Raw genomic sequence first — 57,671 nt, 5'->3', positions numbered from 1 at the left:
TATCTTTGAAACTGAAGTCAATGGCAAAGTAGTCAAGTCGCCTGACTATCCGGGTATGGTGTTACCGGGCAGCCCTGATGGCAGTATGCCTGAGTTTCAAGTTCGTCGCTCTAAAGGGTTTGAGGGCATGGCGTCTTCAAAAGACGGTAAAACCTTATATCCTCTATTAGAGGGTGTGCTTTGGGATAGTGAGAAAAAAGCCTTTGAAAGCGTTGATGGTCAGCCTGTGTTGCGTATTTTAGAGTTCGCTTTAGGTGATGACAAGTACACCGGTAAATCTTGGTTCTATCCATTAGAGGATGCGAAGCATTCGATTGGTGACTTTAATATGATTGATGAGCGCTATGGCCTAATCATTGAGCGTGATGATACTGAGGGGACGGCTGATAAGGCGTGTAAAGACGGTGAAGATGTCACGCGCTGTTTTGATAATGTCGCTAACTTTAAGCGAGTCTACAAAGTAGAGCTTAATCCTGAAGAGCAAATGGTTCGTAAAGTCGGTTACATTGACTTGATGGATATTCAGGATCCTAATCATCAGTCCAAAGTTGCATTGGTTGATGGCAAGTTCCAGTTCCCGTTCTTTACGATTGAAAACGTTGATGTGGTAGAGGATCGTTATATTGTGGTGGGTAATGATAATAACTATCCTAAATCAAGTAGTCGTGAACCAAACGTGGCTGATGACAATGAGTTGATCCTATTAGATGTTCGATCATTGCTAGACGCTAAGTAATAACTGACTACCTTTGCCAAGCCCCTCCTTGCTATCCAGCTCAGGAGGGGTTTTTATTAAAAATATGACATTTACAGTTTAATACACTGCAAGATGGCTTAAGATATTAGAATTAAGTGAGGCGTTAAATGTTAAGTTTAACGGCATGTTAACTTTAAGCAACGATAATTAGGAGCAGCTTATGTCTAAAAAAGGTTTCTGTGACGATATCGAAGAACTAACAGAAGATAATGACTTGTACCGCAAGGTTTTATACACAGGTAAACATCTTCAGTTAGTGCTGATGGCGATTCAGCCGGGTGAGGAAATTGGTGAGGAGGTGCATGATACGCACGACCAATTCTTCCGTTTTGAGCAGGGTACGGGTAAATTGCTGATTGATCAAACAGAGTACGAGGTAAAGGCTGATTTTGGTGCGGTTGTACCAGCCGGCGCTAAACACAATGTTATCAATACCGGTGATGTGCCATTGAAACTGTACACATTGTATGGTCCACCTGAGCATGTTGACGGCGTGGTGGTTGATGTCAAGGCCAATGAAAAAGAAGAGCATTTTGACGGTAAGACCACGGAGTAATTAAGCCAGTCTTGCAGAGACCCTCGAGTTATTGATATCGTAATTCGGGGGTTTTTGTTTGTGTATTAAATTTAATATACTGCTACTATATAGTGAAATAAATCGCCTCTCTCGGCTATAATCTAAATTTCCAGCTAGGCCCTTATGGGCGCATTATCAACATGTCTACAAAATACATATTCGTTACCGGTGGTGTAGTATCTTCTCTGGGCAAGGGAATCGCCGCTGCATCCCTAGGTGCTATTCTCGAATCCCGTGGCCTCAAGGTCACGATGCTTAAATTAGATCCTTATATTAATGTCGATCCGGGCACCATGAGTCCCTTACAGCATGGTGAGGTTTTTGTGACGGAAGACGGTGCAGAAACTGACCTCGATTTAGGTCACTATGAGCGTTTTGTTGCCGCCAAGATGCACAAACAAAACAACTTCACCACGGGTCAAATTTACGAATCAGTTCTTAGAAAAGAACGTCGCGGTGAGTATATGGGTAAAACCGTACAGGTTATTCCTCATATCACCAATGAGATTCAAAACTTTATTGTTCGTGGTGCCAAGAGAGCATTTGATGGTGAGGCTGATATCGCCATTGTCGAAATTGGCGGTACGGTAGGTGATATTGAGTCGCTGCCATTCTTAGAAGCCGTTCGTCAGATGAGTTTACGCTTAGGTCGTCATAATGCAGCCTTTGTGCACCTGACATTAGTGCCGTTTATTGCTTCTGCGGGTGAGCTCAAAACCAAACCGACACAGCATTCTGTACAAAAAATGCGTGAAATTGGCCTTTATCCAAATGCCTTGTTGTGTCGCGCAGACCGACGAATCCCGGATGATGAGCGTTCAAAGATTTCCTTGTTTTCTAATGTACCTCAAGATGCCGTTATTTCGGTTTGGGATGAAAATACGATCTACAAAATCCCATCCATGTTGCATAATCAAAAGTTAGACGAGATTTTATTGGATGCACTTGATATTGAAGCGCCTGCCGCTGATTTATCGAGTTGGGATAAGTTAGTTCATGCACTTGAAAATCCTAAGCACGTGGTGACGATTGGTATCGTCGGTAAGTACATGGAGCTGACTGAATCATATAAGTCGCTTATTGAGGCGTTAATACACGCCGGTGCTCAAACTGAGAGTAAGGTAGCGATCGAGTTTATCGATGCCACTGACATCGAAAACGATAAGATAGAGGTACTTGAGCGTTTAGATGCCGTGTTAGTGCCGGGTGGTTTTGGTAAGCGTGGCACTGAGGGCAAGATCAAAGCGATTCAATATGCCCGCGAAAATAACGTACCGTTCTTAGGTATTTGTTTAGGGATGCAATTAGCCACGATCGAGTTTGCGCGTAATGTCGCCGGTTTCGGTGGTGCTAATAGTACCGAGCTTGATCCTTCAACCGCTCATCCGGTCGTTGCTTTGGTTACCGAGTGGAAAGACCATAACGGCGATGTGCAGAAGCGCGATAAGAATAGCGATTTAGGTGGTACGATGCGTAAGGGCCTACAAACCAGTCCGGTTAAGGCAAACACCTTGGCAGCCAGTATCTACGGCGACGAGGTCAGTGAGCGTCACCGCCATCGCTACGAAGTAAATAACGTGTACGTTGAGCAATTGGAAAAGGCTGGTTTAGTATTTAGTTCTCGTACGGTTGAAGATAATTTACCGGAGATTATTGAGATTACTGATCATCCTTGGTTCTTAGGTGTACAGTTCCATCCGGAATTTACCTCTAAGCCTCGTACAGGTCATCCTTTATTTGTGAGTTACATTAAAGCCGCCTTAGCGGCTAAGGAAGCTTAATGAATTTAGCAGGATATGAAGTGGGCTTAGACAAGCCTTTCTTCTTAATTGCCGGTCCATGCGTGATTGAGTCACGTGCCATGATTATGGACGTGGCAGCAGAATTAAAAGCGGTCACTGAAGACCTGCAGATCCCCTTTATATTTAAGGCCTCTTTCGATAAGGCGAATCGCAGTTCCAGTGCCTCTTTTAGGGGCCTGGGCATGAGCGAAGGCTTGCAGATTTTAGCCGATGTACGCGAGAGCTTTGGTGTGCCGGTCATTACTGATGTGCACGATCAGAGTCAGATCGCTATGGTTGCTGAGGCCGTAGATGTGTTGCAAACACCCGCTTTTTTATGTCGACAAACAGACTTTATTCGAGCGTGTGCAGCTACCCTAAAACCCGTCAACATCAAAAAAGGTCAGTTCCTGGCGCCTTTAGATATGTTGCAGGTGGTTAATAAGGCCAAAGAAGCAGCGATTGAAGCCGGTGGTGATGGTAGTAATATTTTGGTGTGTGAGCGTGGTGCAAGTTTTGGTTATAACAACTTGGTCTCCGATATGCGCTCACTCGCTTTAATGCGCCAAACCGACTGTCCGGTCGTGTTTGATGCAACCCATTCGGTGCAGCTGCCTGGTGGTCAGGGGACCTCTTCGGGTGGTCAGCGCGAGTTTGTACCGGTCCTCGCTAGGGCGGCTGTGGCAGTGGGTGTCAGCGGTTTGTTTATGGAAACTCACCCGGACCCTGCCAATGCCTTGTCGGATGGTCCAAATGCCGTGCCACTCGACAAAATGAAGGCGCTGCTGCAAACCCTTAAGGTTTTAGATGAGACAGTGAAGTCTCAACCATTTCTTGAAAATGACCTCGGTCTTTGATTTTCTTAGCTCTTTAGCTGATTAATAACCTAGAAATTACGATTTTTATTTAAACAGGAATATTTCTAATGAGTGCAATTGTAGATATTATCGGTCGCGAAATTTTAGATTCTCGCGGTAATCCGACGGTAGAATGTGACGTATTACTTGAATCAGGTGCGATGGGTCGTGCCTCTGTGCCATCGGGTGCATCTACCGGTGCGCTGGAAGCACATGAGTTGCGTGACGGCGATAAGTCTCGTTACTTGGGCAAGGGTGTTTTAAAAGCTGTTGAGTATATTAATACTGATATTTCTGAGGTGCTTCTAGGCTTAGACGCACAAGAGCAAAGCTTTATTGATCGCACACTCATTGATTTAGATGGTACTGAAAACAAATCCCGCTTAGGCGCAAATGCCATCTTAGCGGTTAGTATCGCTGTGGCTAAAGCGGCAGCCGAAGAGGCCGGTTTATCGTTGTATCGCTACTTTGGCGGTTCGGGTTTATTCAGTATGCCTGTGCCGATGATGAACGTGATTAACGGTGGTGCGCACGCTAATAATAACCTCGACATGCAGGAATTCATGATTCTGCCGGTGGGTGCCGAGAGTTTCCGTGAGGCGTTACGCATGGGTACTGAGGTGTTTCATGCGTTAAAAGAACTGATTGATGCGCAAGGCATGTCTACAGCAACAGGTGATGAGGGCGGTTTTGCACCTAACGTTGAAAATCATGAAGCAGCGATTCAACTAATTCTTCAAGCGATTGACAAGGCCGGTTACGAAGCGGGTTCACAAATCGCTATTGGTTTGGATTGTGCCAGCTCCGAATTCTACCGTGATGGTAAGTATCACTTAGCAGGCGAGGGCGGTATTGCCCTAGATGCTGAGGGCTTTGCTAATCTGTTGGCTACTTGGTGCGACAAATACCCTATTATCAGCATCGAAGATGGTATGGCTGAGGATGACTGGGAAGGTTGGGCAATTCTGACTGAAAAATTGGGTGATAAAGTCCAATTAGTCGGTGATGATTTGTTTGTGACCAACACCAAGATTCTAAAAAAAGGGATTCAGCAAAACGTTGCCAATTCTATCCTGATTAAAATCAATCAGATTGGTACCTTGACCGAAACTTTCCAAGCCATTGAAATGGCAAAACGTGCCGGTTATACTGCTGTCATCTCTCATCGCTCCGGTGAAACGGAAGACGCAACGATTGCCGATCTGGCGGTTGGTACTAACGCGATGCAAATCAAGACCGGTTCTTTATGCCGTTCTGACCGTATGGCTAAGTACAACCAGTTATTACGCATCGAAGAAGAGTTAGCTGAAATCGCGGTTTATCCGGGTATCGACGCTTTTTATAATATTCGTAAGTAATTCAATAGCGTATGCGACTGCTGCTCTTAGTTCTTTTGCTTGCTTCTATAGCCATTCAAATCCCGCTTCGTTGGGGGGGATCCGGCTATGCGCAGGTAGATGTACTGGCGCAGCAGTTGGAACAGCAGTTACAGCGTAACAAAGCATTAGAAGCAAGAAATAATGCAATGCAGGCTGAAATTGACGATTTGCGGGATGGCACAGAAGCACTTGAAGAGCGTGCCCGCGTCCTGTTAAATCTGCTGGCTGATGACGAGTATCTTATTCAAATTGTCAGCGATAAAGAGCAGGGCGAGTAATTATTTAAATTAATGCCTACATGCTTATTGACCGCCTAGGCGGTCTTTTATTTTGTTGTATTACATACTTGAAATGCCGAGGGTACTCAGCGTATAATTAGAACGTTAATAATTCTCATTTACGTGGAGAGGGTATGTTTAAAGTTTCTTCTATTTTTGCGACAGCGGTATTAAGTGTTGCGTCTTTTAGTGCGATTGCTGATGAGGTAAATATTTATACCACGCGTGAGCCTGGTCTGATTCAGCCGCTACTGGATGAATTTACTAAGGACACCGGTATCAAAGCCAATACGGTGTTTGTCAAAGATGGTTTAACTGAGCGTGTCAGTTCTGAAGGGGCTAACTCTCCAGCTGATGTACTGATGACAGTAGATATTGGTCGTCTATTGGATGTGGTAGATGCCGGTTTAACTCAAGAAATTGTATCGCCAGAATTAGAAGAGCATGTACCTGCTGCCTTTAAAGACCCGAATAAGCATTGGTATGCCTTGTCTTTACGTGATCGTATCGTGTATGTATCCAAAGACTTAGATCTGACAGAAATGACTTATGAGGATTTAGCCGATCCTAAGTACAAGGGTAAGCTTTGTTCTCGTTCCGGTCAGCATCCTTATAATACGAGTTTAATCGCTGCTAAAATTGCCCATGATGGCGTGGAAGCCGCAGAAGAATGGCTAAAGGGGCTTAAAAATAATCTTGCACGCAAAGCGGCGGGCGGCGATCGTGAAGGAGCTCGTGATATTTTAGCCGGTATTTGTGATGTGGCGATTGGTAATGCTTATTATGTAGGTCGTATGAAAAACGCAGAGCCGGGCACCGATCAGTATCAATGGGGAGAAGCGATTAATGTGATTCGCCCAACCTTTGAAAATTCTAAATCTAAGGGTACTCACGCTAATATCACCGGTGCAGCCATCGCAAAAAATGCCCCTAATCCTGAAAATGCACTTAAATTACTCGATTTCCTGATTTCTGAAAAGGGTCAATCTATGTATGCTAAGAGCAATTATGAGTACCCGGTTCGTGCCGGCGTTGAGCTCGATCCCGTTGTTGCCAGTTTTGGTGATTTAGTGATCGATGATCTGCATATTCTTGAAATCGCTAAGCACCGCCAGGAAGCGAGTGAATTAGTTGATAAAGTGGGTTATGATCAATAATGATTTTTAGACTAGTTAGCTTGGAGAGTTTTAGTAGCACACATGTTTAGTCATCAAGCCAAGCTACAAAAGGTGCAAGGTTGGAGCGTAGGCTCTAGCCTTGCGCTTATTTTTGTTTTCATTGTTTTTCTGCCTATTGCTGCTTTAGCAGTGCATTCGATGAGTTCCGGTGTTGACCACTGGTCTAATTTGATGCGTTATGTATTGCCCGCGGCCACAAAAAATACCCTTATATTGTTATTAGGTGTGGCTGTTGTGGTGTCCATTGTCGGTACCACAACCTCGTGGCTGGTCACTGCTTTTTATTTTCCGACACGTAAAGTCTTAGTCTGGGCTCTATTGCTGCCGCTTAGTTTGCCGGCATATATTATGGCCTTTGCTTACGTGGACTTACTGCATCCTTTGGGGCCCATTCAAGGGTTTATTCGGGAGTTGTTGGGGTACACCTCACCCCGTGAATTTCGTCTACCCGATGCGCGTTCAATGTGGGGCGCGATTTTAGTGATGAGTATGTCACTATACCCCTATGTCTATTTTACGACGCGCGCGATGTTTATTAATCAACCGATGAATTTGATTGAGGCTGCACGTATTCTCGGCTGTACACCGCGTCAAGTGTTTTTTAGACTGATTCTGCCATTAGCTCGTCCGGCCATTGTTATCGGTGTGGTTTTGGCCTTATTAGAAACACTTAATGATATTGGCGCTTCCGAGTTTTTAGGCATTCAGACACTGACAACATCGATTTTTAATACATGGGTGGCACGTTCTAATTTAGGTGGGGCAGCACAGATTGCCTGTATTATGATGGGTGTGGTGGTGTTGTTAATTTTTATCGAACGACACGCCCGTCGCCGCCAACGTTTTAGTAATACTCAGCGTATGAGTACGGTAAAGCCACGTCAGCTTAAGGGGTGGAAGGGCATTGCTGCGATGCTGTACTGCTGGGTACCGATTGTGTTAGGTTTTATTGCTCCGGTCTGTTATATCAGTTGGGAAGCGTATAAGCGCTTAGCGCAAGGTCAAGAAATCTCTTCTAATCTATGGAAAAGTGCGTGGAACACAGTTTATGTGTCTATTGTTGCGACTGTTATTACGGTAGCTGTTGGATTGCTGATTGTCTGGGTGATGCGTGATCCGCGATTTAAGTTTAAGAAACTATATGGTCGTGTTGGTAGTTTGGGTTATGCAATTCCCGGCACGGTTTTAGCGATTGGCTTACTTACCCCTTATGCTTGGGCTGATTCAGCGATTGCTACTTTGATGACTTCGCTCTTTGGTTTGCCTCCACAACTCTATATTATGGGTGGTATTGCCGGTTTAGTGATTGCTTATATGGTGCGATTCCTGGCGATGACCATTGGATCGTTAGAAGCCGGTTATGAGCGAATTCCTCAGCAATTAGATACGGCATCGCGTAGTTTAGGTCAAAGTTATGGACAAACTTTTTTCCGAGTTCATTTGCCACTTTTAAAACCGGCCATTGGAACCGGCGCTTTATTGGTGTTTGTGGATACAATGAAGGAGTTATCGATTACGCTATTGTTGCGTCCGATGAATTTTGAGACACTGGCTACTTGGCTTTATGCTGAAGCGGCCCGGGGCACTTATGAAGAGGGTGTTATCGCTGCCTTATTAATTATCGCTGTGGGTCTCATTCCGGTGGTTTTCTTGGCGCGTAGCCAGGATAAGATAAAGTATTAATTATGAGTTTATTGACCTTAGAAAATATCGATGTTGTTTATGGTAATGGAAATACGCCTAATCGTGTTGTCCATGATTTCAGCATGGAGCTAGAGGCCGGCGAAATCGTTTGCTTCTTAGGTCCCTCAGGTTGCGGCAAAACTACCGTGCTTCGAGCCATTGCCGGTTTCGAACCGATTACTGCAGGTCGTATTCTATTGGATAATAAGGTTCTCTCAGTACCCGGTCGTATGCTGGCAGCTGAACATCGTCATATCGGTATGATGTTTCAGGACTATGCCTTATTTCCTCATCTTAGTGTGGAAAATAATATTCGTTTTGGTCTACACAAATGGGACAAAAAAGCGGCGACAGCGCGTGTCGAAGAGATGTTGGAGTTGGTTGGTTTAACTCAATTTATTAAGCGTTATCCTCATGAATTATCCGGTGGACAGCAGCAACGCGTGGCTTTGGCCCGTGCCATTGCGCCTCAACCAAGACTATTGCTTTTAGATGAAGCTTTTTCTAATTTAGATGTGGATACTCGTGAGCGTTTGGCCATGGAAGTGCATGAGATTTTAAAGCTCAATCAATTGTCGGCCATTTTAGTGACGCACCATCAGTCAGAGGCTTTAGCCATGGGTGATCGTATCGCTTGGATGCATTGCGGTTGTCTTAGTCGCTGGGTTGATAATAAAGATAAGCAAGTCAGCTTAGAAGATATTCGAACGGTAGGACCTGAGCTGATGGATCCGGATGCCAGATACCCCGACTATTGTCCCGTTGACTTATAAACCGCTTAAGTTAATCAGCAAGCATTAACTTAACAATGCTTGCTCTTCAAGTTCTGCATCATAGAGTTTTTTGAGGGCAAAGAGACGCTCACGCTTAAGAAACTCAGGGACGGTTAATGCAGGCCTGCCGACCTCCATCGCATCAATCGCAAAAAAATCAAATAAATCAATCATCAGTTTTTTGTGCGTAGCCCATAGCAAAGAGAGCAGTTGATCCGGGCTATATAAATATAAACTTAACTCCCGAATCTCACGTCTGGCAAAATCCTTTAAATTCCATGTAATAATAGAAATATTGTGATCCGGCGCTTTTTGTTGCATGCTGAGCGCACAGGCGATAACGTGGAAATCTTTTTTGTCACTATGACGCAGATTCTTTTCGAATTCATGGACAAGCCCCATATTGGCATCAGGGAATTGCCTTTGCATAAATTCCCATTCGCGTTCGGCAAACTCATCACTGACATCCCATATTTTGGGAATATTGCGTCGCCACTCTTCGCCAATATAATCACCCCAAACCGGTGCAATGCATTGGTGTTGTGCCATACGGATTAATAGCTTTCTGACCGTGTTGGAAATTAAAACGCAGGTATCTAAAACGACATAATAGGGAGGAGGAAGGTATTTGTACATAAACCGAAGATCGAAATATTCTTAGTTCTTAAACTGCCTTGAGTGTAACAAACGTAGTTTAATTTCTCAGTAAGGGTACTTGAAATTTTGGAAACTTACCCTATATTTCTATCATAGCAGGGAGTACAGAGCAGCTAGTTTATAGACTCAGCAATAGTATGGTTACTCCCAAAATTAAATTTTTAGGATGTATATCAACGATGAGATTCGATAAATTAACAACTAAGTTTCAGCAGGCGCTGGCTGATGCCCAAAGCTTGGCTGTGCATCATGACAATGCGTATATTGAGGCCGTTCATGTATTAATGGCCTTGATTTCAGATCCGGATAGCGGAGCAGGCAGTTTATTAGCTCGTGCCGGGGTGCAGGTTAACCGTCTACGAAGTATGTTAGACAGTGAAATAAGCCAGCTACCTCAAGTGACAGGTAATACCAATCTGCAGATCAGTCGAGAGCTTAATAATTTGCTTAATCGTACGGACAAAGAAGCACTTGATCGCGGTGATGAGTTTGTGGCGAGCGAGCTTTTTTTGTTGGCTTTGGCAGACGATAATGGACCGGCTGGTCGAGCTCTAAAAGCTGCCGGTATGAATAAAGCGGCACTTGAAAAAGCCATTGATGATGTGCGTGGTGGTGATAATATCACTGACCCTGAGGCTGAGTCTAACCGAGAAGCACTGAAAAAATATACCTTAGACTTAACTGAGCGTGCACGTCTGGGCAAGTTAGATCCGGTCATTGGTCGTGATGATGAAATTCGACGCGTGATCCAAATTTTGCAGCGTCGCACTAAAAACAACCCCGTCTTAATCGGTGAGCCGGGTGTAGGTAAGACCGCCATTGTTGAGGGCTTAGCACAGCGTATTATTAATAATGAGGTGCCTGAGTCGTTACGGGGTAAGCGTGTATTGTCACTTGACTTAGCCGCTTTACTGGCCGGCGCGAAGTTTCGTGGTGAGTTTGAGGAGCGTCTAAAAGCTGTCCTCAAAGAGTTATCTCAAGATGATGGTCAAAATATTGTCTTTATAGATGAACTGCATACCATGGTGGGAGCCGGCAAGGCTGAAGGCGCAATGGATGCGGGCAATATGCTTAAACCGGCATTGGCACGTGGCGAGTTGCATTGTGTCGGCGCGACGACCTTGGATGAGTACCGCCAGTATATTGAAAAAGATGCGGCCTTGGAGCGTCGTTTCCAAAAGGTATTGGTAGGTGAGCCGGATGTTGAGTCTACCATTGCCATTTTACGCGGCTTAAAAGAGCGTTATGAGGTTCACCATGGTGTGATGATTACTGATCCTGCGATTGTTGCAGCGGCTGAATTGTCCCATCGCTATATTACTGATCGCTTCCTACCCGATAAAGCCATCGACTTAATCGATGAAGCGGCGGCGCGTATTCGTATGGAGATCGATTCAAAGCCGGAGGTCATGGATAAGCTTGATCGCCGTATTATTCAATTAAAAATTGAGCGTGAAGCGGTTCGCAAAGAAGAAGATGATGCGTCAAAACGACACCTCAAGCATATTGAAGAAGAGTTAGAGCAGCTGCAGCGCGAATACAATGACTACGAAGAGCTTTGGAAAGCTGAAAAAGCCGCTGTTCAGGGCACTCAATCCATTAAAGAGGAAATTGAGAACGCGCGTGCAGAAATGGCAGAGTATCAGCGTAATGGTGAGTTTGAAAAACTCGCTGAGATTCAATATAGCCTATTACCGGATTTAGAGCGCCGTTTAAAAGAAGCGGAGAGTGTTGAGTCCGAGGAAAAGCCGCGCTTATTACGCACGGAAGTCGGTTCTGAAGAGATTGCTGAAGTCGTTTCACGCGCTACCGGTATCCCTGTGGCGAAAATGATGCAAGGTGAGCGAGCGAAGCTTCTCAACATGGAGGATATGCTGCGTCAACGAGTTGTGGGTCAAGATGAAGCGGTCAGTCTGATTGCTAATGCGATTCGCCGTTCTCGTTCCGGTTTGTCCGATCCGAATCGTCCCTATGGATCATTTCTTTTCTTGGGACCTACCGGTGTGGGTAAAACCGAACTGGCTAAGAGCTTAGCCAACTTCTTGTTTGACTCTGATGATCATCTGATTCGTATCGATATGAGCGAGTTTATGGAGAAGCATTCGGTTGCTCGTTTAATTGGTGCGCCTCCGGGCTATGTGGGTTACGAAGAGGGTGGCTATTTAACTGAGGCGGTACGTCGTAAGCCTTATAGTGTCATTCTTCTTGATGAGGTTGAAAAAGCGCATCCTGATGTGTTTAACGTGCTGTTGCAGGTGTTGGATGATGGTCGTCTGACTGATGGTCAGGGACGTACCGTCAGCTTCAGAAATACGGTGATTATTATGACATCTAACCTTGGCTCTGAGCATATTCAACAAATGCAGGATCAGCCCTACGATGCGGTTAAGGCAGTGGTTTGGGAGGAGGTTAAGCAGTCTTTCCGACCGGAATTCTTAAACCGTATTGATGAGGTCGTCGTTTTCCATGCGCTTGATCAAAAGAACATTGAGGCAATTGCAAAAATTCAAATTGCCCGACTTGTTGAACGAGTTCAGTCAATGGAGATGGAGCTGAAAATTACTGATGCTGCTTTAGCGGTGTTGGCGCAAGCCGGTTTTGATCCGGTATTTGGTGCGAGACCGTTAAAACGTGCAATTCAGCAAAAGGTTGAAAACCCACTATCTAAACTTATTCTTGAGGGTAAGTATGGAGAAAATGACGTGATTTTGGTTGATGCAAAGGATAATGAGCTTAGTTTTGAATAACTTAAGTGCTCTTTATTGATCAAAAAGATACGTTTTTATCAGGAAAACCTTTAATTTTAAGGATTAAGGGTTTTCTTGTATTTAAATTATTGCTAATTCATGTACACTGATATTGATTTCTGAATTACTTTGACATCGATAGTTTTAATAGTGCCAAATCTTTTGTCTTTAGTCATATTATCGTAATTTAAGTAAATTAGAATTCATTTTGTTATTTAGTTTTACGAGAGTTTTTACATGTCAAAAGAAAACGGCGTTGTTAAGTGGTTTAACAATCAAAAGGGATTTGGTTTCATCAAGCCTTCTTCAGGCGGTCAGGATCTATTTGTACACCACACTGATATCGAGTCAGATGGCTACCGTACATTAGAAGAAAATCAGGAAGTAACTTTTGTTGTTGCTGATGGTCCTAAAGGTCCTCAAGCTAAAGAAGTTAACCCAGTATCTAAGTAGTAGGTGGACTGATTATTAAGTTTTTCGTATCTTTTACGCTTTTGCGCTTTTACGTTTAATCTAATAATTCCTTAATTTACTTATTTATGGCACCCGGCTCGGATGTTCCGAGTTGGGTGTTTGCGTTCATGCAATTATAATTTAATTAAGATTCTTTTACTGGACAGAAGTAATGATAATTGTTATCATTTGCTTTTAAGATTATTGTCAGTAAAAGTAAAAGTTGTTTTAGACAACTTGAGTGAAATAAAAAGTGCAGCAAGAATCAAACTATAAATACCCTGAATCAACTTGGTCGGTCCGCCTATTGAGTGCAGTTTGTGTTGGCGCTTTGTTTGGCGGTTCTGTCATGTTGATTCACTACAGTCATGCGCAAAATATTCTTGAGCCTATCGATGCCGGTTTAGATGTTGTTGAGGTGGCATTTGTTGATGATGGACCTGTGCCTTTAGGAGAGCAACTGGATGATCCTTCTGCAACCCCTGAAGTAGAAGAGGCCCCTGAAGAAGCAGCGGAGCCTGAACCTGAACCCGAGCCTGAACCAGAGCCAGAACCAGAGCCCGAGCCAGAGCCAGAGCCAGAGCCAGAGCCGGAGCCTGAACCCGAGCCAGAACCTGAGCCTGAGCCAGAACCAGAACCAGAGCCCGAACCAAAGCCAGCGCCGAAACCTAAACCGAAGCCGCAGCCAAAACCTCAGCCGAAGCCGGTTGCTGAACCACAGCCACAGTTACGTTCTTTGAGTAATAACAAGGACTTTGGCACACCGACTGGTCAGCCTAATGTACCCGCGGCTGCACCTAAAGCCGGTGAGACAGTCAATGTGTCGGCTTTAAACTTCCGTCGTCGTCCGAATCTTGTCGTAGACAGAAGTCATGGTTTCCGTTCGGGCGATACAGTTAGTCTTCGTGTACGTGTTACTGTCGATGAAAGAGGTAAATTAACAGATGTCAATATTCTCTCGGGCGGTAACCCGCGTTTAAATCGTGATTTGATGCGTCAGCTTCGTCAGCAATTATCCTTTAATCCGCATAGAGTTAATGGTGTTGCTCGTAAAGCGCGCGGCGATTTTAGTATCAATATTCAAGTTAGATAAGAATTTATTTTTGTATTTTATTCATTATTTTGTAAGTGCATAACATGAACCCACTCAAAACTATCTTAAACCAATTGTCAGCTGAGCCTACTGAGTCAATAGCGTCGGTAGCTGCTGAAGCTGCAGCGCCAACGACTACTTCCACTGAAGCAGCTACGTCGGCAGCCACATCAACTAGTGCTCATGAGTCTGCTGTTAGTGGTGCCACACAGGCAGTGAATCAAGCCGGTGAACAAGTAGGTTCTATGGCTGATGCGGTAGCTCAAGCAGCAGGCGAGGCGACGACACAAGTTGCTGAGCAACTCGCGTCTCAACCCGGTATGTTAAGCTTTATTGAACAAAGTGATATGGTTGGTAAATCACTCTTTGTGATTTTATGTGTTATGTCGCTGATTACTTGGTACCTAATTTTTGTCAAAGGTATCTCCAATAAAATTCAAAGCATGCGCAGTAAGCGATTCTTAAAGCGCTTTTGGAATGCGAGGTCCCTTGAAGAAGTCTCCGAAGACTTAAAAACCAATGGCTATAACAATCCCTTTGGTCGTTTGGCTTATCACGCGATTAAGGCGAGCAATTATCACCAGCAGTATGGTTCCTCACGCCTGTCTGATGTGGGTACCGGTGCTGACTTTACGATTAGAAATATGCGTCGTGTCATTGATGAAGAAACGGCTCGTATGGAAAATGGTCTGACTATTATGTCTTCAATTGGTGCGACGTCTCCCTTTGTCGGTTTGTTCGGCACAGTTTGGGGTGTTTATCATGCGCTAATTAATATTGGGATGTCTGACGGTGTTAATATCAGCGAGGTAGCGGGACCGGTGGGTGAGGCGTTAATCATGACAGGTTTGGGTCTTGCGGTTGCTATTCCGGCGATCTTAGCTTTAAATGCTTTTGTCCGTAGAAATCGCGTGATGCTGTCTAAAATTGACGGCTTTGCGCATGAGCTATTTGCCTTTGTCTCAACCGGTACGTCTATTCAAGCCGCTGATGCTACCTTAATTCTCCCTAAAAACGGCGAGAAAAATACGTCACTTGGTGAATCAGTGAAATTAGCCGGTGGTGTTAATCCATATCCTCAATCTGAAAAGGAAGAGTAAGTCATGTCGTCTTTCGGAAGTTTTAGCTCTGATCGTCACCAAACGGGTACAACGGGTACGATTTCAGAAATTAATATGATTCCGCTTATTGATGTGATATTGGTGTTATTAATTATCTTTATGATTACCACACCATTAATGACGCATTCAATCAAGATTGATGTTCCTCGTGTCACCAGTCAGCCTGCGGAACAGGATCCGGAAAGCATCGACCTAGCGATTAAAGCGACCGGTGAGATGTACTGGAACAATGAGGAAGTGACGATGGACTCCATGCGCGAAAAAATGCGCGAATTAGTTGCCGTTCAAGAAGATAAGCCAATCAACTTACGTATCCGTGCTGATGGTGAGGCGCTTTATGAGCAAATTGCTCAGGTCATGGCGGCGGCGAGAAGTACGGGGGTGAGACGTCTGGGCTTTATTACGACGCCTGATATTAGTGCGGCAGACAAAGTAGTTGAAAAGTCAGCGACTGAAGCTACTACCAACGCTGATGCTAAGTCAGCTGCGCCGGGCGCAGCTGGCCAAGCGACAGCAGAGGCGGCAAATACTGGCAATACCGCCAATACTGCAAATACTAACGCCAGCGCTGCCGCTACGCCTGCTAACTAAAGATTTTCTTCTTTTTTGAGATCGTCGTGAGTGTAGAATTTGACGCCGATCTCAATTTTCTCTCTGCCGTTTTGGCGTCGATGGTGGTTAGTATCTCTTAGGGAGTAAATACAGCCACAATACTCTTGCTGATAAAACTCTTCGCGTTTGCTGATTTCAATCATACGAGCAGAGCCGCCACCTTTGCGCCAGTTGTAAGTCCAGTAAACTAATTCGGGATAGCGTGCAGCCGCACGTTGACCGCAGTCATTTATTTGAGCCATATTCTTCCAGCGAGAAATACCTAAGGAGCTGGTAATGGTGTCAAAACCGTTTTCAGCAGCATAGAGTGCAGTGCGTTCAAAACGCATATCAAAACACTCAGTGCAACGTATGCCGCGCTCCGGCTCCCACTCCATGCCTTTGACACGTTCAAACCAATTATCCACATCGTAATCAGCATCAATAAAATCAATGCCGTGTGCCTGTGCAAAGCGAATGTTTTCCTCTTTGCGAATCTCATATTCGCGTTTTGGGTGAATATTAGGGTTGTAAAAATAAATGCTGTAATCAATGCCTGAGGCTAACATGGCTTCCATGACCTCGCCTGAGCACGGGGCGCAGCACGAGTGCAATAAAACCTTGTTGCGACCTTTGGGCAGGGTGAGTATCTGACGATCTATCTCGCTAACTTGTGGGTTAGCCGGCAACTCGGGTTTAGCAATAATTTTATCGTTTAACTGAGGGCGATTAGCTTTAGTCATTAGAAGTTAACTCCGGTAAAACTTTTTTGGCATCAGGAAAGACAGTATTCCATAGGAGAATGACTGCTTGACGCTCTATTTTCATTAAGTGTGGTTTGGTGCGTGCGCGATCGTCACCCTGTAAACGCAGACTATGCTGCTTAGCTCTATATATTCGATATGTGTCGGCCACTGTATAGGCGAGATCTTGTGGTAATAGGTCATATTGACCGGCCATTTTTAAGAGGGCGATATTACCTAGGTTTTTAATTAGCTCGGGATATTGGTGACTATAAGCTAAGACAATATATTGCGTAATAAATTCAATGTCAACCATCCCGCCGGTATCGTGCTTTAAGTCAAAGAGGGCGCTGTGATTGGGATGTCCCTCATGCATACGCTGGCGCATGGCTATGATACCCTGCTTTAGTGTATCTAAGTTGCGTTTACGTATCAAGATGGATTCTCTAAGGTTTTCAAAACGCTGACCTATGTTTTGGTCGCCGGCACTGAATCGTGCCCTAGTCAGTGCTTGGTGCTCCCACTGCCAAGCAGAGTTTAGCTGATAGTTTTCAAAGCCTTCAATGCTCACGGCTAAGAGCCCGGCATTGCCGTCAGGACGTAAGCGAGTATCAATGTCGTACAAGCGACCGGAAGACGTCATGGTGCTTAACCAGTTAGTTAAGCGACGAGCGAAGCGAGTGTATATTTCTGACCCTTCAGCTGATGCATCATCAAATAAAAAAACAAGGTCTAAGTCTGACACATAGCCTAGTTCCTTGCCGCCCAAACGACCATAGGAAATAATCGCAAATTTAGGCTGATTAGGTAGACTGCTTTGATCGTAGCGCTGGCAAACTAAGGGCCATACTCGCCGTATACTTTCTTCGAGCAATTTATCAGCAAGTAAAGATAGTACATCTGCCAGATGCTCGACGGTAATCACACCTTCGATGTCCTGAGCTAATAACTGGAAGGTGACCTGTTTTTTTAAGTCACGCATCAGATTCATTTGTAGCTCCATATCGGGGCTACCGTCTTCCAGTAAGCTGGCATCTAGGTTGTGTTGTAGTTGATTAATGATGTCATCAAGGTTGATGGGTTCCAGCAGTTCGCGCCAATCAATCAGCTTGTCTAAAACAATCGGGTTTGTCGTGATGTAGTTTGCGACCCACGGACTCGTGTCCAGCATCCTGGCTATTCTGCTCAATACTTCCGGATATTCGTTTAGCAGCGCCATGTAGGAACTGCGTTGGGCTACGTTGTCGATTAAGTCAATGAGTCGGGAAAAAGTATTGATCGGTTGTTGCGTGTTAGCGACCGCTTGGATCATCTGAGGGATGATAGAGTCTAGTCGTTTCTTGGCCTGTTGATTTAGGCTTTTGATTTTATAGCTTTGCTGGAGCCTTTGTAATATGGGTTCTAAGGCCTTGTTAAGCGAATTATCTGCGATGGTAGAAACAAGGTCGGTCTGTCCAAGGTTGTCGTTGGTCGTGACAAGATGTACTGACGTTTCTTGTGCTTCGCTTGTTTTTGAGCTGTTAGTAGTGTCAAGCAGGGGGGCTGTGTTTGGCGTTGCTTCCGTTTCGACACCGGCAAGCCTAAAGGCTTCTTTGAACGTCGTACTGACTGCCTGTCGGTGCTTATTAAGCGCCAACTCAAACTTTGTTAAGTTTAAATTAAAAAGCTGTGCTAAATGCGCTAGACATTCTTCGTTGTCTGGTAATAAATGGGTTTGTTGATCATTTCTATACTGCAGCAAATGCTCTAATCTTCTTAGAAAGCGGTAAGCCTCCTCAAGAAGTTGTTTTTGTTCTTCGTCAATTATGCCGGTTTGGACTTCGGCTTCCAGCGCTTTGAAAAAATTGGCCTGACGTAGTGAGGGCATTTGTCCACCGCGAACTAATTGCGCAAGCTGCACGATAAATTCTATTTCTCTGATGCCGCCTTCACCTAATTTGATATTGCGCTGACTATCCAAGAGTGAACGACTTTGAGCGCGCTGATTCCAATCCTCGCGGATTTGTTCACGTAAGGTACGCAAAGCAGCCAGGCTGTCAAAGTCAATGTATTTTCTATAGACAAAGGGTGATTGAATACTCAATAATTGGCGATTAAAATGCTGGTCTTGGCTGTTTTTAAACGCCTTTAGCGAAATAGGACGTGCTTTTAGCCAAGCATAACGCTCCCATTCACGACCCTGCTTAAGTAGATAATCATTAAGACTCTCTAAGCTCCAAGCAAGTGCACTGCCGCCACCATCAGGGCGTAGCCTCAGGTCAGTTCTAAAAACATAGCCGTCAGCGGTTTGGTCCGACAAAATATTAGCGGTACGCTGCGTCAGTTTAGTAAAAAACTCACTATGACTAATAGCGCGTTGACCGTCGGTTTGTCCTTCCTGCGGATAAAGCATAATCAAATCAATATCCGAGGAGACATTAAGCTCTTGGCCGCCTAATTTACCCATCCCTAAAATGATCATTTCTATTGGCAGCTTTGTTTTGGGATCGATAGGTAATCCGTGGCGCTTGATCAATTGAAGCATGGCTGCTCGGTAGGCATGTCTAATTGCGATGTCGGCAAAATAACTCATTGCAGTGAGGACTTCTTCAAGAGTTGCCAGTTGGCAAATGTCACGCACTGCCAAGGTGCAAAAAACTCTTTTCCTCAACTGTCTGAGCGTCGCTTTGCAGTGATCAATCGACAGGATAGGCTCTAATGCCGGTTGCTCCAAGATGTCGCGCAAATCACCATGCCTTAAAAGATGAAGTCGGGATTGATGGTCATCGCTTGAGGGTGGCAGTAAGTTGGTAATTTCTGTATCAAAGAAAGTGTCAATCCTACTTGGGAGTAGGGGCGACTGAATATCCATGGCTAAACGATCCTCAAAATCGCTTTCTGCCGATAAGCGATTGGCTAGGTATAGAGACCAATTAGCGGCTTCCTGTATAAATGCGTTGGGCGCGTTGGAGAGGGTATCTTGCGTTGCTGCCATGTTTACATGCCTTAAGTTAATAGTGTCTTTAGCATATACTATTATCCTTTATATAAAATTGCAGTATGATTATTGCTGTCATTTAAATCATCGTGGAAGTCCTTGTGCCGAGCTTGAGCAAAATTTCCTTTAAATTATTGCGTATTGTTAGTTATCTCGTGTTGGTGATGCTGGCTGTTTTTGTGACGCTTAGTTTGTTATTGGTATTTTATGTTAGTCCCCGATTGGATCAATGGCGTGAGCCCATACAGGAAGTGGTACAAAAGCATACCGGGATGCCGGTCGAGTTCGGCGGCCTTGAGCTTAGATGGCGTGGTTTTAATCCCCAATTGATTGTCAAAGACATTTCTTTCCAAGAGTCAGAGTTACCCACGCCTGCTAAGCGACTACCACGTGCTTCTATTAAGGACTTACGTCTTTCTTTACAGCCTAGTCATACGTTTTGGAAGGATGGTTTAATCGGTGTTGAGCTTGCTCATGCGCAATTGCCTGTACTGATCGATCCTGAGGGGGATGTCTGGGTCGGGCAACACCGATTACCACTGGTTGATGTTTCCTTTAATGAGTTTCCTGATGCCAAAGGGCATGAACTCAATGATGTCAGTTTTATTGCCGCCTTGAGTAATTATTTCACTCAAGATTTTGGCGAACAGATTGATTTGCTGCGAGAGGATAAGCTTTTCTCTTTGCTGCGTCGCCTATCTGTTGAGGATGCGCTGTTAAGCATCAGGGATGCGTCTAATCTACCGACAGGTGCTTTTTTAAGTGAGAGTGAGCAGCAGGCTCAAGAGCGGCGAGGGGTAATTTATGATTTTACGCTGAACGTTAAAAAAGCGACGACGACAATCTCTGGAGGTCAAATCAAAAGCGATGTGTTGCTGCGCTCAGAGACTCTTTCTGCCAACGATATTGTGATTGATAATTTGATTGATTACACCCACCAGGATGAGCGGGGTGGGTCTAAGCCTTCGGGTTATTTAAAGGTGAGCAGTCGTTTTATAGAGCCTAGACAGCTTTTTGCTGATGCGCTCGACAAATTGGCTATCGATAAAGTGGTCGTTGAGGCGTTTGATTTTTTTGCTCAACTTGATGATGGGCATTGGCAAGCGTTTAAGGCAGACTTACTGTTGGGTGATTTTTCTATGCCTCATGCTGTGGCTAAACGTATAAGCCTTAGTGCAGAGGGTGAGGTTGCCGATGTGTTGGCGACTCTTTTTGACTATGGTCATCAGCATAGTCCACTTCAATTTACCGTCGAAATTAATGACGGGTGGTTATATGAACCGCTTAACTTTCGCCATGACTTTGCCTTAGCACATGTTGAGCTCCAGGGTAGTTATGAGTTGGATGATGCTAATTTGCCTGTGCTTTCAGTACGGAAATTAGCGGTTAATGATCCTAATATCAAATTAAATGCACATGGTAAATGGCATGCGGTTCCAACGACTGAGAGCGGTCATATTCAACTGGAGGGGGAGATTCATCATTTGGTGGCCTCCTATCTACCACGCTTTTTACCTAAGCTAATTGATGCCCGAGCCTTAGATTGGTTGGATGGCGCTTTTATCAATGGGACCTTGCACAATGGTCGTTTTTTAGTGGATGGCCTAGCAGATCATTATCCCTATGGGCAACATCCGGAGTCAGGCGTTAATAAAATAGTGGCTGATTTTAAAAATTTTAGTCTGGACTTTCACCATCAGGCAGAAAACGATAAGTGGCCTGTGTTGGAGATGGAGCAGGGCATTTTCCAATTTGTTAATGATGATATTTTGATTGATGCTAATCGTGGTTGGATGACTGACTCAGCGGGTGAAAAAAGTATTCACTATGATAACCTTCAGGCTACGATCAGTTCGCTTGAAAAAGAGTCAGTGCTGACGATCGATGCCAATGCAGAAACTGCTGCCGAGAAGTTTTTACACTTGATGAAAGAGACCCCTCTGAGTGCCTTATTAAGCCATGCACTTGATGAGAGTGAGGCTAAAGGTGATTTGCGTGCGAGCTTAACTATCGGTATACCGCTTGATGATATGGATTCTTCGACCATTAGCGGCAATCTCTATACGCACGACGCTGAATTCAAACTTAATCCAAGTTTTCCCTTGGCAAGTGCGGTGAGTGGTTCGCTCAGTTTTAATGAGAAGTATCTGACGATTAATCAGTTGGATGCCCAATTGGTCGGTGGACCGGTCGAGGTGAGTGGTGATATTGGTCGTCCTGGGCACAGCCTGCATATGACGGGGCAATTCAGTGGCGAGGGTATTCACGATTATTATGCCTTAAAAGGTTTACAGCAAATCAAAGGGCAGACACCTTATCACTTAGAGATTAAGTTTTTAGAGAACAATGCCTTTGACGCTCAACTGAAAAGCAACTTGCAGGGCCTAGCGATTGATTATCCTACGCTCTACACAAAAACGGCCAAAGAAAATGTGCCATTATCCGTGCAATGGCAAAGACAAAGGCAGCGAACGGGGGCCTATGACGATCAGCTACTGGTCAACTATGGTAAGGGCTCTGCGCAGTTTAATGCGGAGTTCAGTACCGGTGAAAATCAGGAGTTGCTTTTTAAACGGGGTGCGATTGCTTTCAATGAGAAGCCACTTCTGCCGGAGCGAGGGCTGTTTTTTCATGGTTCAATCAATGAGCTGGACATAGAGTCATTGACTCATTGGATAGATAGTTTTGGTTTTGGTGAGGGAGAAAGTGGTCATCAGTTGGTCAATAGCTTTGATTTGCATGCCGAGAAGATACTGTTAGGCGGTTTTGAACTGCCTGATGTACGCGCTAAAAGCCAGTTAGAAAGCTTTAAGACGATACCTCTTACGCTCTCCGGTCCAACGGTTAATGGCCGCCTGGTATTGACTAAAAGTGCCAATAAGATTGGTTTTTATGATGTCGATGCTGATTTCAACCACCTGCATTGGCGTGTTAATCACAAAAGTGACGACTTATACGCTGATGACAATGAGTCTATCAATAAGAATCGTATTAGCAGCATCGCTAAAACACCTTGGAAAATTAATCAATTAGGGCTACAGGTAAAGGACCTGCGCTTTTATAACTATCATTTTAAACATGTTGAGGCGCGGGGTGAGGCTGAGGACTTAATCAACTGGCGATTGGATAAATTAGCGATTCAAGATGAGGGAGGCCACCTCTATGGTGCCGCCTATGTGCGCAACAAAAATGACAAGCTCATTGCCGACTTGAATTTTAATATTAATACGATCGATATGAATGGATTATTAACTACTTTGGCGAGAGGGGAGGATCTGTTGACCGGTCAGGGTGATATCCAAGGTAGTGTGCAGATTCATGATATCTTAAATTTTGAACCAGACGATTTAGAGATAAATGCCTTGGGTATTTTGAATGATGGTTATATCAATAATGTAGGCAATGGGGCGACCAAGCTTCTGTCTTTGCTGTCGCTACAGGCGCTAAGTAAGTTGCCTGAGATGAAGAAGATTTTTATCAATCAAGGGACAAACTCAATGAATTATAGCTATTTGCGCTTCCATCTAGGACTCAAAGAAGGGCGCTTATGGTTACCGGACTTCAGATTGGATAGTCCGCTCATTGCGTTGGTCGCTCAGGGTCAGGGTAACTTACGAACAGACGCCATTGATTTGGATGTCGTTGCGGTGCCGCGTTTGGATATGAGTGGCGCAGCTGTATTAACCGGGGTGTTGGTCAATCCTGCCGTTGGTGTCGCAGCATTTTTATCTCAATGGCTACTGCGCAGTCCGATGGAGCAAGGCTTAACACAACGCTTTAAGGTTAGCGGTAAGCTGGACGAAATTGAAATTAATGGGGTGCCTGTTGACCTGGGCAAGGGGGCGGAAGCTGAGGGTACAAAAATGGCCCGGATACAGATGCTGGAAGCGATGATTGACTTAGTTCCGGAAGAGCAAACAAAAGCCCCAGTACCCATTATTATTGAGCCTGGGGCCAGTGAAGCTGACAAAGTAGAATCTGCAACGATGAATTAGCAGTTAAGCTTAATTATCAGGTATTAGGCGCTTTTCTTAGCAAATAATAAGCGGTCAAAAATTAAACCACCAAACATGCTGAGCGCTGCAATAGCAGCCCAAGGAGCAGCTACGTTTTGGAAGGCAATGAGGTATAAAGCGGTACCGGTCAGCATGCCGATGACTGCACGCAATGCTAAGTAGGCGAAGTTTTCATCACTCAGTTGGCAGCAAGCATCCCCTAAGCTGGCAAAGCGGAGTTCGGATTGGTTGGTAAGGCAGCCTTTAGCTACCATGATAAGTGCACCAATGGCGCCGAAAAACATTGACAAGAAGCTGACTGACCATGTAATTAATGCGATAAATAAGCCAAAAACAATTAATCCAATAACAAAGGTACCATTGCTAAAAATGGTCTTTTTAGGGGGCGTGTTAGGTACTTCCTTGTCACCCTCTAGGTTTGTCGGGTTGTTTTCAGTGGGGTCGACTTGATTTTCGTTCATGATTACTCCTCTTTAGAATAGCTGGCAGGTAGGTACTAGTGTATTCCTACAATTAATGGTGAGTATAGATTGTATAGGCATCAGCAGTGCCACTCAAATCTGATGCTGCAATGCTGGCTGTATTTCAAAAAGTATTTTACACAGAATATTACTGCGTTGCAGTCATTATCATGTTAAAAAGTGATAACTATCTAGTAGAAGAGTAAAGCTAGCAACTTACGATATAAGAGGTGATGCTATGAAGATACTCAAGTGTTTATTATTAATAGCGGCTTTGTATGTCAGTGCATGCAGTCATGGTGGTGTTGGCCTTGGCGGCGGAGTTGGACTTGGCGGTAGTAGCAGTAGCGGTTTTGGCGTTGGTGTGGGTGGTGGCGTCAGATTTTAACTGCGGCCTATTGAAAAATGATTATTAGGACTAAACTAGTAGATGTTTTAGCCCTTGAGTGCTTGATTTGTAGAACAATATTGCTTTTACAAGGTAGAATACAGGGTTAACTTATTTTATAAATATTAATCAAACCATTAGAAAAAGGTTGAAATACAATGGAAGTTCAAACTCTTGAGGGCCTGGAGCGTCAGGTAGATTTAGTTTTATCAATTGATGAAGTCGAGGCTGAAGTTAAAAAGGAGCTACAAAAGGTAGCCCGCAAGGTCAAGGTTGATGGATTTCGTCCGGGCAAAGCACCTTTAGCAGTTGTTGAGCGTTCGCACGGTCCTAGCATTCGCTATGATGTGATTAATAGGCGTGTGGGCGAAGAGTTTGACAAGGTTATCAAAACAACAGACCTTCGTGTTGCCGGTATGCCTGAGATTGCAGACAAAGAAGGCGAAAAAGAAGAGGGTAAGCTTGAATTTACCGCTAAATTCGAAGTGTTTCCTACTGTTGAGATTCCTGAGTTAGCTGATCTGGAATTTGTAAAGTACACGGCTGAGATTGGTGATGAGCAACTAGAAGACACCTTATCCATTTTGCGCGAACAACGTGCTGATTACCAAGTTGAAGAAGGTCGTGAAGCGCAAGATGGCGATCGCTTATTGGTGGATTTCGTTGGTAAAATTGATGGTGAAGAATTCGCTGGTGGCAAAGCTGAAGACTTTAACTTCGTATTAGGTCGTGGCATGATGCTTCCCGAGTTTGAAGAAGCTGCCAGAGGCCTCAAAGCTGGCGAAGAAAAAACCTTTGAACTTAATTTCCCTGAAGACTATCAAGGCCAAGAGGTTGCGGGTAAGACAGCCGAATTTACCATCACTGTCAAAGAAGTTGCCATTGCCGTATTACCGGAGGTCGATGCAGACTTTGCTAAGTCTTTAGGTCAAGAAGATGGCGATGTAGAAAAATTACGTGAAGAAATCCTTTCTAACATCAAACGCGAAGGTGAAAACCGCCTCATGCAGCGTACTAAAGGCGCCGTATTAGATGTGTTAGTCAATGCCGTTGACTTTGATGTTCCTACTGCATTGGTTAATAATGAAATTCAAGAGCGTATTAATGGTCTACGCCAAGAGTTCGCTTCGCAAGGTATGCAGGATTTTGATTTCTCTCAAATTCCGACAGAAGCCTTCAGGCCAGAAGCTGAGCGTCGTGTGCGTTTAGGCTTATTAGTGGCTCAGATTGTAGAGCAAGAAAAGCTTCAGGCTACGCCAGAGCAAGTTCGTGCGCGCATCGAAGAGTTTTCACAGAACTACGAAAAACCAGAAGAAGTTGTTGCTCACTATTTAGCTGATGCACAGCAACGTGCCGGTCTTGAGGCTTTGGTCCTCGAAGACAATATGATCGAATTCATCTTGTCTAAGGGTAAAGTAACTGAAGAGACGGTGCCTTTTAAAGAGTTAATGGGACAAGCTTAATGAATCGTCGATTTACTGATTTTTATGCATCTATCCATGGTGATGAGTCGGTCCGCCCAGCGGGCTTAGGCTACATCCCTATGGTGGTTGAGCAGTCAGGTCGAGGCGAGCGCTCTTATGATATTTATTCACGACTATTAAAAGAGCGCGTCGTGTTCTTGGTCGGACAGGTTAATGATCAAACGGCTAACTTAGTCGTAGCACAGCTACTTTTCTTAGAGTCCGAAAACCCTAATAAAGATATCTCTCTTTACATCAACTCACCGGGCGGTGGTGTTTATGCGGGTTTGGGGATTTATGATACGATGCAGTTTGTGAAGCCTGATGTATCCACCATGTGTACAGGATTAGCTGCCAGCATGGGTGCCTTTTTATTAAATGCGGGGGCGCCGGGTAAGCGCTATAGCTTACCTAACTCTCGTATTATGATTCACCAACCATTAGGTGGCGCTCAGGGTCAAGCAACTGATATTGATATTCAAGCGCGCGAGATTTTAAGCTTGCGTGATCGCTTAAATGCTTTGTTGGCTAAGCATAGCGGTCAGTCAATTGATGTCATTCGGGAGCATACCGAGCGTGATCACTATATGGATCCGGAGCAGGCCAAAGAGTTTGGTATTGTTGATCAGGTGCTTTCTAAGCGCGAGTAGTAGTTGCCGGTTATTTCGGTTATTTTTAAGCAGATAGTATGATGAATAGAAATGGCTCATCTTCGGATAAGCATGTGAAATGTTCCTTTTGTGCAAAAGGCGCTGATGAGGTTAGACATCTTATCAAGGGTCTTAATAACTCTTATATTTGTGATGAGTGTATTGAGATGAGCGGTGAGCTGATCTCTGATTCCTTGCGCGAAACGCTTAAAGAGGAGTATCAAAAAGAGCTTCCTACACCACAAGAAATCAAGGCGCATTTAGATCAATATGTGATTGGTCAAGATAAGCCTAAGCGTCACTTGTCGGTGGCCGTTTATAACCACTACAAACGCATTCGACATCAGCAAAGCAAAGCAGATGACGAGGTTGAGTTATCAAAAAGTAATATCTTACTGATTGGTCCTACGGGATCAGGTAAGACCTTACTCGCTCAAACCATCTCGCGTTTATTGGATGTGCCTTTTGTGATGGCTGATGCTACGACCTTAACTGAAGCCGGCTATGTCGGTGAGGACGTTGAAAATATCATCACCAAGTTATTGCAGAACTGCGATTATGATGTCAATAAGGCGCAACAGGCAATTGTTTACATTGACGAGATCGATAAAATCACCCGTAAATCGGAAAACCCTTCCATCACGCGTGATGTATCGGGCGAGGGTGTACAGCAAGCATTGCTTAAGCTGATTGAGGGAACCATTGCGTCAGTGCCGCCACAGGGTGGACGCAAGCATCCTAATCAGGACTTTATCCAGGTAGATACGAGTAATATCTTATTTATTGTAGGTGGTGCGTTTGATGGCCTCGAGAAGGTGATTCAAAATCGTACAGCAGAGTCCGGCATTGGCTTTGGCGCTTCTGTTCACTCTAAAGAGCAGCAGTCTGCAGGTGAGTTATTCCAGCTGGTTGAGCCGAGCGATATTATCAAGTTCGGTTTGATTCCTGAGTTAGTCGGTCGTTTGCCTGTGATTGCTACGCTGCTTGAGCTTGATGAGGATGCGCTTATGCAGATCCTTACTCAGCCCAAAAATGCGTTAATCAAGCAGTACCAGCATCTTTTCTCCATGGAGGGAGTTGAGCTTGAGGTGACTAGCGATGCTTTATCTGCGATTGCTAAGCGTGCGATAGAGCACAAAACAGGTGCCCGTGGTTTACGTTCTATCGTTGAAAATAGCCTTTTAGATGTAATGTTTGACTTGCCTTCTCGTAAAGAAGTCAACAAGGTTATGCTAACTAAAGAGGCTGTTGAGGGTACTGCTGATCCGATTTTGATTGAGGGTGTACGCTCTACGGTTCAAAATGACGACGACATTAGCGAGTCTACTACAAAAGTTTCCTAGCTAATCCCATCTTACAAATTTATTAAAATTTGTCAGCCAATAACAATATGGGGCTTGAACTTTCTTGTTTAAGCCCCATTATTGTTGTTAATAGTCTTTTGATAGGTCAGGAAAACATGTCAAACATTAATTTATTACCTGAGTTGCCTGTACAACTACCTTTATTGCCTTTGCGTGATGTGGTGATTTTCCCACACATGGTCATTCCTCTATTCGTTGGGCGTCCTCGCTCAATTACGGCTTTGGAAGAGGCTGTTGAAAATAGCAATAAGCGTATTGTATTAGTTGCTCAAAAAGCTGCTAACAAAGATGAGCCGGCACCCGAAGATATTTATGAGATGGGTGTGGTCGCTAATATTCTGCAGCTATTAAAACTACCTGATGGCACAGTCAAAGTGCTGGTCGAGGGTATTCAGCGTGCTCATTTAGAATCAATTAACGACACCGGCGATTGCTATATGGTTGATGCATTGCCTGTTGTGCCGTCAGATGAGGAGCGTCCGGATTTAGAGGCAATGCGCCGTACCATCACTGCACAATTTGAGCAGTATGTTAAGTTAAACAAAAAACTTGCGCCTGAGATCGTTGGGTCCATCAGCGCGATGGATAATATCCATCGTTTGGCGGATATGATTGCTTCGCATTTGCCTATGAAGCAAGAACAAAAGCAAGAGGCCTTGGAAGAGTTGGATATTAATGCCCGCTTAGAGCTATTGCTTAATCACATTGAAAATGAAATTGAGATTCTCCAAGTTGAGCGCCGTATTCGCGGTCGCGTCAAAAAACAGATGGAGAAGAGCCAGCGCGATTATTATCTCAATGAGCAAGTCAAAGCCATCCAAAAAGAATTGGGCGAGGGCGAGGACGGTGCCGATCTCGAGGAGTTAGAGCGCAAAATTGAAGCAGCGCGTATGCCTGCAGAAGCGCGTAAAAAAGCCGAAGCAGAACTCAAGAAGTTGCGTCTGATGTCGCCTATGTCTGCTGAGGCTGGCGTAATTCGCAACTACATTGAAACGCTAGTAGCCTTACCCTGGAAGAAAAAGAGCCGAGTTAATAATTCCTTGCTTGATGCGCAGGAAGTTCTTGACGCGGATCATGATGGTTTAGAGCGAGTTAAAGAGCGAATCCTTGAGTATTTGGCAGTACAGCAACGTGTTGACAAGATCAAGGCGCCTATCCTATGCTTGGTCGGTCCTCCGGGCGTTGGTAAAACCTCGCTTGGTCAGTCAATTGCCAAAGCAACCAACCGCAAGTATGTGCGTATGGCACTCGGCGGTGTGCGTGATGAGGCTGAGATTAGAGGTCATCGTCGCACGTATATCGGTGCGATGCCCGGCAAGATTTTGCAAAACATGACCAAGGTTGGAGTGCGTAACCCGTTATTTTTATTAGATGAAATCGATAAAATGGGCATGGACTTCCGTGGTGATCCGTCATCAGCATTGCTTGAGGTTTTAGACCCGGAGCAAAACCATACATTCCAAGATCACTATGCCGAAGTTGATTATGATCTGTCGGACGTGATGTTCGTTGCAACCAGCAACACATTAAATATCCCGCCGGCTTTGTTGGACCGTATGGAAGTGATTCGTCTATCGGGCTATACCGAAGATGAGAAAGTCGCCATTGCGACCAATCACCTGATTCCTAAGTCCATGGAAAATAATGGCCTTAAAGAAGCCGAGCTGGAGATCGAAGAGTCTGCTGTACGCGATATTGTTCGTTACTACACTCGTGAGGCCGGTGTTCGAGCGTTGGAACGAGAAATCGGTAAGATCTGTCGTAAGGTGGTGAAGCAAATCATTACTGATGAAGCGAAATCAGTTGCTGCCAAAAAAGCAACTAAAACCGCTGCTAAAAAGACCGCAAGCAAAGCTGCTGCTAAAAAAGCTGCCGCCGTCGCTGCTAAAAAAGCAGTGATTGTGAATTCTGATAATTTATCAGATTATCTAGGTGTTCGACGCTTTAGTTTTGGTTTAGCAGAAGCTGAGAACCAAGTGGGTCAAGTGACCGGCTTAGCATGGACCGAGGTGGGTGGTGATTTATTAACTATCGAGGTTGCTGCTATCGGTGGTAAGGGGCAGATTCAGCACACAGGCTCATTGGGCGATGTGATGAAAGAGTCTATGCAAGCTGCTCGCACGGTGGTCAGATACCGTTCTCATCGTTTGGGCTTGGTTGATAGTCTTTTTGAAAAGAAAGACATTCATATCCACGTACCAGAAGGAGCCACACCTAAAGACGGACCTTCAGCGGGTATTGCTATTACAACCGCATTAGTCTCTGCTCTTTCCGGTATTCCGGTACGGGCGGATGTCGCGATGACCGGTGAGGTTACTCTTCGTGGTGAGGTTTTGGCGATTGGCGGCCTCAAGGAAAAGCTGCTTGCTGCCCTTCGTGGTGGTATCCAGAAAGTACTCATTCCAGAGGAAAACGTCAAAGATCTTCAAGATATTCCTGAGAATGTTAAGAATGGCCTTGAGATTGTTCCTGTTAAGTGGATTGACAAGGTGCTTGAAGAGGCGCTTGAGTATATGCCAACTCCCCTGACTGAGGAAGAAGTCGAGAGAATGGCTGCCGAAGCTTTAGCTGCTAAAGCTACCGGCAACGACGATGCTGCCAGTAAGCTAAAGCACTAAAATTTTAGCTATCATAAGTAAAAATGACCGAGGGGCTAAGTTTTCTCGGTCATTTTTTTTTGGTTCGCCCAGCATGGGCACAACCCTGAAGGTCAGTTAGCGTGGCGCAGGAAAGCTGCTTTGGCCTTGGTAGCTGTTTGTTGAGCCCTGTGAGTCTGAGGTGATGGGTGCCGGAAAGGCAGAGCCTCCACTGCTTGTAGAAGTATTGTCCACAACAGGGTTTGTGTTAGTAATCGGAGCAGGAAATGAGCTATTACTGGTGCCGGTAGTAGAAAAAGATTCTTCGCTCGGTGTTGTAATAACCGGTGAACCCTGAGGTCTTGGAGGCGCTTGTGGAATAGGGGGTAAGGCATTTTGCAAGTGCGGTTTGTCGCGTAGCATATCGCCCGGAGTGCCGGTTATGTCGGCGATGACTTCTTCTTCGATGTGTTCAGAGGAGCTTGATGCCGTTGCTAAGTTATCAGTACTCTGTGTGTCAGCAGTTTCACTTTCTTCTGTATCGCTATTGCTTGTTGTAGCCATGGCTTCGTCGAGTTTAGTGTCATTTTCTGAGTTTTCTTTTGCTGCGAGCGCAGCAGATTCAGTGATTTGTTCATTTAAATTGATGATGCCTTGTACAGTAGCTGCCGAATTTACCGATGGTTGGTCTGTGGCCGTTGCTGTGGAAGCTTGCTCGTGAATAGACTGACGATTGAAAACCTTATGAAAAGAATTTAGAATATAAAGCACTATCAGAGCTGAGATGCCAACTAGGACAAGGGTGGAAATTGATTTGTTCATATTGAATAATGTTAAAAAATCAGGGTATCTAAATTGTTCAGCGTTTTTAATTAGTCTGGATTTTAGCATATTAGTTTCACTCCAATAGTAAATACATATTCGCCACAGTCCGTGTGTTTTGCTTGAGAAATAGCGGAATTTAACGCGCGGAACTTAAGTTTTTAATATAAAAGTGGTAAAATGAAGCATGCTAATTGGTACAAAGATTGTCTTTGTGACGCGACTTTTCCTATGGTCGCGTTTTGTGTTTTAAGGTAAATGATGATTAATATAAGCTTACCCGACGGTTCTATCAGGCAGTTTGATCAGCCCGTCACTGTTTATGATGTTGCTGAGTCAATTGGTTCCGGTTTGGCAAAGGCTGCTATTGCCGGTAAAGTCTCGACTATTTCTGATCAGGAGACCACATCGACAGGCACCGAGGGTCGCTTAGTTGATACCAGTTATTTAATTGAGCAGGATACTGCCTTATCCATCATTACTGCTAAAGACAAAGAGGGGCTAGAGATTATTCGGCACTCTACTGCTCACCTAATGGCCTATGCTGTGCAGGAGCTCTATCCTGATGCTCAGGTCACTATTGGACCGGTGATTGAAAATGGCTTCTACTATGATTTTGCTTACAAGCGTCCATTTACTCCTGAGGACCTCGAAAAGATAGAGCAAAAGATGCACGAGTTGGCTAAAAAAGATGAGGTCGTGACTCGTGAGGTTTGGGATCGTCCTGATGCCATCAAGTTCTTCAAAGAGATTGGCGAGGACTACAAAGCCGAAATCATTGAATCAATACCTGAAAATGAGCAGCTCACGATGTATCGCGAGGGTGATTTCATTGACCTTTGTCGTGGTCCTCACGTACCGTCAACCGGCAAGTTAAAAGTATTTAAGTTGATGAAAGTTGCCGGTGCTTATTGGCGTGGTGATTCCAGCAATGAGATGCTACAGCGCATTTACGGTACCGCATGGGCCACTAAGCAAGAGCAAGACCAATACCTGACCATGCTCGAAGAAGCCGAAAAACGCGATCATCGTAAATTGGGTCGTGAGTTGGATTTGTTTCATTTCCAAGAAGAAGCGCCGGGTCTTATTTTTTGGCATCCTAAGGGGTGGCAAATTTGGCAGCAAGTTGAGCAGTACATGCGCAGTGTGTATGTAAATAATGGCTATCAAGAAATTAAAGCGCCGCAGATCTTAGATATTTCTTTGTGGAAAAAAACCGGTCACTGGGATAATTATCAGGATAATATGTTTACCACTGAGTCTGAGAACCGTGTGTATGGCTTAAAGCCAATGAACTGTCCTGGCCACGTACAAATCTTTAACTCCGGTCTACACTCTTATCGTGAGTTACCGATCCGTTATGGTGAGTTTGGTCAGTGTCATCGTAACGAACCCTCCGGTTCTTTACACGGACTGATGCGTGTGCGTGGCTTTACTCAAGATGATGGTCATATATTTTGTACTGAGGATCAGCTCCAAGAAGAATGTGCTAAGTTTACTGAGTTACTGCAACGAGTCTATAAGGATTTTGGCTTTACCGAGGTTTTATACAAGGTTGCGACTCGCCCGGAAAAGCGCATTGGTAGCGACGAGGTGTGGGATAAGTCTGAAGCAGCGCTTATGGAGAGCTTGGAGAAATCCGGCTGCGTTTATGAGGTATCGCCGGGTGAGGGTGCGTTTTATGGCCCCAAAATTGAGTATACTCTTAAGGATGCAATTGGTCGTCACTGGCAATGTGGCACCATCCAAGTTGACTTCTCAATGCCCGAGCGTTTAGGTGCAGAATATGTGGCAGCAGATGATACTCGTAAGACGCCGGTGATGCTTCATCGTGCAATTTTAGGCTCTTTTGAGCGCTTTATCGGTATGCTGATTGAGGACTACGCCGGTGCCATGCCGCCATGGTTGGCACCTGAGCATGTTAAGGTATGTACCATTTCAGGTCAATTTGATGACTATGCCTTAGATGTTGTAAAGCGCCTCAAAGAAAAAGGTTTCCGTGCTTCTGCTGATATTCGTAATGAAAAGATCAACAGAAAGGTACGCGAAAATGCAATGCAAAAGCTACCCTATATTCTTGTGGTAGGGGAAAAAGAGCGCCAAGACGGCACAGTTTCCGTCCGCGCTCGCGGTAATCATAATTTAGGCGTTATGCCTGTAGAAGACTTTATTCAGCGTTTAGCTGATGATATCGCTCTTAAGCGCGATGTTACAGTTGCCAAAGCTGAGTCTTAGAAATTAATTATTGATATTTAAATTACTTATTAGGAGATATTAATATCGCAACAGAAAAACAAACCCGCATTAATGCGGATATTCGCGCTCCGGAGATCCGTTTAATTGACGCTGAAGGTGAACAAGTTGGTATCGTTTCGGTTCCAGAAGCTTTACGTAAAGCCGAGGAGGCTGGACTTGATTTAGTGGAGATTTCTCCAAACGCCAAGCCACCTGTCTGTCGTCTGATGGATTATGGAAAGTTCCGTTATCAAGAGCAAAAGCGACAGCAAGAGGCTAGAGCCAAACAAAAAATTGTTCAACTCAAAGAAGTTAAATTTCGTCCAGCTACGGATGAGGGTGATTTCCAAGTTAAATTGCGTAATGTTAAGCGCTTCTTAGCTGATGGTGACAAGGTCAAAGTCAGCTTGCGTTTCCGTGGTCGTGAAATGGCTCACCAAGAACTTGGTTTAGAAATGTTGCAGCGTGTGCGTGATGAGGTGATTGACCTCGGCACTGCAGAGTCGATGCCAAAACTAGAAGGACGTCAAATGGTGATGGTTCTTAGTCCTGCTAAGAAATAACATGATCTATTAGCTCTTAAGTCTCTGGCTTTTGACTAATTTATTTGACGAAATTTTATGCTTGTAGCCTTAGTCCTTACTAATTAATAGTAGGGGCTATGGCTTATTTTTTGCTATAAAATTCTATAAATAATGGGAGGACTCGTTTTGCATATCTTATTTATTATTGATCCTATTCAAAACCTAACCGCTTATAAGGATAGTTCGGTGGCTATGATGCGCGCGCTTTTAGCTCGTGGTCACAAGCTCAGCTATTGTTTGCAAGGTGATTTGTTCATTCTTAATGGAAAGGTGCTAACTTCTGCACAGGCATTCAGTATTCCGGAAGATGCCGATTTACATCAGCCGGACTGGTATCGTATCGATGGGGATGCGCAAGATTACTTATTGAGCGATTTTGATGCGGTACTTATGCGTAAGGATCCTCCTTTTGATCTTGAGTACCTATATAGTACGCATCTCTTTGATCTTGCTAAAGAGCAGGGTGCCCGTATTTTTAATAGCGGCTTGGGTTTACGCAATCACCCGGAAAAACTTGCAATTGCTGAGTTTCCGGAATACACAGCACCAACGTTAGTTAGTCGCTCAATGTCTCGTTTGCGCGCTTTTTATGAAGAGCATGGAGATATTGTTGTTAAGCCATTAGATGGCATGGGCGGCACCGGTATTTTCCGTGTCAAGCCTAATGACGGTAACTTTGCAGCCATGGTGGAAATGCTTACTGTCGATGGTTCCCAAAGTATCATGGCTCAAAAATTTATTCCTGATATTACTGCCGGGGATAAGCGCATATTGATTATTAACGGCGAACCGATTCCTTACGTGTTAGCGCGTATTCCCAAAGAAGGTGAAAATCGCGGCAACCTAGCCGCAGGCGGTCGGGGCGTGGCACAGCCAATCAATGATCATGATCGTGCGATGGCGCGTGATATTGCCAAACGACTTGCCGGTAGAGGATTGTTTTTAATCGGTCTTGATGTGATTGGCAAAAACGTCACTGAAATTAATGTCACCAGTCCGACGTGTTTTGTAGAGATAACAGAACAAACAGACTTTCATGTGGCCAATCATTTTGCTGAGCAGCTAGAAAAAGCTCTTCAACCTTAAAGGGTAAATTATGGTCCGAATCGCGATTATTGCACATGAGCCGATGGCCTCAGCCTTGTTGGATGTGGGGCTACATGTGTTTCCGGACGCTACGGATATCTATCCTTTTGATGTTCAAGCGGATTGTTGTCCTGATTTGACTTGTGAGGCAATTTTTGAAGCGCTCTATGATCATGATGCCAAGGAAATAATTATTCTTACCGATTTATGCGGTGCTACCCCGTCTAATATTGCGACTCGTGTTGCCACACGATTAAATGAACATCATGTTGCAACCGAACTCGTTTGCGGTGTCAATCCCGGTATGGTTATTTCTGCAATTGCTTATCGAGCGCACGACTTATCAGAATTGACTCATAAAGTAATTGACGGTGGGGCTAAAAGTATCCGTACTTTGGTCTCTACTGATACAGAGTAGTTAGCGTAATATTTATTAAAAAATGCTTATTTTTCAGTAAGCCTATTTATGAGATTTGTTTATTCATGCAGACAGTAGATATCGTCATTAGTAATAAATTAGGCTTGCACGCAAGAGCAGCTGCCAAGTTGACTCAATTGGCGTCTCGTTTTGAAAGCGAAATTTTTATAAGTCGTGCTGAGCAACGAGTTAATGCAAAAAGCATTATGGGCGTGATGATGCTTGCTGCAGGTAAAGGGGTGACGGTAGTGGTTGATGCGGATGGTGCCGATGCCGCTGCTGCCCTTGAAGCAATAAAAAACCTTTTTGATAATAAATTCGACGAAGGCGAATAGTACTAATTTTAATGTAGAGAGTTTTGATGGAGCATGTTGCCGAACACAAAGCAATGTTCTTGCTTAGAGGAAAAGGAGTCTCCAAAGGCGTAGTGATTGGTCGAGCGATTATCATGGATGATGCCGATCTGGAAATACCTCATTACCATATCAGCGAGACAGAGGTAGAGGCTGAATGTGAGCGTCTGGAGCATGCGATCAAGTGCGTTTATGATGAGCTCGAAACCTTGCAGAGAGAGCTGCCTCATGATGCACCTAAGGAGTTAGGACCTTTACTGAATGTGCATAGCCTTTTGGTTAGCGATCCTCTGCTGGCACATGATTGTAAAGTGCTGATTCGTGAGCATAGCTATAACGCGGAATGGGCGTTGAGTGCTCAGGGACAAAATCTGGAGCAAAAATTCGCAGCGATGGAAGATGTTTATCTGCGAGAGCGTGCCTTAGATATTCGTCAAGTGATTGAGTTAGTTATCAATGAGTTGTTGGGCGGTGGCAATAAACCCATCGAGTTTGCTGCTAAATTATCTGTTGCTTCATCAACCATTGTCATCGCGCGAGATATCACGCCGGCGGATATGGTTAGGATGCGTACAGCACAATTTGCCGGTTTTGTTACTGATGTTGGCGGACCAACCTCGCATACAGCGATTGTTGCCCGAAGCATTGGTGTGCCGGCGGTTGTCGGTTCGGTCAATGCCAGGCACATGATCCATGATCACGATTTACTCATAATTGACGGCGAAACGGGTGGGATTGTTGTCAATCCATCTGCTGAAGTTTTACGCTTTTATCAAGAAAAGGAACAAAAGTTACTAGCAGACAAGTCCTTGCTATGGAACAAGAGAAAGCTTGCTCCTTTGAGTCTTGATGGTGAACAAGTCACTGTTTTAGGTAATATCGAAAATCCGGAAGAGGCTGAAGAAGTGCTGAAGTCGGGTGGTCAAGGGATTGGTTTGTACCGTACTGAATTCTTATTCATGGGCAATAGAGATGGTTTGCCGACTGAAGACGAGCAGTATGATGCCTATGCTTCTGTCTTAAAGCAGATGCAGGGCAAACCGGTTACGATACGAACACTCGACATTGGTTCTGATAAAAGCTTGCAAGGCGAATTGTCGAGAGCAGTCAACCCGGCGTTGGGGCTTCGAGCGGTGCGCTATTGCCTAGCAAAACCTGATATGTTTATGACTCAGCTAAAAGCGCTGTTACGGGCTGCTGTACATGGACATTTAAAAATCTTAGTGCCGATGGTTGCACATCGACATGAAATCGCTACGGTTAAAAAAATGCTAAGTGAAGCGGCTAATCAGCTTAGACAAGAGTCCAAGGAATTCAGTGAGGACTATGAGCTTGGCGTGATGGTTGAAATACCGGCAATGGCTGTTGTGATTGATATGGTTTTGGATGATGTTGATTTTGTATCTATAGGTACTAATGATTTAATTCAATATATGCTCGCTATTGATCGTGTTGATAGCGATGTTGCAGATTTGTTTGATCCATTGCATCCCGCCGTACTTCGCATTATTGCCCATGTAATCAAAGCAGGTATTAAAAAGAAGAAGCCGGTTTCAATATGTGGTGAAATGGCAGGGGATAGTTTATATACGCGTCTATTGTTGGGTCTGGGTCTCAGAGAGTTTTCAATGACTGCAAAACATATCCCGGAAATTAAGTATATTATTCGACAAAGTCATGTCGGTCTGATCACTTCTAAAGTAAAAAAAGCGATAAAAAAGAATCCTCGCATTGACTTAGATGGTTCGGGATTTATTGTAGAGCCTAGCGCTACTCAGTCAAGCTAAAAAATCGGAATAGTATGACTACTATTCCGATTGTGGATTAGAGAAGTTTGTAGTTGGCGTTTAACCGGTCACTAATACTTCTTCTTTAAAGCGATGGCCTAATATAATTTCTTCGGCAATGCCTTGTGGGTCTTTACCTGTGAGTAGGTAGTGTAAGGTGTCATATACCGAGCGCTTTTGATGTCCAAATGGTAGAGGATCCTTGCCACGGAAGAATAAACCCTTGCGTAGGTCACCGTTAAACGCATCACCTAAGCGGTCATCGATACAGAACTGGCCGATCTTAGAAATACCATCACGCAGACCACATACAGTCAAGCAGTTAACGGAGTTTCGGCAGCGACGTTGATCAGCTTTGGCGGCGCTTTGCAAGCGCTCAACGTTTTGTAAATACTTTTGCAAGAAAGGTGTATTTACAGCACGAGCTGGTAAGCCGGCAACGGAAATAAACTCAACTACATCTTCCGGTGTTGCGCCAACTAAAGTGTCTTTAAAGTTGTCATGGGCGTCACCCTCGTGGGTCACTGCAAATGCGCTACCAATCTGAACAGCATTTGCTCCCCAAGACTTGAGTGCTGTATGGATTTTTTTAACCTTGGCCATACCACCGGCTAGAATAAGAGGGATTTTCTCACTTTCTAGACCGAGATTTTTGAAGGTTTCCATCGTTTCTTCGATGACGCGGCTAAAGGTAAAGCGATCGTCGCCCAAGTCCTTAATTTGTGCGGCACCTAAGTGACCACCCGCATGGTTCGGGTGTTCAATGACGATGGCATCAGGTAAGCGATTTTTCTTCATCCAGCGCTTTAAGACAATGTTAATGCCGCGTGACTCTGAAAGAATAGGGAAGAGTGCCACATCAGGGTGATCTTCAGTGAGGTCGGGAAGATCTAAAGGTAAACCTGCACCCATCACGATCGCATTGGCGCCGGATTCGCATGCCTGCTTTACTAAGACCTCGTAGTCAGTCACTGCCTTCATCACATTAACAGCGATCATTCCCTTTCCTTCGGAAAGTTCAAGCGCTTTTTTAACCTCACGATCTAAGGCAATTAGATTTAAACGAGTGTGCTTATCCTTGTTAGGATCTTTGTTAGATTCTTCAAGAAGATCCGGGTGGAGATGGCGCAAATCAATACTCGCAATCGTACCGACAGCTCCCTGACGCGCCATGGCGCTAGAAAGACTGCTGGCAGAAATTCCTACTCCCATACCTCCTTGGACGATGGGGAGTAGTTTTTTACCGCGAATAATAAGTGGGTCATAAGGGTGTTGCATCAAAGTTTTACCTTTATTGAGAACCGTTAATTTAGTGATTCAAATGCTTTTGTATATTATTTTTTGCTTTGCATTTAATTGTCAAATCTATTTTAGTGCTTTTGCCACGGTTCTGCTGTAATTGGCATGAGACTAAAGAATCTTTTATTCTTAATACCTGACTAAAACAGTGCGATATGTTGAAAGTCGTTATATCTTAGCATTTTTGAGGTATGTTGACGATATATATCTGAATTTAAACAGGTTATTAAATATAGAACTAGCGTTAATGGTGTAATAACAACGAAAATAATTTAAAAAATAAAATAAATCGCTTTTTTATATAGTTATTAAAGAAATGGGGCATGATCTTATTATCGCAAGTGCTTTGATAAAAAAAAGAATTTACCTATAGATTCAAGGGCTTTTGATTGTCACTAACACGGTAACTGTGCCGAATACGTAAATAATTATTAATAAAAATAATAATTAGAAAACTTAGTTTGAACTTATAAGAATGTGAACATAAAATAGGTTTATATGTTTATAGCGATGACATTTACTTTTAAAAGGAAAAGTTATGAAAGCCAGAAAATTAACATTGTTAGCTGCGATCTTGTCAGCCTTTGCTTTGACTGCTTGCGATAAGGCTGAAGATACGACCGCACCTACTGAGCCAATCAATCCGCCTGTGACTGAATCTACTCCCGGTACAACTACTGAGCCAGAGGTGGCGCCGGCTGATGAGGCTTATACGCTACCTGAACCTGCTGATGAGTCTGAGTTTTCGGAGAGTGTTGATAATACGATAGAGTCTGCTAAAAAAACAACGGAAGATCTGGTTGAGCGCGCTAAAGAAAGTGCTGCTGAGGCTAGTGATAAAGTTAAAGAGTTGACTGATAACGCGATCGAAACCACCAAAGAAGTAACTGCAAAAGCTAAGACCAAAGCCGAGGAGGCTGTCGAAAATGTCCGTCAGAGCTTTAGTTCAGAGACCGGAGTTACTGATGCAACAGTTGATCCTACTGCGCCTATTGAGCCGGAGGTTACCCCGCTCACTGCCGGTTCCGTAACAACCGGTACTGCAGGTGACTCTGATGCAACTGGCACTGTGGCTGGTGATGCTAGCGCCAGTGCGACAGCGACTGATGAAAAACCTGATCTCGTTGGCGAGATTATTGAGCAGAACGAGGGGGCATCTGCCGTAGAGCAAAGTCCTGCTGAGCAGGCGCTTGAAGAAGTTCAGGAAGCGGGTGTGGAGGTTCGTGAGGCCGTTGAGACCGATCTCGAAGATGGGGCCAGAACTACAACACCTAGCAGTGAAACAACCACTGATAGCGCCCCGGAAACAGAATCACAGTCTGGCACCACTACACCACAGTGATCTAGTATTTAATAGCTGATACTATTAGTTAGGTCCCGAGTCGCACTTATTTGCCTCGGGACTTTTTAATTCATTTAAAATAAGTTTATTAAGATTTGTATTAGAGGGTTTTATTATGAAAGCGCAATCCATGTTTGAAGAATTTCAAAAAGGCATCCAAGATCTGATTGCACAGAGTCCAGCAGCCGATATTGAAAAAAATGTTAAGGCATTTATGGCTCAAGGTTTTTCCAAACTTGATTTAGTCACTCGTGAGGAGTTTGATGTTCAAGTTGCGATGGTGGAGAAGCTGCGCGAGCGTGTAGTTGCTTTAGAGGCTTTGGTCGCTGAGAAGCTTTCAGACAAATAGACACAGTTTATTTAATACCTTGCCATTGGACAAAATTGTCCTAATTCAGTTTTGAGCCCTTTTTTTCTTTCAAACTAGCAGTTAATCTATTGTAAGGAGAAGATGTGGCTCTTGCTATTTTAAATAGTTGCGCGCTGTCCGGTATGTCATCAGCCCTCGTGCGAGCAGAGATTCATATAGGGGCGGGCCTTCCTAATTTTTTCGTTGTTGGCTTAACAAGTACCGGGGCCAAAGAAACCAGAGACAGAGTTCGGGTTGCTATCACCAACTCCGGCTTTGAATTTCCTGTGGGTCGCATTACGGTGAATCTTTCGCTGGCTGATCTACCTACTGAATCGAGGCGTTTTGATTTGCCTATTGCTCTAGGTGTTTTGATGGCGACCGGCCAGCTGCGTCTTTCCTCAAGTCGCTATAAAACTCTTTTGCCTCATCTCTATTTTGTAGGGGAATTATCTCTAAGCGGTGCTTTGTGCTCTATACAGGCTCCGTTGCTGTTGGCTTTATCTATTTTTAAAAGTGATCCCAAAGCAGTGCTGGTCTTGCCACGTGCGGATGCAGCAATGGCAGCGCTTGTTGATGGGCTGACTGTTATTGGTGCTAATAGTCTACGTGAGGTGGTTGCGCACTTAGAATCAAAACAAGTGATTGAAGCAAGTAGGCCTAATGACTTTGAGCATTTTAAGGATGGTGTGACTCATGCCGAAGATGAGATCGAGTTGTGTCTTTCAGAGGTTCGTGGTCAAAAGCAGGCTTGTCATCTCTTAGAGTTAGCTGCGTGCGGTGCGCATAGTATTTTGTTTAGCGGGCCTTCCGGCGTCGGGAAAAGTATGTTGGCACAGCGTTTGCCGACAATTTTACCGGACTTAAGTGATTTGCAGCGGCTTGAGCTTTTTGCTATACAAAGCGTATCGGCCAGTGGTCTGATTAATTTAGGCCATCGTCCCGCGTTTCGCACCATCCATAACTCTATTTCCGAACCTGCGTTATTTGGTGGAGGGACTCACGCCTATCCTGGTGAGATTAGCTTATGTCATCATGGTGTGTTGTTTTTGGAGGAAATGGCTGAGTTTAAGCGGTCGACGCTAGAGGCTTTGAGAGTGCCTTTAGAAATGGGGGAAATCAGCATATCACGCTCCGGTTCTCAGCAAGTGTATCCTGCGAGGTTTCAGTTGGTTGCAGCGGCAAATCCTTGTGCTTGCGGTTATTTAGATCACCCTGAGATAGATTGTGTATGTACACATCGAGCGGTTAACCAATACCAAAGCAAAATTTCCGGTCCTTTATTAGAGCGTATAGATATTCACTGCAAGGTGTCACCATTGACAGCGACTTGGTTAGACGCAGATAGCGCCGATCCCTCGAAGGTTGTGCGACAGAGAGTTTCGGCGTGTCGAGCGATTCAATTAGCAAGACAAGGTGTTTTAAATGCACACCTTAAGGGGGTGCAGATTAAGCAATATTGCACGCTTAGTCCGACGCTTCAGAGAGAGCTTGATGTGGTCGTTCAGCAAAAAGCATGGTCAACTCGTGTTGTGCAAGCTATCCTAAAAATTGCCCGTACGGCAGCTGATATGCGCGGAGTTGATGAAATTGAGAGAGAGGATTTAGAGTTATCAATTAGTTGCAGGGAGCCTTTTTCTAAAAAAGAAGAGGGGAGGCTTTATTGGCATGAAGCGAGGAAAGGCACTTATCTTCGTCACTGAGATAGGTGCTAGAATAATGGTACTCAAAAAATAAATAATTGATTTGGTGGAGTTTTGAAATGAGGCCATTAGAAGGTATTAAAGTTTTAGAATTAGGGCAATTAATTGCCGGACCTTTTGCGACTAAAATCTTAGGTGAGTTTGGTGCTGAGATAATTAAAATCGAACCCCCACACACAGGCGATCCGCTAAGAAAATGGCGTTTGTTGCATGAGGGGACATCCGTGTGGTGGGCTTCACAATCTCGCAATAAAAAATCAGTGACGGTCGATTTACGCTCGACTGAGGGACAGGCGATTATTCGTCGCTTACTCAAAGAGGTTGATATTCTCGTTGAAAACTTTAGACCGGGCGCTCTTGAGGGATGGGGTTTGAGTGAGGAGGTCCTTCAAGAGATTAACCCTGAGCTTATTATAGTGCGGGTCTCCGGTTATGGTCAGGATGGTCCGTACAGAGATCTGCCGGGCTTTGGTTTGGTTGGAGAGGCCATGGGCGGATTTAGGTATCTGAGTGGTGAGCAGGGTAGGCCGCCTGTTAGGGTAGGCATTTCGATTGGTGATTCATTATCCGCTTTGCATGCTGTTATCGGTGCGTTGATGGCCTTACGTCATCGAGAGGTGCAAAAAGGGGGTGGGCAAGTCGTTGATATTGCACTGTATGAGTCTGTGTTTAATATGATGGAAAGTCTCGTGGCTGAGTATTCTATCTTTGGCGAGGTTCGACAGCCGGCTGGCAGTAGGCTGCCCGGCATCACTCCGAGCAATGCTTATCTCTGTGCAGATGGTAAGTACGCGCTGATTGCCGGTAATGGCGACAGTATTTTTAAGCGTTTGATGAGTCTTATCGGTCGGGATGATGTCGCTAATGATCCGGCCTTTGCTCATAATGATGGGCGTTCTGCTGAGGCTGATTATATCGATTCAATTATCAGTCAGTGGACGATTCAACATTCCTTAGATGATGTGCTAGAAGCTTTGCATGAAAATAGAGTGCCGGCAGGTCGGGTTTATGATGTTGAGGATATCTTTAATGATCCACACTACAAAGCGCGTGAGATGTTGATTCAGGGTGAGCTGGAAGATGGTACTGAGGTTACTTTGCCTGGTGTCTTGCCTAAGTTGCGTAAAACGCCGGGCTCGGTAGAGCGTAGGGCACCCACACTTGGTCAAGACACCGAAGAGGTTTTAGGAAAAATAGGTATTAGTGCCACGGAGTTATCCGAACTTCGAGCTAAGGGTGTCATCTGATTTTAAGCATTAAAACAACAAAAATCCTAAAAAACAAATAAGCTTCACTGAGTCTACACATGTGGCGTCATTTTTCTCTGCATTTGTAGACAGTTAATTTCATTGATGTTATTATAGAAAGCTTGATGAATTATCTATATAGCGCTTATTAAGACACCAAAAAGTCTAAAAAGATTAAGACTATATTTAGGTATTCACAGCACGCTTCATAGCATTTGGATCGTCATAGCATTGGGTCACTTAACTAGTAGCTTCTAGTGTAAATAGTAATTGCTTAAGTAGTAGTTATTTATGGAAGTGATCCATGATCTTTAGTGCCTTAGTGATTTTAGGCATTTAATCATGTATGTATGAGTTATATAAAGCAGTATGGCTTTATGGTCCTTAGGTTGTGGAGCTTTTATCGCGTTATTATTAGGTTAAAAAAGTGCTGCTAGCATAGCGGACACCTAATCTTAACTTTAAATTTAGAGTGTTATTATGCCTAAAATGAAAACCAAAAAAAGTGCTGCAAAGCGCTTCCGTGTGCGTCCGGGTGGTACTGTTAAGCGTGGCTACGCTTTCAAAAGCCATATCTTAACTAAGAAAACTACTAAAAACAAACGTCAACTTCGTGGTACTGAAAACGTTAGCAAGGCCGATGTGCCTGCAGTTAAGACCATGATGCCTTACGCATAACTAGGAGAAAAATATGCCTCGTGTAAAAGGTGGTGTGACTGCTCGCGCTCGTCATAAGAAAGTATTAAAAGAAGCTAAAGGCTTCCGTGGTCGTCGTGGTAATGTATTCCGCGTAGCTAAACAAGCAGTCATGAAAGCAGGTCAATATGCTTATCGTGACCGTCGTAACAAAAAACGTACATTCCGTGCTTTATGGATTACTCGTATTAATGCAGCTGTACGTGCTGAGGGTATGACATACAGCGTATTTATCGCTGGCTTACGCAAAGCTGCTATTGATCTTGACCGTAAGGTGTTAGCTGATATGGCTGTTAACGACAAAGCAGGCTTTAAAGTAGTTGTTGAGCAGGCTAAAGCAGCCCTTGCCGCTTAAGTTAGACTGTTAAGCACAGGAATACAGAGAGTTTGCTGTATTAGTATAAAGGCGGGGTCCCAATTTTGGGTCCCGCCTCTTTTTTTAATCAATGGTTTTGGACAATGACTGAATCCTTAGACGACTTAATTAAACAAGCAGAAGAAAAATTTGCTGCTGCTCCTGATGTAGCAAGTTTAGAAAATGAAAAGGCCAAGTTTTTAGGTAAAAATGGTGCGGTTACCTCTTTACTAAAGGGACTTGCCAGTTTGCCAAATGAAGAAAAACGTGAACAAGGGCAACGCATCAACCAAGTCAAACGAGAGATTGAGGCTTTGTTGAATGCGCGTCGCGAGCGTTTTACAGAAGAAGAATTAGCCAAACGTTTAGCGGCCGAAAAGATTGACGTGACCTTACCCGGTCGCGGTATGAATCGTGGTGGTCTGCATCCTGTGATTCAGTCTACACTAAGAATTGAGGGAATTTTCCGTTCGATCGGTTTTGATGTGGCTGATGGACCTGAAATTGAGACCGACTGGTATAATTTCACCTCGTTAAATAATCCATTAAATCACCCTGCACGTTCAATGCAGGATACGTTTTATATCGATCACAATGACGATGAGGGATTACCTCTCATGCTACGTACGCATACTAGTCCTATGCAAGTGCGTTATGCTCGTCAGCATACGCCGCCTATTAAGGTTATCGCTCCGGGTCGGACCTATCGGGTGGACAGTGATGCAACCCATAGTCCGATGTTTCATCAGGTTGAGGGATTGTGGATTGATGAGAATATTTCCTTTGCTGATTTAAAAGGTATTTATACCAAGTTTTTACAAGCATTTTTTGAGACGGACGATATTGTTCTGCGTTTCCGCTCGTCTTTTTTCCCATTTACAGAGCCATCTGCCGAGATTGATATGATGTTTACCAGTGGCCCGATGAAGGGGCAGTGGTTAGAGATTTCCGGCGCCGGTCAGGTTCATCCGAATGTTATTCGTAACTATGGCTTGGATCCTGAAAAGTACATGGGTTTTGCCTTTGGTTCCGGTATTGAGCGCTTAACCATGTTGCGTTATGGCGTCAATGATTTACGTTTATTCTACGAAGGTGATTTGCGTTTCTTAAAGCAATTTAATCGTTAAATTGTGTTGAGTTTACGCCATTATTTATTTCATCTTTTATTCGTTTTTTGCAAAGAATTTACTATGTTTATTTCAGAGTCTTGGTTAAGAAGTTTAATCAATCCGGAGCTATCGACTGAGGAGCTTTGCCACCGTCTAACCATGTCGGGTCTGGAGGTGGAGGGCGTTGAGCCAGCCGCTCCGGCTTTTACCGGCGTGGTCGTTGCTGAGGTTAAAGAAATAGGGCTACATCCCAACGCCGATAAATTACGTATATGCCAAGTAGATGATGGTTCGGGCGAGTTGGTTCAAGTTGTGTGTGGTGCGCCTAATGCGGCTGCCGGTATTAAAGTGCCGATGGCACGCGTAGGTGCTGTATTACCGGGCGATTTTAAAATTAAAAAAGGCAAGTTGCGAGGTGAGTTATCCCTCGGTATGCTTTGCTCAGCCGATGAGTTGGGCATGGAGCAAGATCACGATGGCCTATTGATTCTCGATGAGTCGCTAGCTGTGGGTACTGATATTCGTGATGCCCTAAACTTAGACGATAATATCATTGAGTTTAAATTAACTCCGAACCGTGCTGATTGCTTATCCGTTTATGGTGTAGGTCGTGAGGTTCAAGCGCTCACTGGTGCTTCGCTCAAAACATTTGATTTTACGCCGGTTGATGTGACACTTGACGAAACCATGCCTGTTAGGATTGATGCGCCTGATTTATGCGGCCGTTTTGCCGGTCGTATCATTCGTGGGGTAAATGCCAAGGCCGAGACGCCCGATTACATTAAGCAGAGAATTGCCGCTGCCGGTATGCGTCCAGTATCTGCGTTAGTCGATATATCTAACTATGTGATGCTTGAATTAGGTCGCCCTACGCACGTGTTTGATATCAAAAATATTGATACCTCAAAGGGCTTAACCGTTCGTTGGGCTAAAGATGGCGAAAAGCTTAAGTTATTGACAGACGTTGAGGTTGAGCTATCCGGCGATACCGGGGTGATTTGCCATAACGATATCCCTGAAAGTATGGCCGGCGTGATGGGTGGCGATGCCACTGCTGTTGATTTAGAGACAACCGACATTTATTTGGAAGCGGCGTTTTGGTTCCCTGAAGCAGTGGCCGGTTTGACTCGAAAATACAAACTATCGTCAGAAGCTGCTTATCGCTATGAGCGTGGCGTGGATTTCCTCAATATTGTTGAGCACATTGAGTATATGACTCGTCTTATCTTGGAGGTATGTGGCGGTCAGGCAGCGCCGGTACTAGATGAAGTGGTTAATCTTCCGGAGCGCAAAGCGGTGACTATGCGCTTAGCCCGTTGCAATAAGGTGTTAGGGGTTGACGTATCCGCTGAAGAAGTTAAGCAGATTTTTACTGACTTAGGGTTTGATTTTGACGTAGCTGAGCAGGTGTTTACGGTCAAGGCGCCGTCATACCGATTTGACATCGAAATTGAAGAGGATTTGATTGAGGAAGTTGCGCGCGTTTATGGTTTTGAGCGTATACCTGCGCGCGAACCGATCGTTGAAGCCAATATCTTCCCATTTCCAGAGAAGCAACGTTCTGAACACGCTTTTCGTCATTTAATGGCGGCGATGGATTATCAGGAGGTGGTTAATTACAGCTTTGTTGATGAAAACTGGGAGCGTAATTACCAGAACAATGACAATCCTATTCGTTTGCTCAATCCGATTTTCTCGCAATATGCTGTGATGCGCACCAGCTTGGTTGGTGGCTTGTTAAAAAACATTGCCCATAATGCGAAGTACAGACAAAATCGTGTGCGCGTATTTGAATTGGGCCGTGTGTTTTTTGACGATCCTGAGGTTAAGTCCGGTGACAAAACAGTTAAAGGAATTAACCAGCCGATGCACTTTGCGGCGGCAAGTTGGGGTTTAGCCTATCCTGAGCAGTGGGGCGAAAAAGCTCGTCAGGTCGATTTCTTTGACCTGAAAAATGATTTAGAAAATCTATTAGGTTCTCAGGCAGCTGATTTGCGCTTTGTGGCGGAGGAACATCCGGCTTTACATCCGGGTCGTAGTGCGGCTATTTTTTATCGTGATGAGAAAATCGGCGTGATCGGTGAGCTACACCCCCAATGGTTGGGTGAACTGGATTTAACAACAGCGCCGGTGGTTTTTGAGATCGCTATTGCTCCATTGATGGATCATGATTTGGTGTCTTATAAAGATATTTCCAAGCAGCCCGTGGTTAAGCGAGACCTGGCACTTTGGGTGCCTAGTGCGATTAACTATCAGCAAGTTGTTGATGTTCTTGAAGAAATTCGTCAACAAGGTATACTCAGAGAGATCACTTTGTTTGATATCTGGAAAGATCAAAATTCCACACAAAATGAGCGTAGTTTAGCTTTGCGCTTTATTCTTCAAGATGCGACAGCAACACTTGAGGATGCTCAAGTAGAAGAGGTGATGAGCAAAGTGCTTAATACCTTAGTTGAAAAACTGGGTGTTAGATTAAGATAGTTGCCGGAGAGAAAGATGACAACCATAGCAAAACCTTCTTTGACAAAAGCTGATTTGACAGAGTTGCTTTATGACAATGTAGGGGTTAATAAGCGCGAGGCAAAGGATATTGTTGACGGCTTTTTTAACCAAATAAGTGAAACCTTAGTGGAAGGCGAGCCCGTACGAATCTCGGGTTTTGGTAATTTCCAACTGAGAGATAAGGCGGCTCGTCCCGGCCGTAATCCAAAGACAGGTGATTTAATTCCAATTTCCGCTCGTCGAGTGGTTACTTTTCACGCAAGTCAAAAACTAAAAGAGGCGGTTGAGGATCCTATCGAGGAAGTTTAATCTTAGCCGTATTTAGTTAAAAGGCGGGGTAGGTTCTGTGATGTATTGGCAGACTCATACTCCGCCTTAATTATTTCAAGTAGCAGATAGATTAGAAGAAATCTTGCGCCGAAAAAGTGCTGTTTTATGCTACACTCTGATTAATCATAACAATTCAAAAGCCGGTCTCTGAGCGTCTCGGCCTTATATGCGATGGAACAAACTGATATTCAAGACATTGAAAAGGTGGAGTTGCCACCCATCCCTGCTAAGCGTTATTTCACTATTGGTGAGGTGGCTGATTTATGCCAAGTCAAGCCGCATGTTTTACGTTATTGGGAGCAGGAGTTTACTCAGCTAAATCCTGTTAAGCGTCGTGGCAATCGCCGTTACTACCAGCATCATGAGGTTTTATTAATTCGCCGTATTCGTGAGTTACTTTATGGACAGGGCTATACTATCGCCGGTGCTCGTAACCGTTTGGGTAATCCTCGTATGCAAGAAGAAAGTGACTCTGCGGTCCGTATTCCTGCCAATGATCTCAATACGATCCGTACTGAGCTAGAGGAAATTATTCGTGATTTGGATGGTTTACTCAAAGATTAGTTGAGTTTTATTAGTGGTTAAACTAAAAGGGTGTTTGATATGATTTATCAAACACCCTTTGTTTTACTTAGATAGGCCTAGCACTACTTGAGAGCCTCTAATACAGATTGCATGGTGTCTTTGGCATCACCAAAGCACATGAAGCTATTTTCTTTAAAGAAGAGAGGGTTTTGTACACCGGCATAGCCTGTGTTCATTGAGCGCTTCAAAATAACCACATTTTCTGCTTCCCAAACACGTAAAACCGGCATGCCGGCAATCGGGCTATTGGGGTCAGTCTGAGCCGATGGGTTGACGGTATCGTTAGCACCGATCACTAACACCACATCGGTATCAGCGAAGTCATCGTTGATTTCGTCCATTTCAAGCACGATATCGTAAGGAACCTTAGCTTCAGCTAATAGTACGTTCATATGGCCCGGCAAACGGCCTGCCACCGGGTGAATACCAAAGCGTACATCGATGCCCTGAGCTCGTAACGTTTCTGTGATTTGAGCTACCGGATATTGCGCTTGGGCAACTGCCATACCGTATCCCGGGGTGATAATCACTGACTTAGAACCTTTAAGTAATTCAGCCACCTCAATAGCGCTCAACTCGCGATATTCACCGTCTTCCTCGTCGCCACCGCTAGCGGTACCGTCTGTACCAAAGCCACCGGCAATAACGGAAATAAAGGAGCGGTTCATGCCCTTACACATGATGTAAGAAAGAATCGCACCGGAAGAACCGACTAGGGCACCGGTGACGATTAAGAGGTCATTACCGAGCATGAAACCTGCCGCGGCCGCTGCCCAACCGGAGTAGGAGTTGAGCATCGAAATCACAACCGGCATATCAGCCCCACCGATGGAAGCAACTAGGTGCCAACCAAAGGCGAGCGCAATGATAGTCATGATAATTAACGCAAAGGTCGAACCATCTGCTTTGACGAATAAAACTAATAGTAGTAATGAAACGAGAATGGCTGCCAAGTTAAGCTTGTGCTTATGAGGTAATGACAATGGCTTGCTGCTTAACTTACCGTTAAGCTTACCGAAGGCGACCACAGAACCGGTAAAGGTGACGGCACCGATAAAGACACCTAAAAACACCTCAACTAAGTGAATATAGTGCATATCCGGGGTGACTGCGGCGCGATCCATGTAACTGTTAAAACCGACGAAGACAGCGGCCAAACCGACGAAACTGTGAAGAATCGCAATCAGCTCCGGCATCTCTGTCATTTCAACTTTTTTGGCGCGATGAATACCAATCGCAGCCCCTAAAATCATGGCGACTAAAATCCATGCAACGCCTTCCGTGTTTTTACTGAAAATCGTTGCAATTAGCGCGATCGCCATACCGACCATGCCGAAAAGGTTACCGCGACGAGCGGACTCTTGATTGGATAGACCAGCCAAGCTCAAAATGAAAAACAATGCTGCAATAATATAAGCAGCTGTTACTAATCCTGCTGACATACTTACCCCTTAGCCTTTGCGGAACATATTAAGCATACGACGGGTGACATAGAAGCCACCAAATATATTGATGCTGACAAGGAACACAGAGATAAACGCCAAGAAACTAGCAAAACCGCTAATCGTGGACATTTGTACAATGGCTCCAACAATAATGATGCCGGAAATAGCATTGGTGACTGACATCAATGGCGTGTGTAAAGCATGAGTGACATTCCACACAACATAATAACCAACCACGCAGCTCAGCATAAAGACGGTGAGGTGGTTGAGGAACTCTTGTGGTGCGTAATTACTTGCCCATAAGTAGATCGCAACACCAATTACCGGTAATGCCAAACGCTGCCATAATGGCTTCGGTTCTTTTTTGACTTGAACCGGTGCTGGGGCAGGAGCCGCTTGTGCAGGGGCTGCTGATACTTGAATGGGTGGAGGAGGGAACATACCCTCGCCATGGTGAGTGACTGTCATATTGCGAACAATGACATCATCAAAGTCGAGTTCGACATTACCGTCTTTTTTCGGTGTGATTAACTTAGATAAATTGACTAAGTTCGTCGCGTAGAGCTGAGACGATTGGCCGGCTAGGCGATTAGGTAAATCAGTATAGCCGATGACCGTGACGTTGTTGTCCGTAGTGACGACCTCGCCGGGTACCGTATACTCACAGTTACCACCGCCCAACGCTGCCAAGTCAACAATCACAGAACCGGGCTTCATGGAATCAACCATTTCTTTGGTGATTAGTTTAGGTGAAGGTTTGCCCGGAATAGCCGCCGTCGTAATAATGATGTCGACCACTTTGGCTTGCTCTGCAAAAAGCGCCATTTCCGCTTTGATAAACTCGTCGCTCATGACTTTGGCATAGCCATCGCCACTGCCGCCCGACTCTTCGGGGAAGTCTAACTTTAAGAACTCGCCACCCATGGATTCGATTTGCTCGGCGACTTCTAAACGTGTGTCAAATGCTTTGACTACCGCGCCTAGTGAACCGGCCGCACCGATAGCCGCAAGACCGGCAACACCGGCACCAATCACCAGCACTTGTGCCGGAGGTACCTTACCAGCAGCGGTAATTTGACCGGTAAAGAAACGACCAAAGTGATGAGCAGCTTCAATCACGGCACGATAACCGCTGATATTAGCCATGGAGGATAAAACGTCCATGGACTGAGCACGCGAAATACGCGGGACCATATCGACGGCCAGCGCAGTGATTTTTTTGGCACTCAGCTTGTCAATTAAGTCTGAGTTTTGTGCCGGTTGAATAAAGGATACTAAAAGAGTACCTTCTTGCATGGCATCAATTTCAGCGTCTGTTGGTGCGTTAATTTTATAAATGATGTCGCTATGAAAAACCTCTTCACGGCTCATTACCTTAGCACCGGCTTCAACGTAGGAGGCGTCATCAAACTTTGCTAAAAGACCTGCACCAGATTCTACAGCGACTTCAAAGCCGAGTTTAATGAGCTGCGTCACAGTCGTCGGTGTAGCCGCTACACGGGTTTCACCGGCGAATTGCTCCTTAGGAATACCTATTCTCATCAATTCATACCTCGTCAAGATTAAAAAAACTGATAGAAAGGATAACAACTACTCCTTTCACTCTGTAGATCATACTATAGGTAGGGTGTTTTTATGACGACGGCTGTGGCTTTTATGTCGTTATTTTTTCAAAATGTAAAATTAGCTTAATCAAAGATTAATTTAGCTTATGAGCGCTAGTTATAAGCCTAAGCTGAATTTTGAAGAGGAGAAACACATCAGCTGTTGCTTGCGCCGGGTGGCTAATCAGTAAGTGCATGTTACTTTGCCGTGATACGCTCCGATCTCATCGATCGGAGCGTTAGGCATTAATTCGCTAACTGTTTACGTGATTATTTAATTAAGCAGATTTTTTTAACCGCTTGATTAGTATAGGTGCAAACATAGACAAGACTGCTAATGATAAAAAGATAATTGAAATCGGTGTCTGCACTAATACCATCGGATCGCCTTGTGCGGCTGCCAGGGTAATGCGTAGTTGCTTTTCAGCCATTGGCCCTAAAATTAAGCCGATCAATAGAGGGGCAATTGGGAAGTCATACACACGCATCACATAGCCCATTAAGCCGATAGCGACCATTAGGTATAAGTCAAAGACTGAACCTGATACGCCCCAAATACCTATCATGGCAAAGATTAAAATGCCGGCGTAGAGTTGGGGCTTGGGGATCAGTAGTAGTTTCACCCACATGCCAACCAAGGGTAGGTTTAAAACCAAGAGCATGGCGTTACCGATGTAGAGCGAGGCGATTAAGCCCCAAACCAGTTCAGGGTTAGAGCTAAATAAAAACGGGCCCGGTTGTAAACCATAATTCTGGAAGGCGGTCAGTAAGATAGCAGCCGTGGCTGAGGTAGGTAGGCCAAGGGTTAAAAGAGGTACTAAGACACCGGCAGCAGAAGCGTTATTAGCCGCTTCAGGTCCTGCGACTCCTTCAATTGCACCTACCGTACCAAATTCGTCTTGGTGTTTGCTCAGCTTTTTCTCAGCGGTATAAGAAATCATGGTTGGGATTTCTGACCCCCCACCGGGTATGGCGCCGATTGGGAAACCAATAAAAGTTCCTCGGAGCCAAGGTCGCCAAGAACGTTGCCAATCTGATTTAGTCATCCATTTTTTACCCTTTTTAATTTCAACCATCTCATCTTTTTCTCGATTAAATCGACTTGCAACATAGATGACTTCACCAATGGCAAAGAGTGATACCAACACCACTGTTAATTCGATGCCGTCGAGGAGTTCGGCTGCGCCAAAGGTCATGCGCGCTTGACCGGTCATATTGTCGATGCCGATGACGCCGAAAGCTAAGCCGATAAATAGTGAAACAAACCCTCTCACTCGTGAGGCTCCCATCACAACGGCGACCGACGTAAAAGCTAAAACGGCAAGCGCAAAGTAATCGGCAGGCTTCAGGTAGAAGGCCAATTCAGCAACAACAGGGGCGGCAAAGGTCAACATAATGGTAGCAAAACTACCGGCCACAAAGGAGCCGATGGCAGCGGTTGCTAAGGCAGCAGCACCGCGCCCGTTGCGAGCCATTTTATTGCCCTCTAGGGCCGTCATCATGGAACCGGCTTCTCCCGGCGTATTGATGAGAATACTGGTGGTTGAACCACCGTACATGGCACCATAGAAAACGCCGGCAAACATAATAAAGGCGGATACCGGCCCCACTGAGACAGTCACGGGTAAAAGTAATGCAATGGTCAGAGCAGGACCGATGCCCGGTAGGATCCCAATGGCGGTGCCAAGCATTGAGCCGATTAAAGCCCAGACTAAATTCATGGGCTGCAAAGCGACTGCGAACCCGTGAAATAGAAGATTTAAGGTTTCCATTTATACACCTATGAGGGGTAAGAACTCACCCAGTTGCAAGCCTAAATAGCTAAATAGCAACCAGCTTAATGTACCGAGCGTAAAGCCGATGATTAAATCGCTTAGCAATCTCTGTGAGCTGAACGCGCGTGCGATTAAGGTAAAAGTCAGCATGGCAGTCAGTGGCAGGCCAAGCGAGGTGATGGTCAGTGCCGGGATCAGGCAACCCACGGTAGCTGTAAAAAATGCTTTTTTGTCCATGGGGGTGGAACCGCTGGCATTTTCTGTGTCTTGTGCTTCAAACGTTTCGCCACGTGCTATTTGCATCATTAATAAAATACCCAAAATGACCAGACCTATGCCGGCCAAATTAACAAAAAGCCCCGGACCTATCCCAGCATACATTGCTGTACTTGACAGCTTAGTGGCGCTATATACACAAATAGCACCCAGCACAATGACGGCGAGACCAAGCCACCATGGTTTGGATTTGTTTTCTTGCATATGCATAGTAAATGTCTTTAAGTTGAACTACACTTAATTAAAAAAGCCGGTTGCTTAGAGCGACCGGCTTGAACTGATGCGATGATTATTTAATTAAGCCGCTGTCTTTAAGCACCTCATTGATGCGCTCTGATTCTGCTTTAATAAATTCACCGAATTCATCACCGGTTAAGAAAAACGGCTCCCAACCTTGGGTTTCCATGGTTTCTTTCCATGCGTCGCTGTCATTTAGCTGCTCAAAGCGACTGATCCACTCTTGGTAGTTATCTTCGGGCATATCCGGTGAGCCTAACACACCACGCCAATTCGCCAGCTCAATGTCAAAGCCTTGTTCCTTGAAGGTGGGGACATCAAGACCTTCCATGCGCTCTGAAGAGGTAATGCCAAGGATCTTTACACGACCCATGTCAGCGAATTGTTGGAACTCTGAAATACCTGAGATACCGGCCGCTAAGGTGCCGTTGACAATGCCTGTAATAGTTTCTGTACCGCCGGCTTGTGGGATATAGTTGATCTTAGACGCATCGGCGTCGTTAGCCTTTGCTAATAGGGCAAGGGCAATATGGTCAACACCACCGGCTGAGCCTCCCCCAACCGGTACCGCACCCGGATTTTCTTTTAATGCTGCTGCTAAGTCTTGTAGGCTTTGATAAGGTGAGTCGGGTCGCACCGCGATGACTAAGTATTCAGCGGTTAAACGTGCTAATGGTTTAAACTCCTCCAGTTTGATTGGAGAGTTATTCATGGTGATTGAGCCAACCGTAATCGCACCGAAAACAGCTAATTCGTCAGCTTTGCCTTTTGCTTTGTTTTGAAACTCTGCCAAACCGATGGTGCCACCTGCGCCGCCTCTATTGGTGTAATTAACCGTACCGGTATAAATACCGGCTTTGTTCATTGCAGCCATTGATTGACGACCCGTGCTGTCCCATCCACCACCTGGGTTCGCAGGTAACATGACACTGACCTGTGCTTGTGCGACAGAGGCTGCTAATAATAAACCGCTGATCAATCCGGCCTTAAGCATTTTTGTTTTGATTTTCATCTTTTTTGTCTCCTGTGGAAATAGTCGATTAGCTATTATTTCTTTGCTGTGGTGTTGACTATTATGAAGGGTCCATTTTGCCAGTATTACGTATTTTATGGCTTTAGGGATAAACCCTGTTGTAGCTTAAAAACAGGGTTTAGTAGGAGGAAGTAGGCAAAGAGGGCTTAGTACTTGAGTGTGTCGGGATTGAGGAGAATACTTTTATCTACGTCGTTAAGATTCGTATGACCACAAAAAGCCATCGTCACATCAAGCTCATTGGCCAGTAGCTTGAGTGCTTTTTCGACACCTGCTTGACCAAAGGCGGCTAGGCCATATAAAAAGGCTCGACCAATCATCACGCCATCTGCTCCAAGCGCCTTGGCTCGTAAGATATCTTGACCTTGTGTGATACCCCCATCCATATAGACTTCCATGTTGCTATTGTGCTGTGCAAGCGCTTCTATGATGGGTTCCAGTGCGGAAATGGAGGAGGGAGCACCATCTAACTGACGGCCACCATGATTGGATACCACAATGGCATCGCCCCCATGTTTGTACGCTTCAACCGCATCATCAGGTGACATAATGCCTTTAAGAATCAGTGGGCCATCCCATGCCTCCTTAATCCAGGCAATATCATTCCAGTTAAGTTGAGGGTCAAATTGATCGGCAGTCCAAGACGCGAGGGAGGTCATATCAGCAACGCCAGTGACATGACCCACAATATTACCAAAGCTGCGGCGCTTGGTTTTAGACATATGCCAACACCATTCGGGTCGACGCGCAAGATCGAGAATGTTGAGTAGGGTCGGCTTGGGTGGTGTACTTAAGCCGTTTTTAATGTCTTTGTGACGCTGTCCCATGACTTGAAGATCTAAGGTCAATACTAAGGCAGAGCAACCGGCATCTTTTGCGCGGCCAATGAGTCGACGCATAAAATCGCGATCTTTCATGACGTAGAGCTGGAACCAAAAAGGTTGAGTGGTGTGTTCAACGATATCTTCAATGGAGCAAACGCTCATCGTTGACAGGGTAAAAGGTACGCCAAATTGTTCCGCTGCCTTAGCTGCTAAAATCTCACCATCAGCTCTCTGCATACCGGTCAAACCTGTTGGGGCAAGGGCAAGCGGCATGGCATACTCCGTGCCTAATAACTTGCCTTTGATACTTCTATTGCTGAGATCGCGCGCGACTTTTTGAATGAATTTGAGCTTATCAAAGTCAGTTGTGTTGGCGCGATACGTGCCTTCAGTAAAAGAACCGCTATCCATGTAGTCATAGAACATTTTTGGTACTTTGAATTTAGCGACTTTGCGAAGATCCTCGATGCACGTGATTTTATTAATATTAAACATGTTTGAATTAATTATGATGGTGATTATGTGTGCTTAGTAGCCTTGAATTTAATACTCTTATTGTACTTTGTCCAGATTAACTTGCTTTTTACTTTAAAACGTCTTAGAATCTTATTCTTTCCTCATTAGGGGAAAAGAAAAAAAGAAAAAAGTTCGGGGCGTAGCGCAGCCTGGTAGCGCACTTGCATGGGGTGCAAGGGGTCGAAGGTTCAAATCCTTCCGTTCCGACCAATGAATTCGAGAGCTTGTGGGCCTTTGCCTGCAAGCTCTTTTTGTTTTTATTTCATCAGGGGTACACCAAGGGGTACACCAGAAAAAGCTTGTAGAACAATAAATGGAGACCTTTGCAATAACCCCTCAAACTTCCTAAAATATAGCTTGTTTTCTTGCATTCTTACTTTAGTCCTATGAGTAGTTTCTTTCAACAAACCGCCAAAGCCCGTATTGCCAAACACCTTGATCGTTTTCCGTTACTTAAGTTAGATCAAGTGATTGATTGGCGACCGATTGAATGCTACCTCAATTCACAAAAGCAGCGTCGATTGACGACTCAACAAGGTCGTCCGAGTTATCCCGTGCTCGCCATGTTTAAGGCAGTCCTATTGGGTCAATGGCAT

49 protein-coding genes and 1 tRNA gene (1 of these 50 running past the window's edge) are annotated in these 57,671 nt (G+C 44.7%); 38 read left to right on the top strand and 12 right to left on the bottom strand.

The genetic code is table 11. The annotated features are described in order from the left end of the window. From B092_RS0102895 to B092_RS0102855, 9 genes are all read left to right on the top strand, one after another. Nucleotides 1-736 carry the 3' portion of an esterase-like activity of phytase family protein gene (locus B092_RS0102895; RefSeq protein WP_018573744.1) on the top strand. The gene continues 620 nt to the left of window position 1, outside the view, so 736 of the gene's 1,356 nt are visible here — the last part of the coding sequence; its start codon lies beyond the left edge, outside the window; its stop codon occupies nt 734-736. Between the two features lie 181 nt (nt 737-917). Continuing rightward, a complete protein-coding gene (locus B092_RS0102890; protein ID WP_018573743.1) occupies nt 918-1,313 on the top strand; it encodes a cupin domain-containing protein in 396 nt (131 codons plus the stop codon). A gap of 161 nt (nt 1,314-1,474) precedes the next feature. Next, nucleotides 1,475-3,115: a CTP synthase gene (locus B092_RS0102885; RefSeq protein WP_026253564.1), complete on the top strand. Its 1,641-nt coding sequence runs from the start codon at nt 1,475-1,477 to the stop codon at nt 3,113-3,115. Beyond that, complete coding sequence (gene kdsA, locus B092_RS0102880; RefSeq protein WP_018573741.1) at nt 3,115-3,972, top strand: 3-deoxy-8-phosphooctulonate synthase; 858 nt, start codon at nt 3,115-3,117, stop codon at nt 3,970-3,972. The genes B092_RS0102885 and kdsA overlap by 1 nt, the downstream gene beginning before the upstream one ends. 68 nt (nt 3,973-4,040) lie before the next feature. Beyond that, nucleotides 4,041-5,330, top strand: coding sequence for a phosphopyruvate hydratase (gene eno / locus B092_RS0102875; RefSeq protein ID WP_018573740.1), 1,290 nt, complete (start codon nt 4,041-4,043; stop codon nt 5,328-5,330). A gap of 11 nt (nt 5,331-5,341) precedes the next feature. Next, nucleotides 5,342-5,629, top strand: coding sequence for a septum formation initiator family protein (locus B092_RS0102870; RefSeq protein WP_018573739.1), 288 nt, complete (start codon nt 5,342-5,344; stop codon nt 5,627-5,629). A 134-nt stretch (nt 5,630-5,763) separates the two neighbouring features. Further along, nucleotides 5,764-6,786 (top strand): extracellular solute-binding protein, encoded by a 1,023-nt coding sequence (locus B092_RS0102865; protein ID WP_018573738.1) that lies wholly within the window; start codon nt 5,764-5,766, stop codon nt 6,784-6,786. A 42-nt stretch (nt 6,787-6,828) separates the two neighbouring features. After that, nucleotides 6,829-8,490 carry an ABC transporter permease gene (locus B092_RS0102860; protein WP_018573737.1) on the top strand — a complete coding sequence of 554 codons (1,662 nt, stop codon included), beginning with the start codon at nt 6,829-6,831 and terminating at the stop codon, nt 8,488-8,490. Between the two features lie 2 nt (nt 8,491-8,492). Then, entirely contained in the window at nt 8,493-9,263 is a 771-nt protein-coding gene (locus tag B092_RS0102855) for an ABC transporter ATP-binding protein (protein ID WP_018573736.1), read from the top strand. A 24-nt stretch (nt 9,264-9,287) separates the two neighbouring features. Here the strand turns inward: B092_RS0102855 and B092_RS0102850 are convergent, their stop codons facing one another. After that, nucleotides 9,288-9,899 (bottom strand): PIN domain-containing protein, encoded by a 612-nt coding sequence (locus B092_RS0102850; RefSeq protein ID WP_018573735.1) that lies wholly within the window; start codon nt 9,897-9,899, stop codon nt 9,288-9,290. 200 nt (nt 9,900-10,099) lie between these two features. On the opposite strand from B092_RS0102850, the gene clpB reads away from it, so the two are divergent. The 5 genes from clpB (at nt 10,100) to B092_RS0102825 (ending at nt 15,925) form a co-directional block, all read left to right on the top strand. Next, nucleotides 10,100-12,667, top strand: coding sequence for an ATP-dependent chaperone ClpB (gene clpB / locus B092_RS0102845; RefSeq protein WP_018573734.1), 2,568 nt, complete (start codon nt 10,100-10,102; stop codon nt 12,665-12,667). 237 nt (nt 12,668-12,904) lie between these two features. Beyond that, nucleotides 12,905-13,120, top strand: coding sequence for a cold-shock protein (locus tag B092_RS0102840; RefSeq protein WP_018573733.1), 216 nt, complete (start codon nt 12,905-12,907; stop codon nt 13,118-13,120). 253 nt (nt 13,121-13,373) lie between these two features. After that, a complete protein-coding gene (locus B092_RS0102835; RefSeq protein WP_232244197.1) occupies nt 13,374-14,213 on the top strand; it encodes an energy transducer TonB in 840 nt (279 codons plus the stop codon). 44 nt (nt 14,214-14,257) lie between these two features. Next, nucleotides 14,258-15,313 (top strand): MotA/TolQ/ExbB proton channel family protein, encoded by a 1,056-nt coding sequence (locus tag B092_RS0102830; RefSeq protein WP_018573731.1) that lies wholly within the window; start codon nt 14,258-14,260, stop codon nt 15,311-15,313. 3 nt (nt 15,314-15,316) lie between these two features. Then, entirely contained in the window at nt 15,317-15,925 is a 609-nt protein-coding gene (locus B092_RS0102825) for an ExbD/TolR family protein (protein ID WP_018573730.1), read from the top strand. Here B092_RS0102825 and B092_RS0102820 read toward each other — a convergent pair. Then, complete coding sequence (locus tag B092_RS0102820) at nt 15,922-16,668, bottom strand: epoxyqueuosine reductase QueH (RefSeq protein WP_018573729.1); 747 nt, start codon at nt 16,666-16,668, stop codon at nt 15,922-15,924. The two genes, B092_RS0102825 and B092_RS0102820, sit on opposite strands and share 4 nt — an antisense overlap. Then, a complete protein-coding gene (glnE, locus tag B092_RS0102815; RefSeq protein WP_018573728.1) occupies nt 16,661-19,642 on the bottom strand; it encodes a bifunctional [glutamate--ammonia ligase]-adenylyl-L-tyrosine phosphorylase/[glutamate--ammonia-ligase] adenylyltransferase in 2,982 nt (993 codons plus the stop codon). The genes B092_RS0102820 and glnE overlap by 8 nt, the downstream gene beginning before the upstream one ends. A 104-nt stretch (nt 19,643-19,746) precedes the next feature. Here glnE and B092_RS0102810 point away from each other — a divergent pair, with 104 nt between their 5' ends. Beyond that, nucleotides 19,747-23,640 (top strand): YhdP family phospholipid transporter, encoded by a 3,894-nt coding sequence (locus B092_RS0102810; RefSeq protein ID WP_018573727.1) that lies wholly within the window; start codon nt 19,747-19,749, stop codon nt 23,638-23,640. A 23-nt stretch (nt 23,641-23,663) separates the two neighbouring features. On the opposite strand, the gene B092_RS0102805 is transcribed toward B092_RS0102810, so the two are convergent. Then, complete coding sequence (locus tag B092_RS0102805; protein WP_018573726.1) at nt 23,664-24,122, bottom strand: hypothetical protein; 459 nt, start codon at nt 24,120-24,122, stop codon at nt 23,664-23,666. A 278-nt stretch (nt 24,123-24,400) separates the two neighbouring features. Here B092_RS0102805 and B092_RS15330 point away from each other — a divergent pair, with 278 nt between their 5' ends. From B092_RS15330 to lon, 5 genes are all read left to right on the top strand, one after another. Beyond that, entirely contained in the window at nt 24,401-24,538 is a 138-nt protein-coding gene (locus B092_RS15330) for a hypothetical protein (protein ID WP_018573725.1), read from the top strand. A 130-nt stretch (nt 24,539-24,668) separates the two neighbouring features. Next, entirely contained in the window at nt 24,669-25,973 is a 1,305-nt protein-coding gene (tig, locus tag B092_RS0102795) for a trigger factor (RefSeq protein ID WP_018573724.1), read from the top strand. Beyond that, nucleotides 25,973-26,623, top strand: coding sequence for an ATP-dependent Clp endopeptidase proteolytic subunit ClpP (clpP, locus tag B092_RS0102790; RefSeq protein WP_018573723.1), 651 nt, complete (start codon nt 25,973-25,975; stop codon nt 26,621-26,623). Before tig ends, clpP begins: the two co-directional genes overlap by 1 nt. A gap of 38 nt (nt 26,624-26,661) precedes the next feature. Then, on the top strand, nt 26,662-27,966 hold the full coding sequence (gene clpX, locus B092_RS0102785; protein WP_040608044.1) for an ATP-dependent Clp protease ATP-binding subunit ClpX: 1,305 nt from the start codon (nt 26,662-26,664) through the stop codon (nt 27,964-27,966). A 116-nt stretch (nt 27,967-28,082) separates the two neighbouring features. Further along, complete coding sequence (gene lon, locus B092_RS13515) at nt 28,083-30,605, top strand: endopeptidase La (protein ID WP_040608042.1); 2,523 nt, start codon at nt 28,083-28,085, stop codon at nt 30,603-30,605. A 96-nt stretch (nt 30,606-30,701) separates the two neighbouring features. Here the strand turns inward: lon and B092_RS0102775 are convergent, their stop codons facing one another. Next, entirely contained in the window at nt 30,702-31,385 is a 684-nt protein-coding gene (locus B092_RS0102775) for a hypothetical protein (RefSeq protein WP_147277839.1), read from the bottom strand. A 261-nt stretch (nt 31,386-31,646) separates the two neighbouring features. On the opposite strand from B092_RS0102775, the gene thrS reads away from it, so the two are divergent. The 6 genes from thrS to ptsP all read left to right on the top strand — a co-directional run bounded on the left by thrS (nt 31,647) and on the right by ptsP (nt 37,848). Further along, nucleotides 31,647-33,620, top strand: a complete 1,974-nt coding sequence (thrS, locus tag B092_RS0102770) for a threonine--tRNA ligase (RefSeq protein ID WP_018573719.1) — start codon at nt 31,647-31,649, stop codon at nt 33,618-33,620. A 38-nt stretch (nt 33,621-33,658) separates the two neighbouring features. Next, a complete protein-coding gene (gene infC, locus B092_RS0102765) occupies nt 33,659-34,183 on the top strand; it encodes a translation initiation factor IF-3 (RefSeq protein WP_197933433.1) in 525 nt (174 codons plus the stop codon). Between the two features lie 147 nt (nt 34,184-34,330). Next, nucleotides 34,331-35,290: a glutathione synthase gene (gene gshB / locus B092_RS0102760; RefSeq protein ID WP_018573717.1), complete on the top strand. Its 960-nt coding sequence runs from the start codon at nt 34,331-34,333 to the stop codon at nt 35,288-35,290. A gap of 10 nt (nt 35,291-35,300) precedes the next feature. Continuing rightward, entirely contained in the window at nt 35,301-35,708 is a 408-nt protein-coding gene (locus B092_RS0102755; protein WP_018573716.1) for a PTS sugar transporter subunit IIA, read from the top strand. Between the two features lie 65 nt (nt 35,709-35,773). After that, nucleotides 35,774-36,043, top strand: coding sequence for an HPr family phosphocarrier protein (locus tag B092_RS0102750; protein WP_018573715.1), 270 nt, complete (start codon nt 35,774-35,776; stop codon nt 36,041-36,043). A 26-nt stretch (nt 36,044-36,069) separates the two neighbouring features. Then, nucleotides 36,070-37,848: a phosphoenolpyruvate--protein phosphotransferase gene (gene ptsP, locus B092_RS0102745; protein WP_018573714.1), complete on the top strand. Its 1,779-nt coding sequence runs from the start codon at nt 36,070-36,072 to the stop codon at nt 37,846-37,848. A gap of 60 nt (nt 37,849-37,908) precedes the next feature. Here ptsP and B092_RS0102740 read toward each other — a convergent pair whose 3' ends face one another. Continuing rightward, nucleotides 37,909-39,126, bottom strand: a complete 1,218-nt coding sequence (locus tag B092_RS0102740) for an NAD(P)H-dependent flavin oxidoreductase (RefSeq protein WP_018573713.1) — start codon at nt 39,124-39,126, stop codon at nt 37,909-37,911. Between the two features lie 559 nt (nt 39,127-39,685). On the opposite strand from B092_RS0102740, the gene B092_RS13510 reads away from it, so the two are divergent. The 10 genes from B092_RS13510 to B092_RS0102690 all read left to right on the top strand — a co-directional run bounded on the left by B092_RS13510 (nt 39,686) and on the right by B092_RS0102690 (nt 49,344). Then, nucleotides 39,686-40,489 carry a YtxH domain-containing protein gene (locus B092_RS13510; RefSeq protein WP_018573712.1) on the top strand — a complete coding sequence of 268 codons (804 nt, stop codon included), beginning with the start codon at nt 39,686-39,688 and terminating at the stop codon, nt 40,487-40,489. 115 nt (nt 40,490-40,604) lie between these two features. Next, a complete protein-coding gene (locus tag B092_RS0102730; protein WP_018573711.1) occupies nt 40,605-40,838 on the top strand; it encodes an accessory factor UbiK family protein in 234 nt (77 codons plus the stop codon). 104 nt (nt 40,839-40,942) lie between these two features. Then, on the top strand, nt 40,943-42,541 hold the full coding sequence (locus B092_RS0102725) for a YifB family Mg chelatase-like AAA ATPase (RefSeq protein WP_018573710.1): 1,599 nt from the start codon (nt 40,943-40,945) through the stop codon (nt 42,539-42,541). A 59-nt stretch (nt 42,542-42,600) separates the two neighbouring features. Further along, the gene (locus B092_RS0102720; protein WP_018573709.1) at nt 42,601-43,788 is read left to right on the top strand and encodes a CaiB/BaiF CoA transferase family protein; all 1,188 of its coding nucleotides are present in this window, start codon (nt 42,601-42,603) and stop codon (nt 43,786-43,788) included. A gap of 480 nt (nt 43,789-44,268) precedes the next feature. Continuing rightward, entirely contained in the window at nt 44,269-44,466 is a 198-nt protein-coding gene (gene rpmI, locus B092_RS0102715) for a 50S ribosomal protein L35 (protein ID WP_018573708.1), read from the top strand. Between the two features lie 13 nt (nt 44,467-44,479). Further along, a complete protein-coding gene (rplT, locus tag B092_RS0102710; protein WP_018573707.1) occupies nt 44,480-44,839 on the top strand; it encodes a 50S ribosomal protein L20 in 360 nt (119 codons plus the stop codon). Nucleotides 44,840-44,943: 104 nt separating this feature from the next. Continuing rightward, nucleotides 44,944-45,966 (top strand): phenylalanine--tRNA ligase subunit alpha, encoded by a 1,023-nt coding sequence (gene pheS, locus B092_RS0102705; protein WP_026253561.1) that lies wholly within the window; start codon nt 44,944-44,946, stop codon nt 45,964-45,966. Nucleotides 45,967-46,029: 63 nt separating this feature from the next. Then, entirely contained in the window at nt 46,030-48,429 is a 2,400-nt protein-coding gene (gene pheT, locus B092_RS0102700; protein WP_018573705.1) for a phenylalanine--tRNA ligase subunit beta, read from the top strand. Between the two features lie 15 nt (nt 48,430-48,444). After that, a complete protein-coding gene (locus B092_RS0102695) occupies nt 48,445-48,759 on the top strand; it encodes an integration host factor subunit alpha (RefSeq protein ID WP_018573704.1) in 315 nt (104 codons plus the stop codon). A gap of 192 nt (nt 48,760-48,951) precedes the next feature. After that, nucleotides 48,952-49,344 carry a MerR family transcriptional regulator gene (locus B092_RS0102690; RefSeq protein ID WP_018573703.1) on the top strand — a complete coding sequence of 131 codons (393 nt, stop codon included), beginning with the start codon at nt 48,952-48,954 and terminating at the stop codon, nt 49,342-49,344. A gap of 83 nt (nt 49,345-49,427) precedes the next feature. On the opposite strand, the gene pntB is transcribed toward B092_RS0102690, so the two are convergent. The 6 genes from pntB to B092_RS0102660 form a co-directional block, all read right to left on the bottom strand. Then, complete coding sequence (gene pntB / locus B092_RS0102685) at nt 49,428-50,807, bottom strand: Re/Si-specific NAD(P)(+) transhydrogenase subunit beta (protein WP_018573702.1); 1,380 nt, start codon at nt 50,805-50,807, stop codon at nt 49,428-49,430. Between the two features lie 9 nt (nt 50,808-50,816). Next, nucleotides 50,817-52,352 carry a Re/Si-specific NAD(P)(+) transhydrogenase subunit alpha gene (locus tag B092_RS0102680; RefSeq protein ID WP_018573701.1) on the bottom strand — a complete coding sequence of 512 codons (1,536 nt, stop codon included), beginning with the start codon at nt 52,350-52,352 and terminating at the stop codon, nt 50,817-50,819. Nucleotides 52,353-52,692: 340 nt separating this feature from the next. Continuing rightward, a complete protein-coding gene (locus B092_RS0102675; RefSeq protein ID WP_018573700.1) occupies nt 52,693-54,186 on the bottom strand; it encodes a tripartite tricarboxylate transporter permease in 1,494 nt (497 codons plus the stop codon). Next, nucleotides 54,187-54,675: a tripartite tricarboxylate transporter TctB family protein gene (locus tag B092_RS0102670; protein ID WP_018573699.1), complete on the bottom strand. Its 489-nt coding sequence runs from the start codon at nt 54,673-54,675 to the stop codon at nt 54,187-54,189. 79 nt (nt 54,676-54,754) lie between these two features. Then, nucleotides 54,755-55,714 (bottom strand): Bug family tripartite tricarboxylate transporter substrate binding protein, encoded by a 960-nt coding sequence (locus B092_RS0102665; RefSeq protein ID WP_018573698.1) that lies wholly within the window; start codon nt 55,712-55,714, stop codon nt 54,755-54,757. A 167-nt stretch (nt 55,715-55,881) separates the two neighbouring features. Beyond that, nucleotides 55,882-57,054 carry an alpha-hydroxy acid oxidase gene (locus B092_RS0102660; RefSeq protein WP_018573697.1) on the bottom strand — a complete coding sequence of 391 codons (1,173 nt, stop codon included), beginning with the start codon at nt 57,052-57,054 and terminating at the stop codon, nt 55,882-55,884. A gap of 154 nt (nt 57,055-57,208) precedes the next feature. Here B092_RS0102660 and B092_RS0102655 point away from each other — a divergent pair. After that, nucleotides 57,209-57,285, top strand: a tRNA-Pro gene (locus B092_RS0102655). Nucleotides 57,286-57,461: 176 nt separating this feature from the next. Then, the coding region (locus tag B092_RS0102650) for a transposase (protein ID WP_018573696.1) at nt 57,462-57,671 on the top strand (210 nt) is incomplete at its 3' end.

The organism is Oligella ureolytica DSM 18253 (genome assembly GCF_000373745.1).
Classification (GTDB): domain Bacteria; phylum Pseudomonadota; class Gammaproteobacteria; order Burkholderiales; family Burkholderiaceae_B; genus Oligella; species Oligella ureolytica.
Note: the sequence above shows the minus strand (reverse complement) of the source record. Positions and strands in the feature narration are given on the sequence as shown.

Bases quoted from the DNA above. Each gene is read 5' to 3' on its own strand.
- B092_RS0102750 (WP_018573715.1), top strand. From the start codon at position 35,774: ATGCAGACAGTAGATATCGTCATTAGTAATAAATTAGGCTTGCACGCA.
- B092_RS0102755 (WP_018573716.1), top strand. From the start codon at position 35,301: ATGGTCCGAATCGCGATTATTGCACATGAGCCGATGGCCTCAGCCTTG.
- kdsA (WP_018573741.1), top strand. From the start codon at position 3,115: ATGAATTTAGCAGGATATGAAGTGGGCTTAGACAAGCCTTTCTTCTTA.
- B092_RS0102820 (WP_018573729.1), bottom strand. From the start codon at position 16,668: ATGACTAAAGCTAATCGCCCTCAGTTAAACGATAAAATTATTGCTAAA.
- B092_RS0102720 (WP_018573709.1), top strand. From the start codon at position 42,601: ATGAGGCCATTAGAAGGTATTAAAGTTTTAGAATTAGGGCAATTAATT.
- B092_RS0102850 (WP_018573735.1), bottom strand. From the start codon at position 9,899: ATGTACAAATACCTTCCTCCTCCCTATTATGTCGTTTTAGATACCTGC.
- B092_RS0102885 (WP_026253564.1), top strand. From the start codon at position 1,475: ATGTCTACAAAATACATATTCGTTACCGGTGGTGTAGTATCTTCTCTG.
- B092_RS0102870 (WP_018573739.1), top strand. From the start codon at position 5,342: ATGCGACTGCTGCTCTTAGTTCTTTTGCTTGCTTCTATAGCCATTCAA.
- B092_RS0102660 (WP_018573697.1), bottom strand. From the start codon at position 57,054: ATGTTTAATATTAATAAAATCACGTGCATCGAGGATCTTCGCAAAGTC.
- B092_RS0102740 (WP_018573713.1), bottom strand. From the start codon at position 39,126: ATGCAACACCCTTATGACCCACTTATTATTCGCGGTAAAAAACTACTC.
- glnE (WP_018573728.1), bottom strand. From the start codon at position 19,642: ATGGCAGCAACGCAAGATACCCTCTCCAACGCGCCCAACGCATTTATA.
- B092_RS0102890 (WP_018573743.1), top strand. From the start codon at position 918: ATGTCTAAAAAAGGTTTCTGTGACGATATCGAAGAACTAACAGAAGAT.
- B092_RS0102830 (WP_018573731.1), top strand. From the start codon at position 14,258: ATGAACCCACTCAAAACTATCTTAAACCAATTGTCAGCTGAGCCTACT.
- B092_RS0102680 (WP_018573701.1), bottom strand. From the start codon at position 52,352: ATGAGAATAGGTATTCCTAAGGAGCAATTCGCCGGTGAAACCCGTGTA.
- B092_RS0102775 (WP_147277839.1), bottom strand. From the start codon at position 31,385: ATGAACAAATCAATTTCCACCCTTGTCCTAGTTGGCATCTCAGCTCTG.
- B092_RS0102865 (WP_018573738.1), top strand. From the start codon at position 5,764: ATGTTTAAAGTTTCTTCTATTTTTGCGACAGCGGTATTAAGTGTTGCG.
- clpB (WP_018573734.1), top strand. From the start codon at position 10,100: ATGAGATTCGATAAATTAACAACTAAGTTTCAGCAGGCGCTGGCTGAT.
- clpP (WP_018573723.1), top strand. From the start codon at position 25,973: ATGAATCGTCGATTTACTGATTTTTATGCATCTATCCATGGTGATGAG.
- B092_RS0102730 (WP_018573711.1), top strand. From the start codon at position 40,605: ATGAAAGCGCAATCCATGTTTGAAGAATTTCAAAAAGGCATCCAAGAT.
- B092_RS0102675 (WP_018573700.1), bottom strand. From the start codon at position 54,186: ATGGAAACCTTAAATCTTCTATTTCACGGGTTCGCAGTCGCTTTGCAG.
- B092_RS13510 (WP_018573712.1), top strand. From the start codon at position 39,686: ATGAAAGCCAGAAAATTAACATTGTTAGCTGCGATCTTGTCAGCCTTT.
- B092_RS0102825 (WP_018573730.1), top strand. From the start codon at position 15,317: ATGTCGTCTTTCGGAAGTTTTAGCTCTGATCGTCACCAAACGGGTACA.
- rplT (WP_018573707.1), top strand. From the start codon at position 44,480: ATGCCTCGTGTAAAAGGTGGTGTGACTGCTCGCGCTCGTCATAAGAAA.
- B092_RS0102855 (WP_018573736.1), top strand. From the start codon at position 8,493: ATGAGTTTATTGACCTTAGAAAATATCGATGTTGTTTATGGTAATGGA.
- B092_RS0102670 (WP_018573699.1), bottom strand. From the start codon at position 54,675: ATGCATATGCAAGAAAACAAATCCAAACCATGGTGGCTTGGTCTCGCC.
- B092_RS15330 (WP_018573725.1), top strand. From the start codon at position 24,401: ATGTCAGTGCATGCAGTCATGGTGGTGTTGGCCTTGGCGGCGGAGTTG.
- clpX (WP_040608044.1), top strand. From the start codon at position 26,662: ATGATGAATAGAAATGGCTCATCTTCGGATAAGCATGTGAAATGTTCC.
- B092_RS0102860 (WP_018573737.1), top strand. From the start codon at position 6,829: ATGTTTAGTCATCAAGCCAAGCTACAAAAGGTGCAAGGTTGGAGCGTA.
- B092_RS0102805 (WP_018573726.1), bottom strand. From the start codon at position 24,122: ATGAACGAAAATCAAGTCGACCCCACTGAAAACAACCCGACAAACCTA.
- B092_RS0102840 (WP_018573733.1), top strand. From the start codon at position 12,905: ATGTCAAAAGAAAACGGCGTTGTTAAGTGGTTTAACAATCAAAAGGGA.
- rpmI (WP_018573708.1), top strand. From the start codon at position 44,269: ATGCCTAAAATGAAAACCAAAAAAAGTGCTGCAAAGCGCTTCCGTGTG.
- B092_RS0102695 (WP_018573704.1), top strand. From the start codon at position 48,445: ATGACAACCATAGCAAAACCTTCTTTGACAAAAGCTGATTTGACAGAG.
- lon (WP_040608042.1), top strand. From the start codon at position 28,083: ATGTCAAACATTAATTTATTACCTGAGTTGCCTGTACAACTACCTTTA.
- pntB (WP_018573702.1), bottom strand. From the start codon at position 50,807: ATGTCAGCAGGATTAGTAACAGCTGCTTATATTATTGCAGCATTGTTT.
- B092_RS0102665 (WP_018573698.1), bottom strand. From the start codon at position 55,714: ATGAAAATCAAAACAAAAATGCTTAAGGCCGGATTGATCAGCGGTTTA.
- pheT (WP_018573705.1), top strand. From the start codon at position 46,030: ATGTTTATTTCAGAGTCTTGGTTAAGAAGTTTAATCAATCCGGAGCTA.
- tig (WP_018573724.1), top strand. From the start codon at position 24,669: ATGGAAGTTCAAACTCTTGAGGGCCTGGAGCGTCAGGTAGATTTAGTT.
- B092_RS0102690 (WP_018573703.1), top strand. From the start codon at position 48,952: ATGGAACAAACTGATATTCAAGACATTGAAAAGGTGGAGTTGCCACCC.
- ptsP (WP_018573714.1), top strand. From the start codon at position 36,070: ATGGAGCATGTTGCCGAACACAAAGCAATGTTCTTGCTTAGAGGAAAA.
- thrS (WP_018573719.1), top strand. From the start codon at position 31,647: ATGATTAATATAAGCTTACCCGACGGTTCTATCAGGCAGTTTGATCAG.
- pheS (WP_026253561.1), top strand. From the start codon at position 44,944: ATGACTGAATCCTTAGACGACTTAATTAAACAAGCAGAAGAAAAATTT.
- eno (WP_018573740.1), top strand. From the start codon at position 4,041: ATGAGTGCAATTGTAGATATTATCGGTCGCGAAATTTTAGATTCTCGC.